This is a genomic window from Paraglaciecola sp., assembly GCF_039964565.1.
GTDB lineage: Bacteria > Pseudomonadota > Gammaproteobacteria > Enterobacterales > Alteromonadaceae > Paraglaciecola.
In genome coordinates this window covers 1-57,671 of sequence record NZ_JBDVXF010000042.1, presented here as the reverse complement: position 1 = coordinate 57,671, position 57,671 = coordinate 1, and the positions used below count along the sequence as shown (strand labels likewise).

42 protein-coding genes and 1 pseudogene (1 of these 43 running past the window's edge) are annotated in these 57,671 nt (G+C 40.8%); 20 read left to right on the top strand and 23 right to left on the bottom strand.

Going from position 1 to position 57,671, the window contains the following annotated elements; all coding sequences use genetic code 11:
* On the bottom strand, nucleotides 1-613 hold the 5' end (the start) of the coding sequence (gene betT / locus ABJK37_RS18240; protein ID WP_348356915.1) for a choline BCCT transporter BetT. Its footprint begins 1,355 nt before the window's first position; only the first 613 of its 1,968 coding nucleotides appear in the window; the start codon lies at nucleotides 611-613; the stop codon falls past the left edge of the window.
* A gap of 271 nt (nucleotides 614-884) precedes the next feature.
* Here betT and ABJK37_RS18235 point away from each other — a divergent pair, with 271 nt between their 5' ends.
* The 4 genes from ABJK37_RS18235 (at nucleotide 885) to ABJK37_RS18220 (ending at nucleotide 10,567) form a co-directional block, all read left to right on the top strand.
* The gene (locus ABJK37_RS18235) at nucleotides 885-3,530 is read left to right on the top strand and encodes a TonB-dependent receptor (protein ID WP_348356913.1); all 2,646 of its coding nucleotides are present in this window, start codon (nucleotides 885-887) and stop codon (nucleotides 3,528-3,530) included.
* A 135-nt stretch (nucleotides 3,531-3,665) separates the two neighbouring features.
* Nucleotides 3,666-5,651 (top strand): sulfotransferase, encoded by a 1,986-nt coding sequence (locus ABJK37_RS18230; RefSeq protein WP_348356911.1) that lies wholly within the window; start codon nucleotides 3,666-3,668, stop codon nucleotides 5,649-5,651.
* 222 nt (nucleotides 5,652-5,873) lie between these two features.
* Complete coding sequence (locus ABJK37_RS18225; RefSeq protein ID WP_348356909.1) at nucleotides 5,874-8,708, top strand: pitrilysin family protein; 2,835 nt, start codon at nucleotides 5,874-5,876, stop codon at nucleotides 8,706-8,708.
* A 224-nt stretch (nucleotides 8,709-8,932) separates the two neighbouring features.
* A complete protein-coding gene (locus ABJK37_RS18220; RefSeq protein ID WP_348356907.1) occupies nucleotides 8,933-10,567 on the top strand; it encodes a serine hydrolase in 1,635 nt (544 codons plus the stop codon).
* A 133-nt stretch (nucleotides 10,568-10,700) separates the two neighbouring features.
* Here the strand turns inward: ABJK37_RS18220 and ABJK37_RS18215 are convergent, their stop codons facing one another.
* Together ABJK37_RS18215 and ABJK37_RS18210 are read right to left on the bottom strand one after the other, a co-directional pair.
* A complete protein-coding gene (locus ABJK37_RS18215) occupies nucleotides 10,701-12,602 on the bottom strand; it encodes a CocE/NonD family hydrolase (RefSeq protein ID WP_348356906.1) in 1,902 nt (633 codons plus the stop codon).
* 345 nt (nucleotides 12,603-12,947) lie between these two features.
* Nucleotides 12,948-13,421 (bottom strand): HAD family hydrolase, encoded by a 474-nt coding sequence (locus ABJK37_RS18210; protein ID WP_348356904.1) that lies wholly within the window; start codon nucleotides 13,419-13,421, stop codon nucleotides 12,948-12,950.
* Nucleotides 13,422-13,605: 184 nt separating this feature from the next.
* On the opposite strand from ABJK37_RS18210, the gene ABJK37_RS18205 reads away from it, so the two are divergent.
* Nucleotides 13,606-13,971: a hypothetical protein gene (locus ABJK37_RS18205; protein ID WP_348356903.1), complete on the top strand. Its 366-nt coding sequence runs from the start codon at nucleotides 13,606-13,608 to the stop codon at nucleotides 13,969-13,971.
* A 238-nt stretch (nucleotides 13,972-14,209) separates the two neighbouring features.
* Here the strand turns inward: ABJK37_RS18205 and lysC are convergent, their stop codons facing one another.
* Nucleotides 14,210-15,571, bottom strand: coding sequence for a lysine-sensitive aspartokinase 3 (gene lysC / locus ABJK37_RS18200; protein WP_348356923.1), 1,362 nt, complete (start codon nucleotides 15,569-15,571; stop codon nucleotides 14,210-14,212).
* 221 nt (nucleotides 15,572-15,792) lie between these two features.
* Here lysC and ABJK37_RS18195 point away from each other — a divergent pair, with 221 nt between their 5' ends.
* Nucleotides 15,793-17,325, top strand: coding sequence for an amidase (locus ABJK37_RS18195; protein WP_348356901.1), 1,533 nt, complete (start codon nucleotides 15,793-15,795; stop codon nucleotides 17,323-17,325).
* A gap of 10 nt (nucleotides 17,326-17,335) precedes the next feature.
* Here ABJK37_RS18195 and ABJK37_RS18190 read toward each other — a convergent pair whose 3' ends face one another.
* The 5 genes from ABJK37_RS18190 to ABJK37_RS18170 all read right to left on the bottom strand — a co-directional run bounded on the left by ABJK37_RS18190 (nucleotide 17,336) and on the right by ABJK37_RS18170 (nucleotide 25,292).
* On the bottom strand, nucleotides 17,336-17,779 hold the full coding sequence (locus ABJK37_RS18190) for a DUF192 domain-containing protein (RefSeq protein ID WP_348356899.1): 444 nt from the start codon (nucleotides 17,777-17,779) through the stop codon (nucleotides 17,336-17,338).
* Nucleotides 17,780-17,814: 35 nt separating this feature from the next.
* The gene (locus ABJK37_RS18185; RefSeq protein ID WP_348356897.1) at nucleotides 17,815-18,048 is read right to left on the bottom strand and encodes a hypothetical protein; all 234 of its coding nucleotides are present in this window, start codon (nucleotides 18,046-18,048) and stop codon (nucleotides 17,815-17,817) included.
* 130 nt (nucleotides 18,049-18,178) lie between these two features.
* A complete protein-coding gene (gene acnB / locus ABJK37_RS18180) occupies nucleotides 18,179-20,791 on the bottom strand; it encodes a bifunctional aconitate hydratase 2/2-methylisocitrate dehydratase (RefSeq protein ID WP_348356895.1) in 2,613 nt (870 codons plus the stop codon).
* Between the two features lie 296 nt (nucleotides 20,792-21,087).
* A complete protein-coding gene (locus tag ABJK37_RS18175; protein WP_348356893.1) occupies nucleotides 21,088-23,895 on the bottom strand; it encodes a bifunctional aconitate hydratase 2/2-methylisocitrate dehydratase in 2,808 nt (935 codons plus the stop codon).
* Between the two features lie 275 nt (nucleotides 23,896-24,170).
* Nucleotides 24,171-25,292: a PQQ-dependent sugar dehydrogenase gene (locus tag ABJK37_RS18170; protein WP_348356891.1), complete on the bottom strand. Its 1,122-nt coding sequence runs from the start codon at nucleotides 25,290-25,292 to the stop codon at nucleotides 24,171-24,173.
* A gap of 130 nt (nucleotides 25,293-25,422) precedes the next feature.
* On the opposite strand from ABJK37_RS18170, the gene ABJK37_RS18165 reads away from it, so the two are divergent.
* Nucleotides 25,423-25,881 carry a hypothetical protein gene (locus tag ABJK37_RS18165; protein WP_348356889.1) on the top strand — a complete coding sequence of 153 codons (459 nt, stop codon included), beginning with the start codon at nucleotides 25,423-25,425 and terminating at the stop codon, nucleotides 25,879-25,881.
* Between the two features lie 340 nt (nucleotides 25,882-26,221).
* Here ABJK37_RS18165 and ABJK37_RS18160 read toward each other — a convergent pair whose 3' ends face one another.
* Nucleotides 26,222-28,090 (bottom strand): winged helix-turn-helix domain-containing protein, encoded by a 1,869-nt coding sequence (locus ABJK37_RS18160; RefSeq protein ID WP_348356887.1) that lies wholly within the window; start codon nucleotides 28,088-28,090, stop codon nucleotides 26,222-26,224.
* Nucleotides 28,091-28,261: 171 nt separating this feature from the next.
* Between ABJK37_RS18160 and ABJK37_RS18155 the strand changes: the two genes are divergently transcribed.
* Nucleotides 28,262-29,026 carry a sterol desaturase family protein gene (locus ABJK37_RS18155; protein WP_348356885.1) on the top strand — a complete coding sequence of 255 codons (765 nt, stop codon included), beginning with the start codon at nucleotides 28,262-28,264 and terminating at the stop codon, nucleotides 29,024-29,026.
* Between the two features lie 303 nt (nucleotides 29,027-29,329).
* Here the strand turns inward: ABJK37_RS18155 and ABJK37_RS18150 are convergent, their stop codons facing one another.
* From ABJK37_RS18150 to ABJK37_RS18140, 3 genes are all read right to left on the bottom strand, one after another.
* On the bottom strand, nucleotides 29,330-31,003 hold the full coding sequence (locus tag ABJK37_RS18150) for a DUF3466 family protein (protein ID WP_348356883.1): 1,674 nt from the start codon (nucleotides 31,001-31,003) through the stop codon (nucleotides 29,330-29,332).
* A gap of 188 nt (nucleotides 31,004-31,191) precedes the next feature.
* Nucleotides 31,192-32,703: a hypothetical protein gene (locus ABJK37_RS18145; protein ID WP_348356881.1), complete on the bottom strand. Its 1,512-nt coding sequence runs from the start codon at nucleotides 32,701-32,703 to the stop codon at nucleotides 31,192-31,194.
* A gap of 406 nt (nucleotides 32,704-33,109) precedes the next feature.
* Nucleotides 33,110-33,589, bottom strand: a complete 480-nt coding sequence (locus ABJK37_RS18140) for a DUF2165 family protein (RefSeq protein ID WP_348356880.1) — start codon at nucleotides 33,587-33,589, stop codon at nucleotides 33,110-33,112.
* A 230-nt stretch (nucleotides 33,590-33,819) separates the two neighbouring features.
* Here ABJK37_RS18140 and ABJK37_RS18135 point away from each other — a divergent pair, with 230 nt between their 5' ends.
* Nucleotides 33,820-34,212, top strand: coding sequence for a phasin family protein (locus ABJK37_RS18135; RefSeq protein ID WP_348356878.1), 393 nt, complete (start codon nucleotides 33,820-33,822; stop codon nucleotides 34,210-34,212).
* Between the two features lie 344 nt (nucleotides 34,213-34,556).
* On the top strand, nucleotides 34,557-36,197 hold the full coding sequence (gene pckA, locus ABJK37_RS18130) for a phosphoenolpyruvate carboxykinase (ATP) (RefSeq protein ID WP_348356876.1): 1,641 nt from the start codon (nucleotides 34,557-34,559) through the stop codon (nucleotides 36,195-36,197).
* Between the two features lie 57 nt (nucleotides 36,198-36,254).
* Here pckA and ABJK37_RS18125 read toward each other — a convergent pair whose 3' ends face one another.
* The 4 genes from ABJK37_RS18125 to ABJK37_RS18110 all read right to left on the bottom strand — a co-directional run bounded on the left by ABJK37_RS18125 (nucleotide 36,255) and on the right by ABJK37_RS18110 (nucleotide 42,959).
* Nucleotides 36,255-37,286: a ChaN family lipoprotein gene (locus tag ABJK37_RS18125; RefSeq protein WP_348356874.1), complete on the bottom strand. Its 1,032-nt coding sequence runs from the start codon at nucleotides 37,284-37,286 to the stop codon at nucleotides 36,255-36,257.
* Between the two features lie 119 nt (nucleotides 37,287-37,405).
* Entirely contained in the window at nucleotides 37,406-39,703 is a 2,298-nt protein-coding gene (locus tag ABJK37_RS18120; protein WP_348356872.1) for a YgiQ family radical SAM protein, read from the bottom strand.
* 519 nt (nucleotides 39,704-40,222) lie between these two features.
* A complete protein-coding gene (locus tag ABJK37_RS18115; protein ID WP_348356870.1) occupies nucleotides 40,223-41,716 on the bottom strand; it encodes a P-loop NTPase fold protein in 1,494 nt (497 codons plus the stop codon).
* Nucleotides 41,717-42,527: 811 nt separating this feature from the next.
* The gene (locus ABJK37_RS18110) at nucleotides 42,528-42,959 is read right to left on the bottom strand and encodes an Rrf2 family transcriptional regulator (RefSeq protein ID WP_348356868.1); all 432 of its coding nucleotides are present in this window, start codon (nucleotides 42,957-42,959) and stop codon (nucleotides 42,528-42,530) included.
* Nucleotides 42,960-43,069: 110 nt separating this feature from the next.
* On the opposite strand from ABJK37_RS18110, the gene ABJK37_RS18105 reads away from it, so the two are divergent.
* Together ABJK37_RS18105 and ABJK37_RS18100 are read left to right on the top strand one after the other, a co-directional pair.
* A complete protein-coding gene (locus ABJK37_RS18105; protein ID WP_348356866.1) occupies nucleotides 43,070-43,291 on the top strand; it encodes a hypothetical protein in 222 nt (73 codons plus the stop codon).
* Nucleotides 43,292-43,307: 16 nt separating this feature from the next.
* On the top strand, nucleotides 43,308-44,513 hold the full coding sequence (locus ABJK37_RS18100; protein ID WP_348356864.1) for an NnrS family protein: 1,206 nt from the start codon (nucleotides 43,308-43,310) through the stop codon (nucleotides 44,511-44,513).
* A 5-nt stretch (nucleotides 44,514-44,518) separates the two neighbouring features.
* On the opposite strand, the gene ABJK37_RS18095 is transcribed toward ABJK37_RS18100, so the two are convergent.
* Nucleotides 44,519-46,198: an amidohydrolase gene (locus ABJK37_RS18095; protein WP_348356862.1), complete on the bottom strand. Its 1,680-nt coding sequence runs from the start codon at nucleotides 46,196-46,198 to the stop codon at nucleotides 44,519-44,521.
* 383 nt (nucleotides 46,199-46,581) lie between these two features.
* Between ABJK37_RS18095 and ABJK37_RS18090 the strand changes: the two genes are divergently transcribed.
* The 7 genes and pseudogenes from ABJK37_RS18090 to ABJK37_RS18060 form a co-directional block, all read left to right on the top strand.
* Nucleotides 46,582-46,971: a BlaI/MecI/CopY family transcriptional regulator gene (locus ABJK37_RS18090; protein WP_348356860.1), complete on the top strand. Its 390-nt coding sequence runs from the start codon at nucleotides 46,582-46,584 to the stop codon at nucleotides 46,969-46,971.
* Between the two features lie 7 nt (nucleotides 46,972-46,978).
* Entirely contained in the window at nucleotides 46,979-48,565 is a 1,587-nt protein-coding gene (locus tag ABJK37_RS18085) for a M56 family metallopeptidase (RefSeq protein ID WP_348356858.1), read from the top strand.
* A gap of 100 nt (nucleotides 48,566-48,665) precedes the next feature.
* Nucleotides 48,666-49,613: a hypothetical protein gene (locus ABJK37_RS18080; protein ID WP_348356856.1), complete on the top strand. Its 948-nt coding sequence runs from the start codon at nucleotides 48,666-48,668 to the stop codon at nucleotides 49,611-49,613.
* A 43-nt stretch (nucleotides 49,614-49,656) separates the two neighbouring features.
* A complete protein-coding gene (locus ABJK37_RS18075) occupies nucleotides 49,657-50,556 on the top strand; it encodes an alpha/beta hydrolase (RefSeq protein ID WP_348356854.1) in 900 nt (299 codons plus the stop codon).
* Nucleotides 50,557-50,645: 89 nt separating this feature from the next.
* Nucleotides 50,646-52,727 carry an ATP-dependent helicase gene (locus ABJK37_RS18070; RefSeq protein WP_348356852.1) on the top strand — a complete coding sequence of 694 codons (2,082 nt, stop codon included), beginning with the start codon at nucleotides 50,646-50,648 and terminating at the stop codon, nucleotides 52,725-52,727.
* 236 nt (nucleotides 52,728-52,963) lie between these two features.
* A complete protein-coding gene (locus tag ABJK37_RS18065; protein WP_348356850.1) occupies nucleotides 52,964-53,839 on the top strand; it encodes a MipA/OmpV family protein in 876 nt (291 codons plus the stop codon).
* 155 nt (nucleotides 53,840-53,994) lie between these two features.
* Nucleotides 53,995-54,216, top strand: a pseudogene (locus ABJK37_RS18060) (IS110 family transposase); the annotation flags it as partial.
* Nucleotides 54,217-54,573: 357 nt separating this feature from the next.
* On the opposite strand, the gene ABJK37_RS18055 reads toward ABJK37_RS18060, so the two are convergent.
* On the bottom strand, nucleotides 54,574-55,008 hold the full coding sequence (locus ABJK37_RS18055) for an SRPBCC domain-containing protein (RefSeq protein WP_348356848.1): 435 nt from the start codon (nucleotides 55,006-55,008) through the stop codon (nucleotides 54,574-54,576).
* A gap of 118 nt (nucleotides 55,009-55,126) precedes the next feature.
* Here ABJK37_RS18055 and ABJK37_RS18050 point away from each other — a divergent pair, with 118 nt between their 5' ends.
* Complete coding sequence (locus ABJK37_RS18050; protein ID WP_348356846.1) at nucleotides 55,127-55,465, top strand: helix-turn-helix domain-containing protein; 339 nt, start codon at nucleotides 55,127-55,129, stop codon at nucleotides 55,463-55,465.
* A 101-nt stretch (nucleotides 55,466-55,566) separates the two neighbouring features.
* Here the strand turns inward: ABJK37_RS18050 and ABJK37_RS18045 are convergent, their stop codons facing one another.
* The 4 genes from ABJK37_RS18045 to ABJK37_RS18030 form a co-directional block, all read right to left on the bottom strand.
* Nucleotides 55,567-55,932 carry a cupin domain-containing protein gene (locus tag ABJK37_RS18045; protein ID WP_348356844.1) on the bottom strand — a complete coding sequence of 122 codons (366 nt, stop codon included), beginning with the start codon at nucleotides 55,930-55,932 and terminating at the stop codon, nucleotides 55,567-55,569.
* Nucleotides 55,933-56,166: 234 nt separating this feature from the next.
* A complete protein-coding gene (locus tag ABJK37_RS18040; protein WP_348356842.1) occupies nucleotides 56,167-56,325 on the bottom strand; it encodes a transposase in 159 nt (52 codons plus the stop codon).
* Between the two features lie 236 nt (nucleotides 56,326-56,561).
* Nucleotides 56,562-57,194 (bottom strand): hypothetical protein, encoded by a 633-nt coding sequence (locus tag ABJK37_RS18035; RefSeq protein WP_348356840.1) that lies wholly within the window; start codon nucleotides 57,192-57,194, stop codon nucleotides 56,562-56,564.
* Nucleotides 57,195-57,418: 224 nt separating this feature from the next.
* The coding region (locus ABJK37_RS18030; protein WP_348356838.1) for a transposase at nucleotides 57,419-57,671 on the bottom strand (253 nt) is incomplete at its 5' end.

Genomic DNA, 57,671 nt, shown 5'->3' with positions numbered 1-57,671 from the left:
TGGCAATACCAAAAACGGTGCTAACCACTGCTAGAATGTCCACAGTATGACCCGCCCAGCCATAAATACGGTCACCAATCATCGGATATAGCGCGGAGCGTAATGTGAGCGGCAAATTTAACCTGAAACTAAAATAAGCCAAGATTAATCCTACAACTGCATAGATTGCCCAAGCATGTAACCCCCAGTGAAAAAAGGTCATTTTCATGGCTTCTCTCACGGCTTCCGTTGTACCTTCGGCGGCTGTTGGGGGTGACAAAAAGTGCATAACGGGCTCGGCTACACCAAAAAACATGAGCCCGATACCCATTCCTGCTGCAAACAACATCGAGAGCCAGGTCGGCAGTGTAAAATCAGGCTTACAATGATCTGGACCTAGACGTATTTCGCCAAAGCTAGAAAAACCAACATACAACACGGTGAGAAGAATGATAGCTACTGACACCACGTAAAACCAACTACCGTTTTCGATAATGGTACTTTGTAAATCAGTAAAAAATACATCCGCCGCTTGTGGCGCAATCAACGCAAATAAAACTAAAACTAGAATTGAAAGTGAAGAAAGATAAAAAACGGGGCGATTGAGGTATTGATCTATTCGAGTTAGGACCACTTAGGACAGCCTGTAAATCTAATTATTAACGGGAAATATACCCCATCTGAAACCTCTTTAAAACTTGAATATATGTAGACTACTAAGTATTGCCCCCCCTTATTCGCGACTAAAGTACTAGGAATCACTTTAGAAATCGCGGCCTGAGTCTGGTACACTAATCAACGAGACACTAATAAAAATTCGTATTGAAATTAAAATTTGCATATATTGCAATGAATAAAAATATTCCCTGAACAATGTATTCATAAGCTAAAAAGGTTCTTATTACATGAACAGAACAAAAATAAGTTGTGCAATAGTCACAGCACTCGCTATCAATCCTGCGATAGCGCAAGAGAAAACGTCAAAAGCACAAATAGAAACCATTCAAGTTACCGCAACCAAAAGAACTGAATCGATACAAGATGTTCCCGTATCGGTTTCTGCTTTGAACGGCGAAGCGTTGGAAAATTTAGGCGTAGAAAGCTTTAACGACTACGTAGAATTTCTTCCAAATGTCGTTTTCCAGGGCACAGGTCCCGGTCAAAATGAAATATATATTCGTGGTGCCGCCACCACACAAACCAACATATCGGTATCTTCAGTACAGGCATTACAGCCCTCTGTTGCATTTTATCTAGATGAACAACCTGTCTCCATGCAAGGCCGAAATCTAGATGTGTATGCAGCTGATGTGGAGCGAATCGAGGTATTGCCAGGTCCACAAGGCACCCTGTTTGGTGCAAGTTCGCAATCAGGTACAGTGCGCATGATCAGCAAAAAACCGGATCACACAGGTTTTGCTGCTGGTATGGATGTAAATATTGGTAGCACTAAAGGCGGCGAAATGAGCAATTCCGTCGAAGCCTTTATGAACTTTACGCCTACTGATGAATTGGCCCTGCGCGTTGTAGCTTACAATGATAAACAAGGCGGATGGATTGATAATATCCTCAATAAGCCTGGTGAAGGTGGTTATATTGGCAGTGCGGTTGTAATTGACAGAATATCAGGTGGCGTGCTTAACGACCCTGAAAACACTCCTATTATTTCACCTGAAAATGGCATCTTGGTAGAAGATGATACTAACGACGCTGTATATGCGGGTGTTCGATTTGGTATGTCTTATTTGATCAATAACGATTGGTCATTGTTGGTGCAGCACACCGCTCAGTCTCTTGAGACCGAAGGTGTGTTTTCTTACGATCCTAACCTTGAAGGTGAAAGTTCGGTCAACCGTTTTACACCTGAAGACAATGATGATGAATTTGGACTCACCACTTGGACTTTGAAAGGTCGTTTAGACAAGCTTGATATAGTTTACACGGGTGGTTATCTAGATCGTGAAATTAGCTCTACTATCGATTACACCGGTTATACCAACGGCGGTTTGTTCTCAGCATATTATGTTTGCCAATACGGTGGTTCGGTTGCAGTAGAAGATGAGCTTTGCTTAGACCCCTCTAAGTACTACAAAGAACAAACAGATACGTCGCGTATCACTCACGAGTTGCGTTTCAATACAGATGTAGACAATGCTTGGCGTGTTACAGCCGGTATTTTCTATGATGATCAAGAAGTTGCAACCGTTGGTCAATTCAAAATTGCCAGTACAGAAAAATTTCCTAATCTGGCTAGAACGCTTCCAGGTAGTGAAGGAATTAATTCTGACGGCGGACCGTTCGAGTCAGGCATTAGTTTTGTTAACGATGTGACCCACACCATTGAACAAGTGGCAGTGTTTGGTCAAATTGAATACGATCTTACCGATAAACTCACTGCTTCTTTCGGCGCTCGTTGGTATCAAATTGATGATATTTTCAAAGGTTCAACAACCAGCACAGATGTGACCCGCAGAATTCGCGCTTTTGGAAGCCAAGATCCTGCTGAGTTAGATTTAGCAACAGGTGGTGATGGCCCAGGAGTGCTCCAAGCGGCCATTGCAAGTGGTCAATTAGATGTCAGTTTATTAGACGATAGCGGCACATTAACTGTTGACGATACTATCTTCAAAGCCTCATTAGATTACAAAGTCAATGACGACGTATTGTTATTTACGACTTATTCAGAAGGATTTAGACCGCCTGTTACCAACCGCCAAGGTGGTGATCTTGCGAGTAATCAAAATGGTGCGTTTGAAGGGTTCAGAATACCGGTTTATTCCACTACCGATAGCCTAGATAACTTCGAAATAGGCATGAAAGGTGACTTTTTAGACGGTATTTTACGAGTCAATGCGACTGCTTTTTATTCTGAAATTACTGACTTACAAACATCACGTTATGACCCTACTAACATCAGTTTTTTAGTATTTACCGATAATGTGGGTGATGCTGAGATAAAGGGCATTGATGCGGATATCACTTGGCTGGCAACAGACAACTTAGTAATCAATGCGGCGTTTAGTGTGCTCGATACAGAATTAACTCGAGTTAACGCTGAGCTAGCAGGCATCGCACCGGGAGTAGGCGCACAACTACCTTATTCAGCTGAATTTTCGGGTAATATACGTGCACGTTATTATTTCGAGCTTGATGATGGTTACAATGGTTATTTGAATGCTTCAGTAAGTTACACAGGTGATCGTTTAGCTGGAATGTCGATGGATGCCTATGTAACTGAAGATGCGACACGATTAATCTACGGAACAGGTTCTGGCTTACCGATTCAAAATGAAGCCGCCACATATGATGGCACCTCATTTACAGACTCGAATGGTGATGTTTTCCAAGGTGGACGTTACATTCAAGAGAGCTATGCCATTGCCAACGTATCTGTTGGAATCACTAAAGACGACTGGAAAGCTGAGTTGTACATCGATAACCTCACTGACGAAAGTGCTGTGCTTTATATAGATACACAGCAGTTTACGCCAAAAGTTGTCACCAACCGCCCTCGTACGTTAGGACTAAGACTATCTTACGATTTCTATTAGGATAGTGTTATAGGGTGTATTTCCCAACTAATAAAGGCAAGCGTTTAGCTTGCCTTTATTTTTTATGTAGTGAAAAATCCCGTAGACAACTCTCGTCTGAGTAGACCAAAAATTTTAATCCTCTGGAGGAAACGCGTGGTAACAAACGTTGGCGAAGACAACAGCAAAAATCACATCAAGATTGACGATATTAAACGAGCGCTACAAGCAGGCGAAAGTGACAACGCCATATCACTTTGCCAGCGAGTACTAGAAAACCCAAAAGATACTCAAGAAAAAATCGAAGCATACTATATGCTGGCCGTTGCCCAGCGTACCAAAGGGCTGATAGACGAAGCAACCGAAACGCTCAAAACACTCATTGCTGCAGATCCTAATCATGCTCGCGCCCACCAAGAAAATGGTTATCTATTTCTAAGTACTGATAATAAGCCCAGCGCAGCTGCAGCCTTTGCCAAAGCCACTAGACTTAATCCAGCATTATTATCCAGCTGGCAGAAGTTAGCCCCTTTATATGCTGAATTGAATCATAGCGCGGGGGAAAGATTTGCTAGTCAGCAAATCGCCTACCTCTTGCAATTACCGGTAGAAATTCGTGGCGCTCGAGACCTTATGTACGAAGGTAAGTTAGGTCTAGCCGATAGCGTATGTCGTCGTTTTTTGCAAAATCACAAACACCATGCTGAAGCCATGCTGCTGCTAGGTGAAATTGGCATCAAGTTAAAACTGTATCATGAAGCCGAGTTTCTACTAGAAAGCTGCGTTGAGATCCACCCAACCCATGAAGCAGCCAGAGCTGAGTACGTACAATTATTATCTAAACTAGGTAAATTTGAGCAGGCCAAACTACAGGCCGAACAGTTACTAAACGAACACCCGAGTAATCACCAATATCTTGCAGCAAAAGCTGGCGCTATGGTGGGAATAGGAGAGGTTGAACCGGCCATCGAGCTTTATCAACAGATTATTGGTGACCGCAACGACCTACCAGGCATACAACTGCTTCTTGGACATGCTTACAAAGCAAACGGCAATATTGAGCAGGCAATAGCAGCTTATCAACAAGCTTACAAAATTCGCCCCGACTACGGTGATGCATTCTGGAGTTTAGCCAATACTAAAACCTATCGATTTACCGACGAAGAATTAACCTTGATGCAGACTCAACTGGATAAAATCGATATTGAACAAGACGACAAGGCTCATCTTGAATTCGCTTTGGCTAAAGCTTATGAAGATCGCAAACGATTCGATACTGCTTTCAGTTATTACCAAAAAGGTAATGCTTCAAAAAATCAGCGCAGTCATTACTCACAAGTCAAAGTAAGTGAACAAGTTGAGGCGCAAAAATCTGTTTTCACGGCTGATTATTTTAAAACTTATCAAGATCTTGGCGATCAAAGCCCGGATCCTATTTTTATAGTGGGCCTGCCCAGAGCCGGTTCCACCTTACTAGAACAAATATTAGCCTCACATTCTCAAGTAGACGGCACTATGGAATTACATAATGTATTAGGACTAGCAGCGAGGTTAAGAAATAGTAAAAGCGGCTATCCCAAAATAGTGGCTGAATTAGACAACGAATATTTCGCCCGCTTCGGTAAACAATTTATCGCTGATACTCGGTGTTATCGTCAAGGAGCAGCATTTTTCATCGATAAAATGCCTAATAACTTTATGCATATTGGTTTGATAAAATCGATTCTTCCCAAAGCCAAGATAATTGATGCTAGACGTGATCCCATAGCCTGTTGCTTTAGTGGATACAAACAGTTGTTTGCTGAAGGACAAGAGTTTTCTTATGACTTAGACAATCTGATCCACTACTATCAATCCTATTTGTCATTAATGGATCATTGGAACAGTGTGTTACCGGGCTACGTATTAAAAGTGCAGCACGAAGACGTAATTGATGATCTAGAAGGCCAAGTGAGACGTTTATTAGACTTTTGCCAGTTGCCCTTTGAAGCATCTTGTTTAGATTTTCACAAAACAAAACGTACCATTAAAACCCCAAGCTCTGAGCAGGTCCGCCAGCCGATAAACTCGAGTGCTAGGGAACAATGGAAACATTTTGAGGCACAGCTTACTCCACTAATTACAGCCTTCGGTGCGAAATAAAATAACGCCATCGACCAACCAGCAATATTAAGAGTCTACACTCGGCTAGTCGCTACTTACATCGATTAGTCGAACTCTCACTTACCACGTAATGAGCATCATATTTGCTGACATTCAATGTAACAATATAATGAAGCCACTGAACAACCCAAAGCTTTCAGTCCTTACCTAAGTATGCAATTATCTGAAGGTTAATTTCCTTCCACTTAATGACGGCTCAAAATGAAAAAAGCACTTTGTTACCTAGTGTTATTGACTAGCACTTTTACTACATTTCACAGCATATCAGCGCAAGAACCCATTAAAAACCCGAAATTTGAGGTCAATTACCAGAAGTTTGTTTTAGACAATGGCCTAGAAGTGGTATTTCACATTGACCGTTCTGATCCGGTTGTAGCAGTAAACTTAACCGCCCACGTAGGATCAGCTCGAGAAATAGCTGGACGCACTGGATTTGCTCACTTATTTGAACACTTGTTGTTTTTAGAATCAGAAAACTTAGGTAAAGGCGGCTTAGATAAACTATCAGCCAAAATTGGTGGCTCTGGGGCCAACGGTTCCACCTCTAGAGACCGAACCAATTATTTACAAACCGTACCAAAAGACGCCCTAGAAAAAATGATTTGGGCAGAAGCCGATAAACTCGGTTGGTTTATTAATACAGTTACAGTGCCCGTTTTAGAAAAAGAGAAACAGGTCGTCAAAAACGAAAAACGCCAAAGCAGTGATAACGCCCCTTATGGCCACAACTGGTATGTCATCGATCAGAATCTTTATCCGCAAGATCACCCATATAATTGGCAAGTAATTGGCTCACTTGCAGATTTACAAGCTGCCACTTTGGATGACGTCAAACAATTCTTTAAACGTTGGTATGTGCCGAATAACGTCACCTTAACGCTGGCTGGTGACTTTGACCCCGTGCAGGCAAAACAGTGGGTAGAAAAATATTTTTCTGAAATCAAAGCTGGCGAAAAAATCACACCTCTTAAAAAACGTGCAGCAAAATTAACGGAAACTAAAAAACGTTACCATGAAGACAACTTTGCCAACCAGCCACAGCTCACACGCACTTATCCCACAGTAGAACAGTACCACCCTGACTCTTATGCTTTAAACGTATTGTTTGAGTACCTAGCCAATGGGAAATCTGCACCGCTTTACAAAGTGCTAGTTGAAGAAAAGCAGCTAGTGCCTGGTGCCACTATTTATCATCAAACCAGTGAACTAGCTGGTCAAGCTTATTTAATTGCCAGAGCTTATGGCGATATAGATTTAGACCAAGTGAACAGTGGTATTGATCAAGCCTTTAAGCAATTCGAGAAAGACGGGATTTCTGAGCAAAATTTGCAACGAATTCTCGCCACCCAAGAAACCAATTTTTATAATCAACTATCGAGTGTACTAGGTAAAGGTGCGCAATTAGCTTACTACAACATTTATACTGGTGATCCTGGCTACGCTGCAACAGAAATCGAAGCCATTCTCAGTGTCACCGCTGAAGATGTAAAACGAGTGTATAACCAATACATTAAAAACAAACACTATGTAGTCACTAGTTTTGTTCCTAAAGGAAAACTCGGACTAGCGGTGCAAGGCTCGACTCAAGCTAAAGTAACCGAAGAACAAGTGGTTCAGGGAGCAGAAAAGCAGGTTAACCCTAATGTGGTAGCGTCTTACACCAAAACACCTTCTACATTTGATCGTTCAATAGAACCCGATTATGGTGAGTCAGCGGATGCAATAGTGCCAGATATATGGCAAGGGCAACTTGACAATATCCAAGTACTTGGCATTGAAGTACACGAAGTACCTCTGGTTGACGTTGAGCTAGTCATAGACGGCGGGCAATTATTAGAGCCCCTAAACAAAGTGGGCATGGCTAATATACTTGCACAAATGCTCACAAGTGGTACCAAAAATAAATCACCAGAAGCCCTAGAAAATGCCATTAAACAACTAGGTGCATCCATTTCTGTATCTGCCAATAAAGAAGACATTCGCATAAAGGTAAATACCCTAGCTAAAAACTATCAACAAACCATGGACTTAGTTACAGAAATCCTATTGGAACCTCGCTGGGACAAAAAAGAATTTGCTTTAATTAAGCAACAAACATTATCGCAAATTCGCCAGCAACAAGCAGATCCGAGAAGCGTAGCAAACAATACGTTTAACGAATTGATCTATGGTGAAAATAACATCCGTTCAAAAAACATATTGGGAAACAAAAGCGCAGTCGAAGCAATTTCTTTAGAGGATATCCAAAGCTTTTACCAAAACAATCTGTCACCTAATTTAACTAGAATTCATGTGGTAGGGGCGATTGCTAAAAAAGCGGTACTAGGATCATTGTCGACATTAAGAGCCAAATGGCCTGCGATTAAAGTCACTCTGCCTAAACTTACCACAGCGAATCGCCCTTCCGAATCTAAAGTGTATTTTTACGATATACCAGGAGCTAAACAAACAGTAGTAAACATTGGCTATCCCGCATTGGCCACAACAGACAAAGACTACTATCCTGCGACTATTATGAATTACATTCTTGGGGGTGGCAGTTTTGCTTCGCAACTCACTCAAGAATTACGTGAAGGAAAAGGTTATACCTATGGGATTTTCTCTGGTTTCTCTGGCACCAAAGATCCAGGCATCTTTAGAATTTTTAGCCAAGTACGTTCAAACGTCACCTTAGAGTCTGCGCAGTTAATCAAAGAAATCCTTGAAAACTACGGAAAAAATTACTCACAGCAAGACCTTGCCACCAGTAAAAGTTTCTTGATCAAAAGTAACGCTCGAGCATTCGAAACAGCCAATGCGAAATTAGGATTATTAAATAACATTAGTAAATACAACTGGCCAAAGAATTACGTTAAACAACGAGAAAAAACAGTCAACAACATCAAGGTAAAAGACGTCAAAGCGCTTGCTGACAAGTATTTGTTAGCCAATCAAATGATCTGGTTGTTTGTAGGTGATGCCAATACACAACTAGCTCGGATGAAAGCGCTAGGGTTTGGTGAGCCAGTATTGTTAAACCCCGCTAAAGATCATTAGGTTTAACTCAGCCTTTTGAATAGTGAAGTGGTGGAGTGATTTCTCCATCACTCTCAATTGAGTGATATGAACTACTCACTAGCGAAAGAGAAAGGGTCATTTATGGTGATAATCAAGTAAACCAAAATATTGAATGTTTCACGCCTATATATGCGATTTTCTATACTATAGTTTTGGCCTACTATTTTTCTAGCTAATTTGATAAATAAAGGATGAAGGGATACATGAAAAAATATTTTTTGACGTTATGTTTGATTACATTTTCACTGACGGGACAAGCGAAAAGTACTACGAGTGAGTTTGATAGGTTACTTAATAATCTATTCACAGCTGATGGTCCTGGAGGTGTGGCTTTAGTCGTCGAAGATGGAAAAACGGTATACCGTAAGGCCTTTGGCATGGCCAATTTAGAATTAGGTGTCAAAATGACGCCAGAAAACATATTTCGCATTGGCTCAATTAGTAAACAATTCACCGCCGTGGCTATCCTAAAGCTTGCCGAAGAAGGCAAGATTGACTTAGATGCTGACATAACGCAGTACATCAAAGATTACCCTACTCACGGTCACACTATTACAATCAAACATCTGTTGAATCACACTTCTGGGATTAAAAGTTATACTAGCCTCGAAAAATGGGATGCACAGGAACGCAAAAGAGATTTCACCCCAACACAACTCATTGATTACTTTAAACATGAACCAATGGATTTTGCTCCCGGTGAGCAATTTAGATATAACAATTCTGGTTATATCTTGTTAGGCCACATTATTGAATTGGTGTCTGGTGAAACCTATGCTGATTACATTCAGAATCACCTGTTCCAACCCTTGAACTTAAGCAACTCATCTTATGGCTCAACTTCAAGGATCATCAAAAATCGTGCTTATGGTTACAGCAAAACAGATGATGCCTATATAAACGCTGACTTTTTAAGCATGACTCAACCTTATGCTGCAGGATCACTGTTATCCACTGTAGATGATGTATACGCTTGGTACACAGCTATTATGAACGATAAAGTGATTAACAAAACAAGCCGAAAAATGGCCCATCAAATGGGCGTTCTAAACAGCGGTGAAAAGATTGATTATGGCTTTGGTTGGTTTATTGGCAACATTCAAGGCTCACCCATGATCGAACACGGTGGTGGCATTAACGGTTATTTAACCGCTTCGATTTGGTTACCTGAAGAAAAGGTATTTGTCGCAGTCTTTTCTAACTGTAACTGCAATGCTCCGGGTGATACTGCAAACAAAATGGCAGCCATTGCCATCGATAACCCCTTCAACTGGAAAAAAGTCAATCTCAATGATGAATTATTAAAATCCTATCAAGGTGTATACGAAAAAGCCCCTGATGATTTGCGAACCTTTACCTTTGAAGATGGCCAACTCTATTCCTTAAGAAGTGGTGGTACCCGGTATAAAATTTTCCCTTTTGCCAAAGACCAGTTTTTCTTTGAAGACAGTATTGTCACACTAACCTTCAATCGCGATAACGCAGCAAAGATTAATTCAGTGACCTTAAACAGTACTGGGCAAGCGAAAGTTTGGCTAAAAACCGATAAACCTATTGCTACGTTTAATGAAATCAAATTGGACCCCAAGGTATTTACGACTTATGTGGGCAAATATCAACTTGCCCCTACTTTTCATATCAATATTTTTAGCGAAGATAACAAAATGTATACCCAGGCCACTGGCCAAGAAAAAGTTGAATTGGTTGCCATCGGTATCAATCAATTAATGCTCAAAAACACTGATATCAAACTCACGTTCAACACGCTCAAAGATGGCACAGTAGAGAGTTTAACCTTACATCAAAATGGCGAGCACTTAGCAAAAAAAATTGAGTGAATATGGTATTGAGAGAGGATGATTTGTCTGTTTCTAAGTATCACCTAGATTAAATTTGACACTGATCTAGCCCTTAAAAAAAACGCCTATTCAGGCGTTTTTTGTTTTTATGTTATTGCGATAGTGACTATGCCTATTGGTCTATTACTTTAAACGATATCGAACTTGGATATTGTTCGCTGTGGTACAACTTATGTTGCGCCTTAACATAATCTTCTTCTGTCGCATTAAAGATATTATCGACATATTTCTGCGGGTTCATGTCCATAAATGGAAACATACTACTTTGAACCTGAATTTGTAACTTATGGCCACGTTTGATGGTATGTAAAACATCGTACAATTCAAACTTAACCAAGGTTGGTTTATTAGGTTCAAAGGGCTCAGGCGTGCTCATGCTGTTTCTAAAGCGCCCACGAATGATACCCCAACGCACTAGTTCATGACGATTGCCCGTTTTCTTGTCAACTTTATTGCTGGTTTCATCCATGCCAGGAAATACATCTACCAATTTCACTACAAAATCAGCGGCACTTTGGTCAGTAGAAACCCATAAATTAATATCAATGGCACCTGCTATAGTTTGATCTTCTGTAGCCACCTCAGAGTTAAACACCAAGACATCAGTACGACGCGCGGTAAAACGTTGATCTTCGGCCATATACGGACGATCCCAACCACGACTCACTTTATCTGAGTGGGGAACGGGTTTTTTCGGATCGCTTATGTAATCGCTTGAACCACCTTTAGCTTCTTTTTTCTCAAGTAATTTTTCATTGGCCCCCATATACAGCACCACATCATTACCTTGTTTAGGAGGCCAAGTATCGAACTCTCTCCAACGATTCGCGCCCGTCTCGAACATTGTGGCTTGAGCCAAAGATCCAACTTTGGTTTTTTTACCTTTCTTTGAGTCTTTTAAGTTGTCTTTAAAAAAGGGTAAAAGAATGCGTTCTTGGAACCATTCGCTAGTGTTAAATCCAAATTCCGCTTCACCCATTTTACTGCCATCTTTGGCATTCCATTGGCCGTGATACCAAGGACCCATAATGAGATGGACGTTGTCCTTTTTATTCGCTTTCGACATGCTTTGATAGGTGGCCAAAGGGCCATAAAGATCTTCGGTGTCATACCAACCACCGACGACTAACGTAGCTGGTTTTACATTATTAAGATGAGGTAATACATTACGCGCTTGCCAATATTCATCATAATTTGGATGTTCTGTTAATTCGTTCCAAAAAGGTCGTTCACCTTTAAAATAGTTTTTATTAACGTTACTTAATGGACCTAGATTTCGGAAAAATTCATAACCATCAGGGGTAACCGAATCCATTCCTTTTGGCCAATAGGCAAACTGTCCTTCGCGTTGTTTATCGAAAGTATCGAAGAAAATAAATGCCATTGGAGTAGAAAACGCACCATTTCGATGAAAATCATCATAAAACCAGTTGGCAATAGGTGCTTGAGGTGAAATAGCTTTAAGCGCTTTATGACTGTTAATAGCCGCAACAGAAGTGTAATACCCTGGATATGAGGTACCCCACATGCCTACTTTGCCGTTGTTATTAGGCACATTTTTTACTAACCAGTCGATAGTGTCGTAAGTGTCTGTGGCATCATCGGTGGCTTTGCCACCTCTTTCACCTGCGTCTTGTGGACGCATATTGACGTACTCACCTTCAGACATAAATTTGCCGCGCACATCTTGAAAAACAAAGATAAAGCCCTCTTTTTCAAAAATCTCACTTGGCCCTAATTTGGTTTTATATTTATCGACACCATAAGGGGCAACACGGTAAGGCGTGCGTTGCATCATCATAGGATATTGAGTTGCTTTGTCGTAGGGGATATAAACCGAAGTGAACAATTTCACTCCATCACGCATAGGGATCTGATATTCATATTTTGCGTAATGTGAACGAATATATTCGGCTCTTTTATCTGCTTCTTTAGTATCTGCAGCATGCGCAAATGTCGTTAACATAAGGCTACAACAGATTACAATGAACCCTGTTAAGGTTTTCTTATTCATTAAATCATCCTTTTATGATTATTCTAGTAGCGAGACGTTTCGCTATGGACACAATACTACTATGGCTTGGGATGGTAATCTAAGGGAAAAGTTGTAGGGAGCTTCTCAACATCGACTTAACTACGTCAAGCTAATGACTAGAAAATACTATCTAAAGCACAACCATATTTAGCCTGCATCACCCATAGCACATGCCATATAGGTTTTAGACGTGAATTTAACTTGATGTCTTTTTTTGTAGATAATTGCTAATACTTGAAATTTAAATATCGAGTGTACTAGACATTATTTTTCAATAATCTCCGTAACCACCATGTTAATAGGGCCCTTGCTGAAAACCTTGTTTTATCTACAAAGCTCGGACAAATGGTGAATTTGTTTTATACCCTTTGTTGCATCGGTACTGGTTATCGAAGGGTTAAACCAAATGGCTTGGATGCCTGCAGAGATTGCTGGTTTTATATCTTTATCGTAACTATCACCCACCATAATAATTGATTGGGGTTTGACGCGCAGTCGTTCAGTTATTTTATGAAAAAACTCTGGCGTTCCCTTACCTATACCTAGATTAGCTTTACAGAAATAACCATTGATAAAGTAAGACAATCCTACTCGTTTAAGCGCGAATTGAATATCTTGTTCACTAGAGTCCGCTGCATTGGTAGCGACGTAAATTAGATGTTGTTTCGATAGTGCTTTGAGTGTCGCCAAGGCCCCATCCACAGCTTGAACATTAGGCCAATTGCACATTTTCCCGTGTTGCTCGGGGAAATCAACCATTAGTGTGTCGCCCCAATCAAATAAGTAAGTTTTGGTCATATTGCCTCATTAAACATTTAGACTCATTCAAACAACGCTGCGACAATCAACATTAGTTTGCTTGGCCTTGTTCACTACGATTCGACTAAATTACCACCTGAAACGAAACTAAGATACACTCACTTTTTACATGATGATTAACGTTCTAAACTCCGGATTCACTCAACTCAAATTGGATGTAAATATGTCAGACCCAATCTCTATATTTTTTGAAGCATGGCAAATTGAAGATGCAAAAAAGCGCCTTGAAAAAATAACCCAATCTTCAGTGAAAGATATACAGTACAACGATCCTCGCACGCCAAATACACTAGTGGGTATAGACGCGTTAAGCGAATATGTAGGCATGTTTAGTGCAAATGCTCCGGGTTGGTCAGCAAATGTAGTCAAGAGCGATACCATAGGTGAAATGACACGCGCCACCGTTGCCTTTAGCGGCTTAGGACCAGATGGCTCGAAAACAGTCCAACACGGTCAATATTTCGTTGAAAAACACAACCACTTAATTTCTCGCATGTACGGTTTTGTCGGCACCGGAGAACCCGAATAAAACGACAAAACTAATCACCATCCCCTTTTTATCAAGACATATATTATAAAAATGGAAATATAACTCTTGTAAATTCTAAGAATATACAATGGAGAGCTTGGTAAATCCTACTGCACTATTGGATGTGTAAGTATTAAGAATAGCGCTTTTGAGAGGGGAAAGTTGCGTACTAAAAGCATCTGTGATGTTTTTAGTACGGCAAAAATCAATAGGCAGCCTTCGAAGCCTGATGTTTCACTTATTCAAACAAAGACTTATGCAGCGCACACACAACATCTTTGCTGTCACTGTCACTGACCAATAAAGACAAGTTATGAGGGTTGGCTCCATAACAAATCATGCGTAAGTTGTAGTCGGCAACGGCAGCAAAAATTTTGCTAGAAACCCCTGCTCCACTGTGCATATTATTGCCCACTACCGTAACTAAATCGTAGTTTTCTTCTACCAGCACGTCACAAAATTGCGCGAGTTCTTCTATGGTTTCTTGGTTTAGTCGTTCCAGTACAGAATTGGCGGGGTTGTCTAGAGTAAAAGAGACAGAAATTTCTGATGTGGTAATTAAGTCAACACTGAGTTTATGCTCAGCAATGATAGTAAATACTTTTTGCAAGAACCCCTGAGCATACATCATTTTTGGGGTTTTAACGGTTACCATAACTTGTTCTTTGCGGCGCGTAATCGCGCGGTAAGAAGGTTCTACTTTGCAATCTCGTACAATCCAAGTGCCCCCTTTTTCTGGCTCACGACTTGAGCCAACAAACACTTTGATGTCTTGTCTTAGCGCCGGTTCCATTGTGGCTGGATGTAATACCTTGGCACCAAAGGTGGCCATTTCGGCGGCTTCTTCAAAACTGAGTTCAGGAAGCGGACGTGCTGCTGCGGTGATCCTAGGATCAGTGGTATACACCCCAATGACATCTGTCCATATTTCACAAGTTTGCGCGCCTAAGCCTTCAGCTAAAAGTGCCGCTGTGAAATCCGAACCACCACGCCCAAGGGTAGTAGTATTGCCTTGCTGATCACAACCCACAAACCCTTGGGTTACTAAAACAGTATCCACCAAAGTAGGCAACATCAATTGTTTGGATGCCGTGGCAATTTGTTGTAGATCAGGTACCGCTTGCCCAAATTCACTGTCGGTTTTGAGAACGTTACGTACATCAAAGTTTTCAGCCTTTAGCTGTGTTTGGTTCAAAACCGCAGTAAACAACAGTGACGACATTCTTTCGCCATGGGATAACAATGCATCTTTTAAATCAGCGCGATGGATTATTTCTTCGTGTAAGGCTAAATCAGATAATGAGTCTAACAACTGCTGTAATTTTGGTGCGACTTCGTCGATATTTTCAAGGGCATGTAAAATAGCGTGTTGAATACTTTCGATTTCGATGAGCTTTTGTTTTATTTGTTCCTTAGACATAGCCGTATGGGCTATATCTACCAACAAATTAGTGACACCGGCCGAGGCACTGACCACTACTACTTTTGTGTTCGGGTTGTTTTGAATGATTCTGGCGCAGTTTTCCATTGCAGCAAAATTTGCCACACTAGTACCACCAAATTTAGCTACATTCAGGTTATGGATCGCGCTATTACTCACTGTTTTTTCACTCGTTAAACTCAAACTTATTGCTCACAAAATAACAGTTTTCACTTATAATTAAAAAACAAAAATTAGAGTATTAATCAGCTTTTTTGGAATAGTATATTCGAGTTAATCACCTATTTTGATGATGCTATTGAAAACAGCGCTATCAAGGCTACCTATTTGAGAAGACTTTCGGCAATATAACCCTTTCGTTAATTTACTGAGTAGCTGCAATGCGTTGTTTTTTGTCTTTATTACTCGCGCTATCCCTTTGGTGTGTCGCGCCTTTTATTAATTCTGCCGATAAGGCCGATTTTTCTAATTTAACTCTGGCCAAAACCCAAATGCTGTTGCGCAATGGCGACGCCACTTTGGCCGAGTTAGTTGACTACTATCTGGATCGCATTGATAAATACGACGCCAAGGGTATCAAAATAAACTCTGTTGCTGAGATTAACCCCGCCTTAAAGCAACAAATCGCCGTAATACAAAACAAACTAGATGACAAAAAACCTTTGGGCACTTTGTTTGGGGCGATTGTATTACTGAAAGACAATATTGATGCTAAAGGTATGGTGAATAGTGCTGGCTCTTGGCTCATGCGTGAACATAAACCTACGCACAATGCTTTTGTAGTAGCGCGTTTAATTGCAGAAGATGCATTGATTTTAGGTAAAGCAAACTTGTCTGAATGGGCCAACTTTCGGTCCTCAAAATCCTCAAGCGGCTGGAGCAGTTTATATGGGCAAACCCTGAATCCACACGATCCTACTCGTTCTCCTTGTGGTTCTAGTGCGGGTTCTGGCGCTGCTATTGCGGCCGATTTTGCGTTATTGGCAGTAGGGACCGAAACCGACGGTTCAGTCACCTGCCCTGCTGCGGTAAACGGCATAGTGGGTATTAAACCTACTTTAGGTTTATTAAGCCGAAGCGGTATTATTCCTATTGCCCATTCTCAAGATACTGCGGGTCCCATGACCCGTACGGTAACCGATTCAGTCATTATGTTAGAAGCCATGATGGGCCAAGATCCTACCGACAAAGCCGCTTTGCCGCCAATGAGTCTAAGACAGCACCTAAAATTAGGTGAGCTCAAAGGTAAACGAATAGGCGTGATGCGCAATATGATGGGTTATCACCCTGAGCTAGATCAAGTATTTAACCAGCAACTAGCTATATTTGAAAAAGCCGGAGCCATCATAGTGGACAACGCAAATATCGAAACTAAAGGGGAATGGGGCGACGCCGAATACACAGTTTTGTTGGCAGAGTTTAAAGCAGATCTTAATCAGTATTTGGTACAATCTAAAGCACCATTGAAGAGCCTTGAAGACGCCATTGCCAAAAACATCGAGTTTGCGCCCCGCACTATGCCAGAATTTGCGCAAGAAATATTCATCGCGGCACAAGCCGCACCTAATCTAAACGAAAAGGCCTATTTAGACGCACTTACCAATAGCAAACTAATCACAGGTGCCCAGGGCATTGATGCCACTTTAGCCAAACATAAAGTGGATTTTTTAATTGCTCCAACTACGGCACCAGGCTGGAAAATAGACCACATTAATGGTGACAACTATATGGGGTCAGCAGGCTCGGCGTCTGCAGTGAGCGGCTATCCCCACATCACTGTACCTATGGGGAAAGTAAAACATATGCCTGTCAACATTAGCTTTGTGGGCGCCAAATTATCAGAAGCGGTGCTGGTGCAAGCGGCTTTTGAATTTGAGCAACTCACTCACGCTAGATTAACGCCAAAACTGTAAGTTTTGGCCTTTAGTTAGCAGGGATCATAACGGTATCCCCCACCTGGATACCGTTTTTTGCAAACCATCCTTGATTCATTTCCCACGCATATAGCACCCGCTGTGAAGAACTTGTGGTCGATAAGTCATGGGGCTGCATAGCCTTAATATCAGTGACTTTTCCGTCAGCTCGAATAAATGCCACATCTAATGGAATAAGAGTGTTTTTCATCCACATGCCAGCATATTTGGGTTGTTCAAAGTTAAACAACATGCCGCAGTTTTTGCACATAGACTCTCTGTGCATTAAACCTTGTGCCCGCAACTCAAACGTATTGGCATACTCCAGTGGATACATTTTCTGCTGCACCTTAACCTGAATCTGCTTGAAAACCATATCATCAGCGTTTGCAAAACGTGGGCACGCAATAAGGGTTAAAAATATAAATACCAGCGGAAAACGAAAAATAGTCATGATGAAGATTACTTAATAAAAATTAGGTGAATAGATTACAATCTTTTACAGGAACAACCTATCTCTTTGTTGCTGGTTTCCCATTCTTGGAAATCACCTTGCACGCATCGCTGCTGCAATGTTTTGCATTCAAGTGCATTATATTTCACTTCGGTGTCAGCACCATCGGCCACTGCGCTGCCAACAAATTGTCTAACGTGACTTTTAGTGCAACCAATAAATGAAATGGTTACGGCTACTAGTAATCCAATTTTGATAAAACGTCGCATTATTATTCCCAATCAAAAATAGTTAATCATCTGAATGAAAAAATAATGAAAAGTTCAGATAAGTAACAGTAAACATAAAAAAACCGGTATTCCCAAGAGGCAATACCGGTTTTTGCTGCCAGGTTAGATACTACGCGATACTCAGGGTAGGAATAATGTTGGCTTTGGCAGCTTCTGACGCTTTTTGGAAGGCGTCCATACGATCGAAGTTTAGGTACCTAAATACCTCAGCAGACATAGACTCAATCTTACTAGCATAAGACATGTACTCGTCAGTTGAAGGAATTTTCCCCATAATTGCTCCTACCGCAGCCAGCTCCGCTGAACACAAATATACATTTGCGCCGTCTCCTAAACGATTCGGGAAATTACGTGTAGATGTAGATAAAACCGTGGAATTAGGCTCTACCCTTGCCTGATTTCCCATACAGAGTGAACACCCAGACATTTCAAGACGCACCCCAGATTTGGCATAAATATCATAGTAGCCTTCTTCGGTTAACTGCGCCTGATCCATTTTAGTGGGGGGTGACATCCATAAACGTGTGGGTAAGGTACCATCAAACTGTTGTAACAGTTTACCCGCCGCACGGAAATGACCGATATTAGTCATACATGAACCAATAAAGACTTCGTCAATATTGTTTCCTGCAACATCAGACAAGGTTTTGGCGTCATCGGGGTCGTTAGGACAACATAAAATCGGCTCTTTAATCTCCGCTAAATCAATTTCGATTGTTTCAACATATTCGGCATCCGCATCAGCTTGCATCAATTCAGGTTTCGCCAACCACTCTTCCATCTTACGAGCACGGCGCTCTAATGTGCGGGCATCACCGTAACCTTCGTTGATCATCCAACGTAACATAGTAATGTTAGAATTGAGGTACTCGGCGATAGACTCTTGTGAAAGTTTAATTGTACAACCAGCTGCCGAACGTTCGGCTGATGCATCAGATAACTCAAAGGCTTGTTCTACCGTTAGGTTACTTAATCCTTCGATTTCCAAAATTCGCCCTGAAAAGGCGTTCACTTTACCCTTTTTAGCAACGGTCAATAATCCTTGTTTAATTCCGTATAAAGGAATGGCATGAACTAAATCACGTAAAGTGATGCCAGGTTGCATTTCGCCTTTAAAACGCACCAATATTGATTCAGGCATATCCAACGGCATCACACCTGTTGCAGCGGCAAAAGCCACTAATCCCGACCCAGCAGGAAAAGAAATACCTAACGGAAAACGAGTATGAGAATCACCACCGGTTCCCACTGTATCGGGTAATAACATTCGGTTTAACCATGAATGAATAATACCGTCACCAGCACGCAATGAAACACCGCCACGGTTCATAATAAAATCTGGCAAGGTATGCTGAGTTTCGATATCTATCGGCTTAGGATAGGCTGCAGTATGACAAAAAGACTGCATAGTTAAGTCTGCAGTAAAACCTAAACAGGCTAAGTCTTTAAGCTCGTCTCGAGTCATAGGACCTGTGGTGTCTTGTGATCCAACAGTGGTCATTTTGGGTTCGCAATAGGTGCCTGGGCGAATACCGTCTACACCACATGCTCGGCCAACCATTTTTTGCGCTAAGGTATAACCTTTGCCTGTATCCGCTGGTTGCTCGGGTTTGCGGAATAAATCTGTGGGGCCAAGTCCTAAAGATTCACGGGCTTTTTCTGTCAGGCCGCGACCAATAATAAGGTTGATACGTCCACCAGCGCGCACTTCATCAAGTAAAACTTCAGACTTGTATTGATACTCAGCCAATACTTCGCCTGTTGTTGCGTCTGTAATTTTGCCTTCAAGCGGCAAGATATCAATCACATCACCGATGTTCATTTTTTCAACATCGGCTTCAAATACTAAAGCTCCGGCATCTTCCATTGTGTTGTAAAAAATGGGCGCAACTTTACTGCCAATACATATCCCCCCGCCGCGTTTGTTAGGCACGCCCGGTAAATCTTCACCAAAAAACCACAACACTGAGTTGGTGGCTGACTTACGAGATGAGCCCGTACCCACTACGTCACCTACAAAAGCAACAGGATAACCTTTGGCTTTCATATCTTCGATTTGTTTTAGTGGTCCTACTTCGCCATGTTTTTCGGGCTCCAGACCGTCGCGGGTCATTTTAAATGCGGCACGGGCGTGTAAAGGAATATCTGGGCGAGACCACGCATCAGGCGCCGGAGACAAGTCGTCGGTATTGGTTTCACCCGTTACTTTAAACACAGTCGCTGTGATTTTTTCTGGCATTTCAGGGCGCGACGTAAACCACTCTGCGTCAGCCCATGATTCAATGATGTCTTTTGCGTAAGCATTACCAGCTTTGGATTTTTCTTCAACATCATGAAACGCATCAAACATTAACAAGGTATGTTTCAATTCTTCAGCGGCTAATTCTGCTAAGTCTGGATTATCAAGGGCGGCAACTAAAGTGACAATGTTATAACCGCCATGCATATTGCCTAACAGTTGAATTGCGGCATCTTTTGAAATCAGAGGAGAAGAGGTTTCGTCATCAATAATTGCGGTTAGAAACCCAGCCTTAACATAAGCGGCTTCATCCACACCCGGCGGTACCCGTTCAGACAACAGCTCTAATAAAGTTGCCTCTTCACCTGTAGGTGGCGCTTTTAACAATTCGACTAAGCCGGCGACTTGTTCTGCATTAAGTGGTTTAGGTGGAATATTTTCTGCGGCACGTTCTGCAACGTGTTTACGATAGGCTTCTAGCACAATTTTATCCTCTAAGTTGACCCATTAACGTTACGATATCTTGGGTATAGGAATCTAACCTCACAAGTATAAGGGGTATTATTACAAAGTGTACATTAGACAAAGCTTAAGATTGCGTTCTATCAATATTTGCTTATTTGATGATATTTTTGGTGTAAAAATAAGAGGGGAAATTTGAGCTGCAAATTAGTTTCTGGATAACAAAGGGCTACCTAAACGTTTTAGTTAATTGAGAGTGGCCTCTCAATTAACTAAAACAGTAACCCTGAATATTTTTAGTTTACGAAATGTATTTCCTAAACAGGATCAGCAATTTTAACTGCAACCGCTGGTGCTGACGTTAATGCATGTGTAGGTGGAGCAAAATCAGTCAGGTTAATACCTTCAACCGCTGCAGTATATTCGTCCATAGTAGGGAAACGACCCAGCATAGTAGAAAGCACAACCAACGGAGTAGAGCCTAGTAATGACTCACCTTTTTTGTCCGCAGAGTCCGCAACAACACGTCCTTGGAACAAACGAGTTGAGGTAGCAATAACCGTATCGCCTGGTTCGGCTTTTTCTTGGTTACCCATACACAAATTACAACCTGGGCGTTCTAAATACATGATGTTTTCATACTTAGTCCGTGCCGCACCTTTAGGGTTAGCATCATCAAATTCAAAACCAGAATACTTTTTCAAGATGTCCCAGTCACCTTCAGCTTTAAGCTCATCAACAATGTTGTAAGTTGGCGGAGCAACAACCAATGGGGCCTTAAATTCAATATTGCCGTTTTGTTTTTCAATGTTACGGAACATTTGCGCAATGATTTGCATATCACCTTTATGCACCATACAAGAACCAACAAAACCTAAATCAACAGGCTTACCTTTATAGTACGAAACAGGGCGAATAACGTCATGGGTATAACGTTTTGATACGTCGTCGTTATTGACATCTGGATCGGCGATCATTGGCTCGTCAATTTGGTCTAAATCAACGACTACTTCAGCGTAATATTTAGCATTATCATCTGGAGTAAGCGCTGGAGCTGAACCTGACTTAATTTCTTCAATACGCTTATTAGCAATATCGATAAGACCTTGTAGCGTTTTAGCTGGATTTTCCATACCTTTATCGATCATGATTTGGATACGGCTTTTAGCAATTTCTAACGAGCCAATTAAGGTTTCATCTTCAGAGATACAGATAGACGCTTTGGCTTTCATCTCTGCTGACCAGTCAGTAAAGGTGAATGCTTGGTCGGCTAATAAAGTACCAATATGTACTTCGATAACACGGCCTTGGAACACATTCTCGCCACCAAACTGCTTAAGCATTTGCGCTTGTGTGGAATGCACCACGTCACGGAAATCCATATAACCTTTCATTTCACCTTTAAAGGTTACTTTTACAGACTCAGGGATAGGCATGGCCGCTTCACCTGTTGCTAGTGCTAAGGCTACTGTGCCTGAGTCAGCACCAAATGCGACACCTTTAGACATACGAGTATGAGAGTCACCACCTATGATAATTGCGCGATCATCCACAGTAATATCATTCAATACTTTATGAATAACATCAGTCATTGCAGGATAAACACCTTTAGGATCACGTGCTGTGATAAGGCCAAATGCGTTCATAAAACTCATTAGTTTAGGAATGTTCGCTTTTGCTTTTGAATCCCAAACAGACGCGGTGTGGCAACCTGATTGGTACGCACCATCAACGATTGGAGAGATAGTTGACGCAGCCATTGCTTCAAGTTCTTGGCAAGTCATAGGGCCAGTGGTGTCTTGTGAACCCACAATATTCACTTTGACCCGCACGTCAGAACCAGCATGTAAGGCATTTTTAGAAGTCACGCCTACCGCATTTCTATTAAATATTTTTTCAACTGCGGTTAAACCTTGACCTTCGATTGAAGTTTCTTTTGAAAGTGCAAAGACAGCTGGCGCTTCGATACCTAAAGTTTCAGCAGCAAAGGTTTGTAATTTTTTACCAAAGACCACGGCGTAAGAACCACCGGCTTTCATAAATTCTACTTTTTGCGGAGTAAAGGCAGATGAAATATCAACCAACTCTTTGTCGCCGTTGTATAATTTCTTGGCCTTTGTATCAATGGTTAAAATGGTTCCAGTCGCCACTGAATAGGCTTCTTCCAACACTGCATCGCCGTTATCATCAACCACTGTGTTGCCGTTAGCATCAACTTTCTTAACCCAGTTTTTAAGGTCAAGACCAATTCCGCCAGTAACGTCAACGGTAGTCAGGAAGATAGGAGAAATACCATTGGTACCAGCAACTACTGGCGCAATGTTAATAAAGGGTACATAAGGACTCGCTTGTTTACCGGCCCAAAGTGCAACGTTGTTGACACCTGACATACGTGATGAACCTACACCCATAGTGCCTTTTTCAGCGATTAACATCACTTTTGCGTTTGGATGTTTAGCTTGTAATGCTTGTATTTCTTGCTGCGCTTCAGGAGTGATCATACATTGGCCGTGTAATTCACGGTCTGCTCGAGAGTGAGCTTGATGACCTGGTGATAATAAATCAGTAGAAATATCACCTTCACCCGCTATATAAGTGACCACTTCAATTTTTTCAGCTACATCTGGTAACTTAGTAAAAAATTCAGCTTGAGCGTAACTTTCTAACAACTCTTTAGCTACCTCATTGCCTGCTTTAAAAGCCGCTTCAAGGCGAGCTGTATCTGCGTCGTATAAAAATACCTGCGTTTTTAATACTTCAGATGCTTTAGTCGCTAATGCTGCGTCATCACCTAATGCAAGATCAAGTAACACTTCGATTGAAGGGCCGCCTTTCATGTGCGATAACAATTCAAAGGCAAATTCAACTGAAATTTCGGCGATAACGGCTTCGCCAAGGATAATTTCTTTTAAGAATTTTGCTTTTTCACTCGCCGCACTAGTGGTTCCTGGCAAGGTGTTATAGATGAAGAAATTCAGCGATACATCTCTGTGCTCATGGCCCGAGTCTTTAATTTGCTCGATAATCTCAGCTAATAATTCAGCACTATCAATTGGCTTGGGAGCCAATCCTAGATCTTTTTTACGATTTTCGATTTCTTCAAGGTATTCTAAAAACAAACTCATATACAACTCCCAAGGGTTATAACGTGCTAATAGTAGGGTAATTAGCAGGGTGAAATTTTGCGACTGTCTACTTAATTTTTAGCAACTAAGCATCATTTGTAAAAACAAACATTAATTACATAAGCAGGAATAAAACCTGACTATTATAAGGGTTATTATTAAAAAGTGGAATTGTGAACTCGCTTTGTTTATCTATAATCAGTATTCATTTAAGTTATAAGTTACTGAAATTTACAGTTTTTTAACAAAAATACATATTTTGAGCAAATCTCGCGCTATTTAGGCACAACTCTTAGTACCTTGCCTTGCACGCTATCGGTTAAAATATAGATAGAACCATCAGGATGAACGCGCACATCTCGAATTCTTTGATCAAGTTCTTTGAATAACGATACTTGCCCAGTTACTTTCAAACCATCCATTTGCACCCAGCGTACCTCTTTGAATTTGAGCACACTCACTAATAAGTCGCCATTCAATGACTTGAATTGTTCGCCACCGTGAACCGCCATACCTGAGGGCGCAATTGAAGGAGTCCAATCGATAAAAGGTTGCTGCATATTCGGGTATTCTGTAAACGGACTAATGCGGCCACCTATATAATCTTTACCATAGGTAATCACCGGCCAACCGTAATTTACCCCCGCTTGAATAATATTGAGTTCATCGCCTCCGTCTGGCCCATGCTCATTGGAAAAAATCACTTGGCGCACAGGATCAAACACAATCGCTTGAGCATTTCTATGTCCATAACTAAAAATATAATTCGTTAACGAATCGGTATTTTTACTAAAATAAGGATTGTTTGCGGGAGCGCTGCCATCGTGGTTTATGCGGATGACCTTGCCCAATAAACTATCAAGTTTCTGCGCATGTTCTCGATAATCAAATCCATCACCACTTGTTATTAATAAGGTATGGTCGGGCAAAAAGGTCATACGACCAGCAAAATGCACTGGTGTAGATTTATAAGGTGAAACCGTAAACACAACTTGTTGTTCAGTTAGTTGATCGCCCACGAGTGTTGCGCGCATGACTTGCAAAGCGTTTTTGTCATGCTCCCCCATAGAATAGGAAAGATACAGCCAACCATTGGATGCAAAATTGGGATGCAAAACCACATCTAATAATCCCCCCTGCCCTTGTACATAAATGTCAGTTGGTAAGCCAGCAATTAGCTCTGGGGATTGCCCTTCGCGGATCCGTAATAATTGACCACTACGCGCAGTTACCAATACACTTTGATCTGGCAGAAATGCAATGGACCAAGGATAATTTATGCCTTTAGCTATCTCGTGGATTTGATGACGAGGGAACTGTGGTTGCGATGCTGCCACAACATTCAAACTTACTATCAAAAGTAAAATCAACGCAAAAATGAAACCTCGATATTGCATAATATGTGTCATCTCTAGTTTAGAATTAGGTTCGGTAACTGAACCATAGTTTTATTGATATTAACATCCAGTTCCCTCATTATCCCCTCAATTCCTAATTCTGCGTTAACAATAAAATAAGTAGTATCTTATGAAACTAAATTTTTACCTTAGGCTTTGTACTCATTTTCTTGTGGCTGTGATTTTTGCATTTATTTTGGCAAGCCTACTTCATAGCCAGTTTGTGATGGCTGAGTTGAGCAAGTTAGGTGTTGTTATATCATTTAACGATCGACTTAGTATGAGTTTGGATGATTTGTTAGGCTTGTACCCTACCTATGGAGTAGTCATAGCGTCTAGTTTTCTCATCGCGTTTGTAGTCGCAAAACCAATAATTAACCGCTTTAAATTGTCGCCTTACCTTATGTATTTTTTGGCGGGAGGGGTCGGTGTATCTGTGGCGCTTTTTGCGATGCACCCTATTTTAGATATTAGTCTTTTAGCCAGCACCAGAAGTACCTTTGGTTTTGTCTGTCAATGTTTGGCAGGAGCGATGGGGGGAGGTGTATTTGCTCACCAGAGGGCGCAAATACACAATATGAGTCAATAATAACTTTCCAGAAAACTGCTTCTAATACCAATTCATCTTATCAATTAGTCACTCAGAGAACACCAGCGACTTTCAATCGAGGCGTAGTCCTGCAGGAATGGCTACCCCATTTCAAAGGACTAGAACGAAGAGTGAAAGTCGCTGGTGTTCTCCCTTTGGGCGAGGTTTAAAAGCACCTACTCTGCGTTGCTCGAACTTACAATGGAATAACTATTGCTTCATTCGAGCGCCTTGATTAGGTGATTTTAAATCTCGCTGAGCGATCAATTGTTAGGATGGATTGGTATAATATACTGACACTAATTAAAGAGATCGAACGTTGAATTTCGGTTTGAGGTAACTAACGCGAGTATTGTCTAACTGCGCCATCATCTAAACCCACTCGTGTTAACAAGGCTAAATAACGAGGGTCACTTTTTATGTGATTTAATCGTGGATCAAAACGCGTAAAAACCAAACAATTAGAACGGTAAGCAATGGCTTCATTGAACAACTCAAATGCCTTGTCAGTCTGATTGAGCAATAAATAAGTGATAGCTGTTTCGTAAGGGCATAAGTAACTCCCCGCGCTTTGGGCTTGCATTAACAATGGGGGAATTTTATCCAACTCACCAGCATGACCATAAGTTTGTGCCAATGCGAGCAAAGAATACGCAGAGCCTGAGTCGAGCAACACCCCTTTTTGAGCCAGTGAAATTGCACGTTTATGATCACCAGCAATTGAAGCAGAAACACTGGCGCCACTGTATATCAACCCCACCTCTGGGTGTAGTTGAATTTGATTTTTGGCCCATTGTATTGCGGCTGAGTTTTCTCCTATCATTGCTAACGCCCAGTGTCCCCAATCGGCAAGCTCGATGTTTAATGGGTCAAGTTGGTTGGCTTTTTCCAGAGACCGATACACCCCTTCTACATCACCAATTCCGGAATAATAAAGTGCAAAACCTACTTCAGTTAGCGCAAGATTTGGATCTTCTTTGCGAGCAGCATTGAGCACTTTCCACGCATCTTCCCAGCGCCATGCAAATACATAAGCCAAACCCAAAGACGATAACGCTTCAGCTGAATCCGGTCTAATTTCAAGTGCCGCTAGAACAGAATCAACAACATCGGGTAAAACCTCCACAGGTTTCTCAAAATAGGACATGATTATACGAAACGCGTCTGCCTTAGCGACATATGCCGCCTCGAAATGAGGATCTAATTTTATAGCCTGAGAAAACAATTCAATCGAGCGTTTTAAGGAGTCATAAGTCAACAAATTTAACTGCTTTTGGCCCGCTACATAGAGCTCGTAAGCCTTTAAATTAGTGGTGGGTAATTCTGACAAGGCACTTTGTTCTTTTGCTAATATGACAACTTTTAGAGTGTCTGAGACAGAAGCAGCAATATCAGTTTGAACCGAAAAAAAGTTAGTGTTATCAATGCGGCTTCGATAGTGATCGTTCCATATTAAATCGTCTTTAATTAAGCTCTCTAGTTCAGTAGTAATTTGAATACTTTGGCTAACATCAACGCTCACCCTTGCATCCAACAAATAGTCAACTTCGGGAAGTCTTTTGCGAATATATTCAGGTGATTTATTGTGTTTAAACGTAAAAGCTGAAGAAGCGGGTATTACCCGTAAACCAGAAATTTGTCGGAGCTTTAAGATGACTTCGCGGGTGATTTGATCAGCAAAGGGTTGCCACTTTTCTCTGTCACCTCCAGAAACACTAAAGGGTACGACCAGGATATAAGGTCGCGTGTCTGATTCAACGTCTAGCTGAGTCGTTCCAGTTGGCCACCAAAAAGCGATGACTAGCAGCATCAAAGCAATAAAAACAAATGCAAGCTTTGGTAACCTCCCCAGTTTGTTTAATGCAACGGAAGGTTGATTTTGAGCGTGATTAGCTGAAGGTAACTCCAACACCTCAGCAATAAACTGGTAGCCTCGTCCTCGCACAGTCTTTATAACTTGCTGCAAATCACCATTATCACCCAGCGCCTTTCTGGCACTTTTAACATGGTTGCTTAAAGTGGTGTCAGAAACCTCACGGCCAGCCCAAATTTTGTCAAATAGCTCATCTCTGGTTACCAAGCGCCCGCGATTTTCGATCAAATAAACCAGTAAGTCGAACACTTTTGGCTCAACAGAAATCGCAGTTGTGCCAAAAGTAATTTGGAACTGTGTGGTGTCAATTTCGAAGTCTGCTACTAGATATTTCATACATGTCTCTCAAGACTTTACATTTGCACAAACAACACTGCATGGCAATCAATTGGCCCATAAGGTTACCCAATAATTAGCTAATTGTTACATAAAATTCAGGTAAATAAACGGCCACAATCGATACTCACACTGACAACAACCACTATTTATTTTAAGGATAATTTAACCATGCCAACACCACTTGAAATCTTACTCGACCCAATATCTCTGGGTGTTATTGCACTTTTCTTTGCGCTAATGTTACTCGAAGTCATAGCACCTGGCCGTAAGCAAACAACGGTAAAAGGATGGGTCCCCCGAGCGTTAATCTTCTTTGTAGGTTACTTCTACCTTTCCACTTATTTACCGCTTTTTTGGGACAAATATCTGATCGAATATCAACTTTTCGACCTTACGGCAATGAACGTTTACGTGAGTACACTTGTCGCGGTACTGGTTTTCGAGCTACTTATTTATGTTTGGCACCGCAGTTTACATAAAACGAATTGGTTATGGCGTTCCTTCCATCAAATGCATCATAGCGCTGAAAGAGTTGATACTCTTGGTGCGTTTTACTTTAGTCCGCTAGATATGATTGGTTTTACAATGATGGGCAGTTTAAGCTTAGCGTTGATTGTTGGCGTTAGCCCAGAAACGACCACATACTTTTTATTCATCACAATGTTTTTGGTAATATTTCAACATACCAATATAAAAACTCCGCAATGGTTAGGCTACTTTATACAACGCCCAGAAAGTCACTCAGTGCACCATGCTAAAGGTGTTCACGCATACAATTATTCAGATTTACCAATCTTCGACATCTTGTTTGGTACCTTTAAAAACCCAGCGGAGTTTGAGAAAGAAATAGGCTTTTACAACGGCGCTTCAGCGAAAATCCCTGACATGTTACTTTGCAAAGATATAGCGTCACAACAAAATAATGCACTGTGAACTTTCACTAAATTACGGATGACTTGGCTGATTGCACTGCTGACAAATAGTACTTTTAGCTAATACCAATTCATCTTATCAATTAGTCGCTGGTGTTCTCCCTTTGGGCGAGGTTTAAAAGCACCTACTCTGCGTTGCTCGAACTTACAATAGAATAACTACTGCTTCATTCGAGCGCCTTGATTAGGTGATTTTAAATCTCGCTGAGCGATCAATTGCTAGGATCGATTGGTATAAGCATCCGTTTGAAGTTCTGATTTGCTAACTAGGCTGGGCATCGATATTGAAACCCAATCAAGAAGACTACTCCCCTTGTTTGGCCCTTAATCTAAAAAGGCACAACAGAAATAACCCTAAGTTTAGGAATAAAGGCATGCTTGCACCTTGGCGTACTTGTTCTACCTCATAAACATCACAGTTATCAATAGAGCCACCTGCGATAGGAATAAGTTTTACCGCAACTACGCTATCAACCAGAGTTTGCCCACCTAATTCATCCAAAATGATTTCCCCGCGAATATTTCTTTGTGGTTTAGATATCAGTGCGGTTGCGACAATTTCATTATTATCATTGATAGCATTTGCCTGCACGATATCGTAATCAGAATTACATTCAGTTAATGAATTAAGCCCTTGAAATATATCGTTTTTGTAATCGTATAAGAACCCTTCTGTTCTGCGTTCTGTTAGCGTAGCTTCAGACTCACCATAACCTACCACAAAGTTTTCGTTATTAATCGAGTTGGCCACACTAGAAGAACCTGCAAAAAAATCATCTGGGTAGAGCGTTAAATCAGCTTCGATGTCATGTATAAAAAACTTAGAACGAGTGGTGCCATTGACACTTTTGGTCACATGCCCGACTACAATATTATCGTTATTGATATCGTACGCCGTACTCGTAAACACTTCATCATCTTGATTAATGGTCGACACCTGATCGCCAATATAAATTGCAGCTGCGGTAGTCAAAGAGTCTGTATCAAGATAATAATTAGGGGATTCTCCCACAGCAATCCCGTAATCATTTATTGCCACTGCCGTGCTTTTGTATGCAGTGTTGTTAGAATCGTCAAGCTCAATTAACATGCCTAATGTGTAGGTATCGATTAAATCTCCGTCTTCGTCGAGTTGCCAAATCAAACCTCTTTGCTGCGCTACCGAAGTTGAATTGTTAAACAAACTAATACTCAGAGTTCGTAAACAAGACTCCTGTGGCACATCGCCCCTTTCTGTTGGGTCAGCGCAGTCTTCTTCTTCTGTCGCATAGGTGTCAGAGACAAACTCGGTTGTACCATATCCCACTACTTGGTTGCTAGAATTGATATCGTAAGCATCACTTAAACCACCAGCAGTGATGTCGGGTGGCGGTAGTTCTGTTACCTCACCATCAACTTGGGCAAAGGCTCGTGAGTAGAAATCATTGAGTACATAGGTTACATCATAAAAGTATTCATTAAGATAGGTTAGGATGTAAAAACCGTCCTGACTATTACCCACCGCATACCCAAAATTATTGATAGATCTAACTTGTGTGGTGGCGCTGTTTCTGTAGTCACCGGTGTTAGGGTCGATAGTATCGAACCCACGCAGTAGGTCGCTGTATGTTTCAGTTGCGATATAACTGTTTAAACTGGCGATTTGTTGAAACTGTTGATCTTGTGAATAGGACGATACGTAGCTATACAGCCAGTTATAATCAATATCACTTAAATCCCCACCTCGAACACCGTCTAAATTATCTAATCCAGCGATCACCTCTGCCGAGTCAAAGTCGATTAAACTTGTATCTATGGGGGGATTATATTGCAACTCCATATTCACAACCGTTTCACCTACGTTATTGATTGCGACTGGGAAGGTGCTATTGCCCAATTCAGCAACTGGCAATTCAACAATTGTGTATTGCGCAGCCTGAACCATTGAGACAGCGAAAATTGAAAGGGTGAAACTAGTAGTAATGATTGGTTTTTTCATTGGAAATCCTGCTGATTTCTATTTTTACTGGAGCTCACTACAAGCGAGTGGCGTTATAACGAGCGCATTTGTTCATGACGCAAATACGCGTTCGCCGCTAAAAGTTGCATACGTAATAAATAGAAAAATAGAATGGCCGAAGCGAAGGACAAGGCACGCATCATCGCTTCGGCAATAATTAGAAAGGTTTAATCGACACGTTTCTGGTCAACCAATAACATTTTGTATCCTGATGAAGCGTTCTCATCTTGTTCAAATATTAGGTATTGCTCTTGGCTAGTTTCGTTCAATACCATTTGCATACTGTCCAAGACAATATCAGTACCGTCTATGGTCGCAATTGCATAGATATCGTAGGTATTATTTAACAAGGTCAAAGAGCCTGAGTTTTCTTGTAATACAGATAACAAATTATCTGCGGTAGATATAATTTCATCATTTAAAACAAAGTAAAAAGTCACGCGGCTAAAGTCTTCGGAATTTGCCAAATTCACTACCTTTACACCATGACTGTATATGCTCGAGCTACTACTTTTAGTAAGAGTCAAAGACTTAACCACAATTTCGTAGTCATCAACGATACCATCGCCATTTTCGTCAATATCACCATCTTCATCTTCGTCAATCGCATCTTTTCGACCATATAAGAAAATAGTGTTATCAGCGTTTTCTTGAAGGCTTAGTAGGGCATCTTTGATGTATAACTCAGAGGTTTCAGAATTAAGTACATCGAAGGCATAATCACCATTAGACGTGATAGTCGACTCGCTAAACTCTCCTTTAGCCAAGTCGTCTATTTTGACTTTAGTGGTATCAGCAATTCTAACGTCTATATCAATCTTACCTTGGTAATCAGGCAAATAATCGTTGCTAGATATCGCATTATAAAAACCAAATTCAGCTTCAGAATCAACATCTTGCAACTCTGTTATGCCGTTAATTCCGATACTGTCGATAGTGAAATCGGAAGACCCAACACCGGTATTATCTCGTAACACAATGATATATTGGCTGACTACCGAATAAGACTGGTCGACCGAGGTAAAAATCACATCGCTGCTACCGGGCAGAGTGATGTAAAAAATATATTGATCTTGTTCAAGTTTCATATTGTCTGACAAGTCTTGATAACTTGCCGTAGCTAAAAATTCAGCTTCATTGAAGGTTTCGTTGTCTTTAGAAACATAAACATCAACGTCTTGAATATCGGCATGAATATTTAATAGACGAACATTAAACAGGTCATCGTCGTCATCATCATCATCATCGACAACATCAATATCAAAACGAAGTACTTCTGGCTCACGAACATCACCTGTTAGCGCAATAAAACTGATAGTATCAGATTGGATTTTTGCACTGTCTTCGTAAATTATTTCTAGATCACTTCTGTCACTGCTCTCTTCGTCCTGCCAAGCTAACTCAATAAAATAAGTATCAGTATCAAGCGCGTTATTGCCACTGACTTCAGTAAAATCGACCGCGCTATAGGTGACTTCAATTTCGTCGTCGTCATCATCATCAAGATTTTCATCTACCGTTAGAAAAATTCCTGGAGCATTAGGTGATGCGTTATAAAACTTCACATAACCCGTGCCGTTATCGTCACTACTTGAACATCCCGACAACACAAACATTGAAAGGCTAATGCATAACATTAATGATTGATAAAAAGGATGGCCCACTTTACTAAACTTCATTGTCTCTCCAGTTACTATTATTTTCTTATCGCGTTCGATAAATAAATCGTCTATTGAATAATTACTGGTGGGACACAAGGGTAAAATTTTAGTTCTTGGCTTATCGCAGCTTGCACATTGTTTGCACATTTGCGGTTAGACAATTACCAAACGGTTAATGAACGATAGTCATTGATGAATTTCGATGATGTCAAACAAAGGATTGCTGGCTACAACTTAGAGAACTTCAAAATTAAGGCCAGCAAAGCTAAGTTCAATATCTCTCGAAGTGCTGATTTAACATAGCGCTTTAACGTGTAACAAATTGGATGGGCTCTACTTCCCCCTTGGATACTGACTGTTAGCCACCCAAATAGAGAAAAACCAAGTAACATATCGAACTCAAACCCTAACCGAAAGGAAACTTTTATTCCTTGGTTGCAACAAACAACGCAATGACACCAATCATGCCGCCATATCTAAAAGCAGACTGCAGCACTGGGCCAAGCATTGTTTCGGAGCGCCATAGTTCAAACCAACTTTCGGCTATTACTATAAAACCAGCAAACAACATGATTAGCGCCACCCCGCATCCTGCTAAGGCGAGATTTTTAGCCTTAAGGTATGCATTATCAGAGACATGTGCGTGCCACATCTTAATGCCACCTATACTGCACAACACACCCGCTAAAATTTTAGACAACAATATAAATAGCGCACCAACCCAAATGACAAACAGGTTTGACGTAGCTTGCCAACCATCGGCCCCACCATCAATAGTGATCATAGAGGTCACCGCAGATACCGCGGCTATGGTGCCACTCCAGTCAACTAGATTGTGAATAGCGCCAACAAAGCCCCATAAAGCAACGGTTAACACCATTATTGATTTGACTCGTTTAAGCATTGAAATGTCCTTTAGAGTTAAATAGAGAATTAATATTAGTGCCACAATTTAAATTTTGCTGCGTTCCTCTTCCGCTTTTGAACAACTTAGACTCAAAGCTTACTTAGAAGAGGTTTTATAATTAATTTTAGAGAAATTGTCTAATTAGTATGCGATTTCTAATTTTAATCCGTAATATCCATTCCATCGAAGCAGTACGTTTAATTTTAAATAGCTACGGAGTAAAAATTATGAACAACATCGACATGATTAAAGAGAAAGCCGCCTCTGCAGAAGATATGGCTCGTAAAGTTTGGTTAGCAGGTCTTGGTGCTTACGGTAAAGGTTATGAGGAAGTGAAAGGTCGTTTTGAAGCCCTTTCAACTGATTCAAATAAATTGTTTACCGAACTGGTTGCTAAAGGCGAAAAGCTTGAAACTGAAGGCAAAGGTAAAGTGGAAGAAGTGAAAACTAAAGTAGCTGAAAAAACTGAAATCGATTCACGTATCGAAACAGTTCGTTCAAAACTTGGTTTTAACAACACCGATACCGATCAAAAAATCGAAGAGTTAAGTGCAAAAATTGACGCATTAACCGACGCGGTTGCTAAATTAGCAGCTAAACCGGCGGCTAAAAAAGCGTAAGTTTTGTCAAGCCTCATACAATGAACACAAGAGAGCTTTCGGGCTCTCTTTTTTTGTGGATGTTTTAAGCAACATACCAACAAATCTGGCAACGTTAACTCTCGCCATTTCCATTCTCAATAAACACTTTAAGCCATTTCCTCAATTACCCTTATCTATTGTTCAATACAGCTACATTCACAACATGAATGACAAAGATAATTTTATTTTTAAGATCTGAGTTTTTTTTAGGTGTATAAAAATAGTGCCAATTACACCTTATGTTCATAGACCACTGGACCTAGTACTGATGTTTTTTTATCACTACTATGGCTAAAAAATTCACAAAGAATAATGGATTGAGTATGACCTTAACTACTTCGCAAAAAACCGCCACAAGACTCAAAAAAGTGCGTACCCATTTAGAAGCAATCGGGTTGGAAAATATTACAAACATCATCCATAACCCCAGTTATGAAACATTATTCGACGCTGAAACAGATGCTGCCCTTACGGGTTACGAAAAAGGCACAGTAACAGAATCTGGAGCCGTAAATGTGGATACTGGGATATACACTGGCCGCTCTCCTAAAGATAAATTTATTGTCAAAGACGCTACCACCCAAGATACAGTATGGTGGCGAACCCCAGAAAATGGCAACGACAATAAACCCATTTCAACAGACACATGGCAAGCTCTCAAACAAATCAGTCAAAAACAATTATCGAGTAGCGATTTATATGTGGTGGATGCCATATGTGGCGCTAATCCAAATACCGCCCTAAAAGTACGTTTTGTCATGCAAGTGGCGTGGCAAGCTCACTTTGTGAAAAACATGTTTATTCGCCCGAGTGAAGAACAGTTAGATAACTTCGAGCCAGACTTTGTCGTCATGAACGCGTCGAAAACATCAGACAAAAACTTCAAACAACACCAAATTAACTCAGAGACATTTGTAGCCTTTAATTTGACTGAAAAAATCCAGCTAATAGGTGGCACTTGGTATGGTGGCGAAATGAAAAAAGGCATGTTCTCTATGATGAACTACTTTTTGCCACTTCAAGGCATTGCCTCGATGCACTGTTCAGCCAATGTCTGTAAAAATGATGAAACCGCGATATTTTTTGGTTTATCTGGTACGGGTAAAACCACCTTATCCGCCGATCCCAATCGCGCGTTAATAGGTGATGACGAACATGGGTGGGATGACGACGGAGTGTTTAATTTTGAAGGCGGTTGTTATGCAAAAACCATTGATTTAGATCCCCAAAAAGAACCCGAAATTTATCACGCCATTAAACGTAACGCTTTATTAGAAAATGTTGTGATAAATGGCAACACCCCTGACTATTGTGATAGCAGCAAAACCGAAAATACTCGTGTGTCTTATCCCATCGAACATATCGAAAACCGCGTGTTAGGTGTCAGTAAAGCTGGGCATGCTAAAAAAGTGATATTTTTGACTGCCGATGCCTTTGGGGTGTTTCCCCCAGTATCACGTTTAACTAGTGAGCAAGCCAAATACCATTATCTGTCGGGTTTCACAGCTAAATTAGCAGGTACAGAACGTGGCGTTACCGAACCAACCCCCACTTTTTCGTCTTGTTTTGGGCAGGCTTTTTTAAGCTTGCACCCAACTCAATATGCTCATGTACTCGAACAACGTATGGCCGATGCAGGTGCCAGTGCTTATTTGGTCAATACCGGTTGGAACGGTACTGGCAAACGTATAAGTTTAGCCGACACCCGAGCCATCATAGATGCCATCTTAAGCGGCGAAGTAGAAGATGCACAATGTGCCACCCTGCCTTACTTTAATTTGGCTTTCCCCACCAGCATTACCGGGGTTGATAGTCAATTGTTAGATCCGCGGAGCACTTACTCCAATAACAACGATTGGGATAAAAAAGCCCGAGACTTAGCCACTCGTTTTATCGATAACTTTGCTAAGTTCACCGACAATGAAGAAGGTAAAGCCTTAACTAAAGCTGGTCCGCATTTATAAAATCAATTGGTTCAGGCACGTGGCAGAATGTGCCTGAACCTCTGCGAGCCACAAAAACTAAGGAATATCGCAGGTTTCTGTCATGCGTTGTTTAATTAATTTACGAATGGAAGCATTACGTTTATCGTCATTATGAAAACGCTCAGGCATAGGCCGCAATAAGTAAATATAGTCACCTTGTTCATATTGCGCGGCGCTCGCCATAGGATGCATATTATCCTCGACCATCACTGGACTTAGCACCTTAACTTTTAGATTGGGGCGCATATCTTCTAATACGGCAACCGTGCCTAAACGATTATCACTATGAAATGCGCCATTTAGGTGGATAACTTTTACATCGGGATGTGTTTCTAAGGCATGAATGATCGACTGCGCCATAGTGGTGTCCCGTAATAATTGCGCAGCATAAGTTTTCATTTGGCTTTTTTGCTGTTGCTCTGGGGTTTGCCCATGACTACGTCCTGAGGACTGAATAAAAGACATAAATTTATCTTTATAGTTTTCATTCTCTAAGTCCAATTCTTTAGCAGACCAATCGGCTTGCTCAGTGGGAAAACGCGCAATCACTTCAGGTCCTTTTTTGCCTACACATCTAACATGCATGGCCGGTGAATTGGCTGCTACAACAGGAATGTGATGCTCTTTTGCAAACTCAACAATCGCCCGATATGACCCCTTGTAATCTGGCCAAGCATTACCATCCTCTATTAAGGTTGATTCTCCATACTCTCCTGCTAGGTATTTATCTAACACTGCTTGACTGTCACGAGTAAATTGCTCCATCGACAAAATCAAATTAGGGTTGTGTTTAAATAGGGCCTCCAATAATTGTAATTGCAATAAGTGGGAGCCTTGATGAGAATGAAACTCACCGATGAATACCACGTCAGTGTCTTTTAGGTTCTCAGCCAATTGCGTCACAGATTCAGGATTTTTATTGAGCGTATTAATCACTTGAAAACTATACATGGATGTTAACGGCGCGATATCGCCAGCAGAAATTGCTGATGCTCTTTTCGGCATTGTATTAGTGCAAGAGGCTAAGCTGGCCATCAAAACTGCCGTGGTTATAATTTTAACAAACATATACTTTCCAAAAATGTTATATCTAGCATTACGGTAAATACTTAAAGCAGGATTACCTAATCAATCCGATAACTAGAACGATGAAGTTGACCAACGCAATTAACTACTAAATCAAAGGATTAGCGAGACTGGCGCTTTTTACCTTTTGGCTTTCCGCCTCTACCTTGTTCAGTTTTTGCCGCTTGATTATGGGGCTGATTGTCGCTGAAGCGAGTCAGGCCTTTTTGCGCTCTGGAAGCGTTGCCAGACTTTCCTTTAGCAAACGCTTTGTTGCCTGAACGTTTAGCAAATTCTTTTTGATCTCGACCTTTTAGCTCATTACGACTTTCAGCTGGCACTAAACAATTTGGGCTATTACCTATCAGATGTGCCTTACCCATTTCTTTAAGGGTTTTACGTAATATTGGCCAGTTGGCTGGATCGTGATAGCGCAAAAACGCGCGGTGCAAACGTCTATGAATTTCACCTTTTGGCACTTCAACCATTTCACTTTTGTGATTCACTTTATGTATCGGGTTTTTGTTGGTGTGATACATAGTAGTGGCGTTGGCCATAGGCGATGGATAAAAGTTTTGTACTTGATCTAACTTAAAGTTGCGTTCTTTAAGCCATAACGCCAAATTCAACATATCTTCGTCTTCAGTACCTGGATGCGCCGAAATAAAATACGGGATGAGGTATTGGTCTTTGCCCGCTTCTTTGGTGTATTTGTCGAACAATTCTTTGAACTTATCATAGGTGCCCATGCCAGGCTTCATCATTTTATCTAGCGGTGCTTTTTCGGTATGTTCAGGGGCAATTTTTAAATAACCACCTACATGATGTGTCACTAACTCGCGTACATAATTCGGGTCTTCAATGGCTAAGTCGTAACGCACGCCTGAGGCGATCAAGACTTTTTTCACCCCTTCGACATCACGGGCTTTGCGATACAACTCAACCGTAGGCGTTTGGTCGGTATCTAAATGTCCGCAAATTTCTGGCCATACACAAGATAAACGGCGACAAGCTTGTTCCGCTTTAGGGCTTTTACAGCGCAACTTATACATATTCGCAGTAGGGCCACCAAGATCGGAGATAACGCCGGTAAAGCCAGGGACTTTGTCGCGAATTTCTTCAATCTCGCGAATAATGGATTCTTCCGAGCGGCTTTGGATCACCCTGCCCTCATGCTCGGTAATCGAACAAAAAGTACAACCGCCGAAACAGCCACGCATAATGTTCACCGAGGTTTTGATCATGTCGTAGGCGGGTATCTTGGCTTTGCCGTAACTAGGATGGGGTACACGTGCATAAGGTAAGTCAAACACCGCGTCCATTTCTTCGGTTTCTAATGGGTAAGCAGGTGGGTTGATCCAAATAATGCGATCGCCATGGCGCTGCACTAGGGCACGGGCACATCCGGGATTGGTTTCTTTATGTAGGATCCGCGAAGTGTGGGCGTAGTGCGTTTTTTCAGCACGCACCACATCATATGCAGGCAACATCACATAGGTTTTATCCCATGGTTTGACTCTTTTGGTTTTCGAGGTAAACGGCTGCACGACTATAGGTTGCGCTTTTTGCTCTTCGATAGCCGCTTTTTTTTCAGCGTCAGATGAAACCGCACATTTATCTTCGATGATTTCATAGGGGCTAACAATAGGATCGATTTTACCAATGCTATCGAGGTGAGTTGAATCCACCCCCTGCCAACCAGGAAGCGGCTCTTTACGAATAACCGCAGTACCACGAATATCTTGCATTTGCTCAATGGTTTCGCCAGCGGCAAAGCGGTGCGCCATTTCTAACAATGGACGTTCTGCGTTACCAAACATCAACATGTCGGCTTTGGAATCAAACAATACGCTACGGCGTACTTTGTCCGACCAATAATCATAGTGGGCAATTCGCCTTAAACTGGCTTCAATACCACCAATAACTACAGGTTTTTTGTAGGCTTCTTTACAGCGCTGGGTATAAACCGTAACGGCACGGTCGGGACGTTTACCACCTTCGTTGTTAGGTGTGTAGGCATCATCATGGCGTAATTTACGCTCGGCGGTATAACGATTAATCATCGAGTCCATGTTGCCTGCGGTCACACCAAAAAATAAATTAGGTTCACCGAGCTGCATAAAGGCATCTTTGCTGTGCCAATCAGGTTGCGAAATTATCCCTACTCTAAAGCCTTGGGCTTCTAAAGTACGACCAATCACCGCCATACCAAAACTAGGATGATCCACATAAGCATCACCCGTCACCAAAATAATATCGCAACTATCCCAGCCTAATTTATCCATCTCTTTGCGCGACATAGGCAAAAACGGCGCAGGCCCAAAACATTCCGCCCAGTATTTAGGGAAGGAAAACAAACCACGCTCCGCTTTCATTCGGGCTACTGGTTTGGATCGAGAGGCAGGTTGAATAGTTGGCATTAATGGTCTCAAAAAATATCTAAAAAGCTGTTCAAAAAATCGGCGGGATTATAACAGAATAGTTTAGCGGCTGTTGAGTTAAAACTATTGTAATAAGAACAAGTTGCCGCAATGGCGAAGTACTTTTAAAGAATTGCACTCATCTTAATTAAATCAGTTGTTGTGTAGATTAGTATGTGGCCAAGTCTAACTGTTGTGTCTGGGGCGAAAACTGTAAATTGTAAATAGCAAAAGACAAAAGCTTCTCACCACAGAGATTTAGTATCTAAAGGCTATTAATTGATGGCAGACGAAGAGATAAAAGCCGCGTAATAGCCATTAAGCTCAAGGGGATAGAATCGGAAATTTAGTAATGTTGATTAATATAGTAATGATCGCAGGATTATTAGCCCCACTATTACTTGTACGAAACGCCCCCTATAAACCATATAACGGCTTACAGTGTTTTTTATGTCTTTATTTCGTGGTTTAAAAAGCTAAATGTCTAAGTAGGAATATGGCAATTTGGTGGTCGCGTTTTCACTCAATATGACCCGATAATTCTATTATCTTTTTATGGTCATCCCAGAGTAAATACATACAATCTGGTTGCTCTCTATAGCTTAATAGCTTTGGGAAAAAGACATTTGGGTCTTGGATTACGGATTGGAATCTAATTTCTGCAAAATCGAAAGTCTGAATACCTAATAACTTTTTTTGATGATTGAAATGTGTTAAAGCTCCGCCGCCCGTATGTTGCGTTTTAGTCTTTTTTAAAGTTACGCAATTGAACATGTGAGTAATCATATCTTTCATAGGATACTCTTGAGTGCTGTCATTATTGATTCTTAATGAATGTGCTGTATTAGCCAAATTAATGTTAGTCCGGCTACTTACCTCAGGTTTCTCTAGATGTTGTTCAAGCAATCCAACTATCAAAACGACTGTATTTAACACTACATCTGATTCTAAAGATCGGGTCACAAAGTAATCTAGTCCAGCGAAAAATCGGTTGATTATCTGATCAACATCTCGTAGTTCAAGATTATTGCTTTCAAACAGAGCCGAAAATAAAGCTATGTTAGCTTTTTGATCCTCAATAAATGGGTAAAGTATGAGCTTTTTATCATTGTATTTTTGGAAATTAAGTTCTTTTGCTGTCAAATAATCCAGTATAGATACTTGAGGCAGCGTTATCTTGCTATCGAAAAATCTACGCAAATAAAGTTTTGCATCAAAATTCTGTCCGTAAACAGACATTACAGAATGCTCCAATACTTCAGTGTTCGTAGCCACTAAAAAAGTACATCCTTTTGTATCAAAAAAGTGTTTAATACTTTCCAAAATCTCTATTGCATAGGTAGGTCTGCACCTATCTAACTCATCAATTAAAATAACTATGGGGACATTTAACTCATAGATGATTTCAATCAATTCAGACAGAAAAGTTATGTTCTTTTTAATATCTTTAATTGCTTGAACGGCATCTACATGATTTTTTTGAACAGCTTCAACAAATTTTTGAGAGCTGGTTTTAGTATTTAAGTCAGGAGTTGCATTTACAACCGAAGATAAGCCTTTTGTGATGCCTATGGTCACTGGTTCAGTTGTCAAAGCCACTCCAGCTTCGATGTACTTTAAACAGAGGCCAAATCGCTGTTTTAAAGTATTAATTTTTTCCGTTGCTTTATCCTTATCTTTCCTCTTGCCGTTAGGTGCCTTTGTATCAAATATAAATTCTATTTGCTGGAGAAGCTCACTACAGATGACAGCTAATGGACTGTTTGAAAAATCACTTTCCCAAACATCGATATAGACAACTGGATACTTTTGTTTTGCCAGTTCAACATATATACGTCGTATGAATTCAGTTTTGCCAGATCCATATACGCCATTTAGATTAATCACTCTGCTGTCGGAAGTAAGGAAATGAGTTATAAAACGTCCAAAACCTTCCCTGTTAGTCTTACATGTTTCCCAATTATATAGTTTTTCCCAATTGGCATATTTACTGGCGTGATTTTTAGTGTCCATTTTTTCCAGTTTCCTTATTCACTATAATTATCTCGACATATATGGAAGATCCACTATCGTCACGGCAATAGTTGACTTCACCTTCAATTAGAAGATGTTAACTTCTTTGTTTTTATTAGCACATCAACTCTGACGATAAACAATTAAGGGTCGTACTGATATATATTCGCCAACCGCGTTGCGGCCTATTATGAGAGTGAGATTATTGGTGTACTCTCTGGCCCTAATTAGATCCTCTCTTAACTGTCTCAAACACCTACTCGGTTTTAAAAACCTTGTCTCGTACAGAAGTAACCTAGACACCCAAAACATTAAAGTACCCAATTGTTTCAAAATCAACAAGCATCAAGTGGTTTAAATAGGAGTTCTTTTAGGGGTATGTATTAAAAGTTTTGCGGCAACTGCGAGTTAATGGGTTTTATGCGCTTAAACGTGTGATTTAATTCAAATTTCATGCAGCAGAATAACACCTCCATCATCTGGGAGTGGGTGAAGTGAATTCAAAATCGTTGGGGTCAAATCGATAGGGGTCAGTGACGTTGATTTACAAAAAGTTTGAATGTATGCATTTGGCACATTAGAGCCAATCAGTTCTAGTATATTACCCCCATAACAATTGGTTTTTTCCTGCTTTTCTTCATTGACCTCTGTGCCCGCTGCGGTAAAAATTCTTTTGCTTTTAAGGTGCGGATAAAAATAAACCGATTCCGGCTTTGAAGGCTGCCGGAATGACTCGAATTGGCGAACGCCAAAACGCCTGAATTGGTCTAAATCTAACTTTTAATTACGCCAAACTAAGGCGGGTTAAGCCTTATTGAAGATTCAAAATTTGGATTAAATTATTAGCCTCATCTTCTAATAAATCAGCCAAAGTATAAGCTTTTAAACTATCCAAAAATGCTTGGGTCGCTTGGCCCAATATGCCTCTCAGTTTGCAGGCAGGTAATATTCGGCATTGAGGGGTTTTACATTCAACCACTTGTAATGTGTTTTCAAGTAACACCACTAAATCTGCAATATTTAACTCATGTGGCGCACGTTTCAAAAAGAAACCACCGCCCTTGCCTCTTTTGGTTTCGATGATCCCTGCCTTGCCTAATTGATGCACAATTTTATTCACATTATTTCTAGATATGTCGTAGGTGCTGCTTATTTCATCTATACTGGCGCGTTTGCCCTGTGGCAATAAAGCAAGATAAATAAGAGTGCGTAAACCATAGTCAGTGTAGCGAGTTAGTTGCATAAATACTCTTCGGTTACCCAGTGATTAGTTTAAATTAAAAGCCTGTTTGACAGTTTTATATAATACATCTAATATGCACCTTATTAAAAGATACTTATTACAGGTATGTTATGAATCACGCTTTATTACTAAAATTTGCCAATGCTTCAATGCTTACAACGCTAGTGGTGTTTGTGTTCTGTGCAGTTCTGGCTTATGGGTTTGATAACCACCTTCCGCTATTAGGGCTTACACTGCTGCATGTAGCACAAATTATTCTGGCTGGATTTTTTAAATTATCTTATGTGATTCGTTTAGTCGCCCAACAACAACTCGGCCTAACCATTCGCTAAATATTGAGTAGCAACGATGATGCATATTTCAGAGCCAAATCAAGAACAACAAGTCACACCTATCTGGCGACAGGCCTTTCGGCCCTTTTTTCTATTTGCTTGTATATTCTCAATACTGTCTATCAGTGCCTGGGCCCTAGTACAGGCTGGAGAACTTTACTTTATGCCATACGGTGGAGTGACGTTTTGGCATGCCCATGAAATGTTATTTGGATTTGTTGCAGCTATTATTGTCGGCTTTTTACTTACCGCAGTACAAAACTGGACAGGGCTTCGAGCCACCCATGGCAAACCGTTGATGGTGCTTGTTACCCTGTGGTTAGTCGCTCGTGTATTGATGTTTTTAGATATCTTTACACTGCAATGGATCACCGCTGCTTTTGACATGAGTTTTTTACTGCTAGCGGCATATTTTATGGCAAAACTCGTGTTAAAAGTTAAACAGTACCGTAACCTCATTTTTGTGCCAATACTGCTTTTATTGGCAACCGCCAACTTGTTCACCCATTTATTTGTGATAACAGGTGAGATGCACTTTTATACGCAAGGTATGTACAGCACTGTGATGATTATCACTTTGATCATGACGGTTATCGCAGGTCGGGTGTTTCCTATGTTCACAGCCAATGGCACCCAAACTAAAAAAGTCGATAATCTAGCCTGGTTGGAAAAATCCGTTATTGGCTTAACGGCCTTAATAATGCTGATACATTTTTTCGGTTTACAACAGCGTCTATCCAGCAACCTCATGGTTTTACTATTTGCACTTTGTGGGCTAACCCATTTCATACGAACAACACGCTGGCGACCTCAAGTAACCTTTAAAACACCTTTAGTGTGGTCATTACATCTGGCCTATTGGTTTATCCCAATCAGCTTTTTGTTGTTTGCTTTACACTATGCAGGCGTCAACCTATCTACATCCAATGCGTTACACGGTTTAACCGCGGGGGCAATGAGCTCGTTGATATTGGCCATGGTCGCGCGTATCTCATTGGGCCATTCTGGAAGGCCATTAACTCCTCATTGGATAATGAAGTATGCCTTTAGCCTGATAGTAATAGCCGGTATTGTTAGGCTTATTTCCCCTATTATACCGACTTACTTGGGTTTCAACTTAAACGTATTGTCTGCTGTGATATGGGCAATAGCTTTTAGCATATATGTTGTAATTTATGCACCAATACTCACCAGCCCCAGACCAGACGGAAAATCTGGTTAGTATCTTCATTTAATAAACTTTGGCTCTCCCTCAACCCATGTTTCAAGTACTTGTATCTCTATTAACTGCTCCAAAGGATAAGACAGGGGGTTATCAGAAAGTCGCACAAAATCCGCGTATTTTCCAACTTCAATGCTGCCGAGTTTAGTATCCAGTCCAAGTTGCCAGGCGCCATTATAGGTTAAGGCTTTAAGCGCTTGTTTGGAGGAAATGCCTTGGGATTGTCCTAAAGCTAAGCCCGTTCTACTTTTCCGGGTCATAGAGGTTTGCATTAAGTGAAACGGCGCCGCTGGAAACATCGGACCATCTGCATGCAATGTGGGGTGCATATTTAGGTCAAACGCATCTTTAACTAGCAGCACATTTTTTGCTCTTTGGGGCCCAATAATGCCTTCTGACAAGGCATCACCGTAGTAGTAAATATGGTTAATATGAAAACTTGGTGTCAGCCCAATGGCTGCCATTTGTTCCAAAGAATCTTTGGATATTAATAGTCCATGTTCAATTCTATGCCTTTGTTCTTTAAATTCAGGCTTTGCAACACTCGACATCACTTCAGTGACCAATCGGCTAGAAAGGTCTCCTTGAGAATGCACTGCTAACTGCCATCCTTGCTGTGAATACTTTTCTACCTGAGACGTGAACTTTTCATCAGATAACCTAGGCTCACCAGAATGGCCTGGTTCAATCCCTATTGACTCAGTTAGCTGACTAGTTGTGTATGGTTGCTCTAGTTGCATTGAGCCCGTATATGGAGAACCGTCATGCCAAATTTTTACGCCTAAAATACTAAAATAATCATCACCATTTTCTCGCTCTTCGGGCAGCATGTCTAATTCACTAGCAGTCAGATAATAAAATTGCCTAATCTTGTATTGAAACCAATCAAACGCAGCATATTTAGCAATCCAAGTGGGTACGTTGTAACCAAGGGAAGCGACTGTGGTATAACCAGCAGCGAGGTATTCATCTAGGACTTTTTCGTAATTGCTAATTGTTGCTAACGGCGACTTTAACTCTTCTAAAAACGGTGCAGATGCTTCCGACTCTGCAATAAATCCTGTGAGTTGCCCATTTTCATCTTTACCGTAGTAACTTCCATACCCCGGGTCAGGGGTCGATGCAGTTATTCCAACCTCTGCAAAGGCTTGGGAATTAGCCCAATATGAATGCATGGTTTGCGAAATAAGCACCAAGGGATTTTGAGGAGCAATACGATCTAAGTCTGCCATAGTGGGTAACTGCATATCAGGAAACAATATAGAGTCAATCCCCATAGCGAACACCCATTCACCTTGTTGACTATGACTCACTTGTGTTTCAAGGTGCTGCCACATTTGTTCTGCGGTTTGATGAGTGAATCCACTGATATCAATAGTATTAGCAAATAACGCTTCTAATGTTGGGTGCTCATGAACACCAATAAAACCGGGAATTAAGGTATCTCCCTTAAGATCAATCTTTTTAGTTCCCTTTCCAACCAAGGTCAGTACCTCAGCAGAGTCTCCTACAAAACTAATCTTACCGTCTTTAACGGCGACGGCTTGGTGAGTTGCATCACCCGCATCAACAGTGACTATTGTGCCATTGTAAAAAACCACATCGGGTGTAGTGGATTTTGAGCACCCTACTAAGATCATACTCAGAATCAAACAAAACACCGATTTAATGGAGACTAACCTCATTACTTTACCTCTAATATTGTTATTGCTTTTTATGGTTTGTATGATTTATCAAGCCACCCATGATAAATATTTAGTTAAACTGAAATCTTATATTTTCACGTTTATTATAAATGTCTGCATAAAGAAAGTACTAACTTTGCGTTTTTTGGAACTAAGGACAGAGTATTTCAAACTTACCGAGTACAAGGCGCAATTGTGGGTGAAGGGGAATTTGACCTAAATGGCATTGATATGTACCAAATCAAAGATGGAAAAATTGCCTCTAAAGACAGCTATTGGAAGCGTTAGATTTTGAGTTAGTTAAATTAATTCGATGATTTATTGACAAGCAAATCATTCTTCTCTACATTTGTAGATAACAGCTCGACAAATGTAGAGAAGAAATGACAACCGACATAAAACTCAGTGAATTCGAATTAGATGTAATGAATATCCTTTGGCAACTCGGTAAGGCGTCTGCCCCTGAAGTGCACGAAAAAATTAAGTTAGACAAGGATGTCAGCTACTCCACTGTTAAAACCATTATCGACCGACTCGAACAAAAAGAAGCGGTAATGCGAGCCGAACAACAAGGTCGCACTATTTTCTATGCGCCAGCAATCGAACGTGAAACCCTTTCACCGCCTTTACTCAAAGGCTTTCTAAAACGTATCTTTGCAGGTGATCCCCACAAGATGGTGGCGCAATTGTTGGACAATGAACAACTTAATAACAACGAAATAGAGCAGCTTGAAAACATGTTAGCCGCGCACAAAGCTAAAAATAACAAGTGAGGCGATAATGACGACTTATCTAACTATTACTCTATTAATTAGCAGTATTTGTGGCTTAACCATCCTTTTATTAGGTGGCGCGCCCGCTCGATTGCGTTTTTACATTTGCCTATTACTAATGGTTTCTTGGCTCACTCCTTGGCAGTTATTGCAATTTCAGGCCGAATCAAACGCCTTGACTTTACCCTTGAATATTTTAACTGAATTAACATGGGATACTCCTACAGTTGCCACTCAAAATGTTCTAACAGCGGCTCCAATAAAGGAACAACCATCCGCTACTTGGCTAACTTTTGATTGGTTATGGCAAGCAGCGTTTGTCATAGGTTTACTATTGTTTTCCAAAGATTTGCTGAGTTTTGTAAAGTTGCATAGACGCTGGATTCAACATTCAACACTCGACAATCAAACATGGAAAACAGCACAAATAACCCAGCCTAATTGTGATATTCGCCGCATCGATTCACAATCACCTGGCATGGCGACGGGTCTCATTAACCCTATTATTTGGCTAGACAGCAAACAACATGATGCTGAAAAAATTCGCACTATTGTGTTACACGAACTCACCCATATTCGCCAGCATGATCCCTATTGGTTATGGGCGATTAACCTATTACAACGCTTGTTTTGGTGGAATCCACTGGTTTGGTTTACCGCACACTACGCAAGACAACAAATAGAATTAAGCTGTGATGAGCAGTGTAAAAAGCATTTGCCCGAAGGCAGATATCAATTGCAATTGATTAAACTGACTTTACAGGCGAATAAACCGCAACACCCGCTACAGATGCCAGCTGTTTTACAAATGAGCGGCACACCGGCATTTAATCTACAGCGGATCAATAAACTTAATAAGGAACATAACATGAAGAAACGACATGCAATTGTGATGGCATCATTGTTATCACTAACAGGCTGGATTGGGTTTTCTAATGCAACGGTTAATTCACAACAGGTTGTATTTCAAGAAGATAAGGCACAGAGTATCGTTAATGTATTACATACTATTAACGACAAAAACTTTACTGAGGCGCAATCACAACTAGCAAAATTAACAACCCAAATTGACAACTTTGAAACACCACAGCAAGCTAAAATTCTTAAACTTCAGGCACATGTTTTGTACGAATTAGAGCCCGAAAACCCGCAAATATTAGCTTTTATGGATAGTGCCATCGCGTTAGAAGATGAGATACCAAGCGATGAGCTTTTAGACCTTATCAACATGGCGCAGGCTTTAGCGGCAAGTCAGCAGAGGTGGGACAAACAGCTTAGCTATGCTGATCATTGGTTTAACGTTGCCGCTGAAGCTGGTGACAACAGTAACCAAAAAAACCTGTTGTACATGACCGCAGTGTCCCACTACTCACTAGCACAATACAACCAAGCTATCTCTAGGTTGAATGATTTAATGTCTCTTAGTGAAACACAAGGAGAGCAACCTCAAGAAAGCTGGCTAAAATTACTAATGGCCAACCATGTCGAGAAAGACGATCTGGCGAAAGCGACTAAGGTGCAAGCAAAAATCACCATGTTATATCCAACACAAAACAACCAAAGACTGTTGAATGAGTTATCGTACAACCTATAAATTGCACTTAAATACAAAACACATAACGAGTTTCCAACTCCTTATGTGTTTTGGCATTTGAGTTCTACTAGTAGACCCAAAGTAACGTTAAGGAAGACATATGCAACAAACTAAAAAAAGTTTTTTAAGTGCTAATAATAAAAGTATCGCTAAGCATAACCGCTGGATAAATGATAACCAAAATTCGAAAACGGTTAAGCTGTCGAAAAAAGCCTTGATAAAATTTGCGACTGCGGCTTTCATTTACACCACAGGCACGATTTCGGGCTCTTCTTTAGCGAGTACAAGCCCTAATTCCCAGCTTTGGTTATCAAGCTCATTGGGGTATGAATACGCTGAAAATAGTGATGCCTCACTATTCCCTTCCAATAACACATTCCCTATTTTTAACTATGTCAGTAGTAGGCAGATAGCCGATGACGAACAACCCAATTATACAAAAGCAGTTGTTATGGCGCTGATACGATGGATGTTTGCCCAGCGAAATGAAAAGGATGGTAACAGTTCACAGATTAACCTCCAAAAGTGGCTGTCAATTCTCATAGCCATGCACAAGAGTGGCACACCAAACAAGATGGCTATATTTTTGGCCTATGTTCAGAATGATATTTTACAGGAAGTAGATAAGTCTAATAACAAAGCGTTGGAGATGTTGGAAAAGGCAGCTTTGGCAAAACAAAGAAAACACGATAAAGAATTTAAAGATCGAATGGAATTGATGCAATTGGCCAGACTTAGGCAAGTAGAAACGTCTATGCAACATTACGCCGCTTTAAACGACCAAGCATATCAACTCGGGTTTGAAACCTTTAAACGGCTTAAAGAGATTGATGCGAATTTAAATACTCCCATTCATCAAAGAGAAGCCTTCAAGGAAGGGCTTGAGAAAGGTAAGCACAATTACGATTTATCTGCCGCTGAAAGAGGCGTAGAAAATTCATCTAAAGCGAATGAATCACCTATCAACTCCGACAAAGACTTAATTGAAGCAGACAAAAGCGCAAACAACGACGAGATAAAACTCGATTTAAGTACTGTTGAAAATTAAAGTGTATTTATCAATAGAAACAGTCTTGACCAAGAAAATGACCATGGCAAATTTTGCAATATGCTTTGGTCTGTGTTTACTGCTTTTCGTCAGCTTCTTGAGTCACAGTTCACAGGATTTAAAAGGCCTTCACGAAAACATTCCGATAGGTGAATTAGATGGCGTGAAATTATCAATCAACATTGCTTTTCCAGCAACACTCAGCAAACAAGCGCGCCCCGTACTGATGATGATTCATGGGGGTGGTTTCTTAAAAGGCAATAAAAATAACAACAACGCCCGCATTCAGAAACTGAGCAAACGTGGTTTTGTAGCGGCAAGTGTGATGTATCGATTCGCTCCACAACACAAGTTTCCTGCAGCGCTAGATGACGTTAAATTAGCGATTCGTTTTTTAAAAGCTCATGCCAAAAAATACCATATCAACCCAGAACGGATAATTATTAGCGGGTCGTCGAGTGGTGGATTTTTAGCTGTAATGGCAGGAGTAACAGGTAATTCCGATGCATTTTCTAAGCACGGTTTATACACTGAGTTTAATTCGTCTGTGCACGCCATCGCAGCCCAGTCAGCTCCCATCGCAGATTATAGACAAGCAAAATATTCAGATTATTTATTGGTAGACCGATTGCTTGCAAAAAACGCCGACAATCAACAACAACGCCTAGCGGCTATGTCAGCCGTGACCTATTTAGACACAAATGACCCACCAATGTTTCTAACTCACGGTGATATCGACCCTATTGTACCTGTACATATGACGCGAGAATTTGTAAGTGAACTTCAAAAAGCCAATCACATTCATCAGTACATCGAAATAAAAGGCGCTACACATAGCTTTAATCAATCCACCCCCGAAAAAGCCAGAACGGTCTTTACTTCTTACGTAAACTTTATAGAAAAATGGGCCAAAACAGACCGGCATAAAAGTCAACGCTTTTGAAATTCTCCGCCAACAAAACTGTATATATATACAGCCATAATGTAATCCATTATATTAAGCATTGAAGTTCATCGGATTTGATAGAAATAATGCTTGATACAATGCTGCTAAATAAAGAACAACAAGAAGCTGTTGAATGTACTGACTCTGAAGGCAACAACAATAAAGCACCTCTGCTCATCATTGCCGGAGCAGGTACGGGCAAAACCAACACTCTTGCACATAAAACCGCACAATTAATTTTAAGAGGCGAATCCCCGGAGCGTATTCTTTTAATGACTTTTGCCCGTCGTGCGGCAGGTGAATTATCAATGCGGGCCAACCGTATTGTCGAACAGCAACTAATGAAAAAAACGGGTAAGGGTAAAACCGCAACCTATCAACCAATCAAAATTTCTTGGATGGGCACTTTTCATTCTATCGCGGCTCGTTTACTCACAGAGCACGCCAACGCCATTGGTCTCGAAAGTGATTTTACTATCATGGATCGCAATGACAGCGCAGATATGATTGATGTTATACGCCATGAATTGGGTCTTACATCCACCGTAAAGCGCTTCCCTAAAAAGAAAACCTGCTTGGATATTTACTCTCGCTGCGTGAATAGTAAACAACCCATTGAAGAGATTTTGGATGCCCACTTTCCCTACTGCCGCCAATGGGACAAAGAGTTAACCCGCTTATTTGCTGCGTACGCTAAGGCAAAAATGGAACAAGTCTGCTTAGACTATGACGACCTGCTTTTGTACTGCTACCACATGGCCCAAGTGCCAGAAATAGCCCAACAGGTGCGCGAACAATTTGACTATATATTGGTAGACGAATACCAAGATACCAACGTATTACAAGCCGGTATTCTTATGGGTTTCTTCCCAACTGGTGAAGGGTTAACGGTTGTAGGAGACGATGCGCAATCTATTTATTCTTTCAGGGCTGCCGATGTGGATAATATATTAAACTTTCCGCAGCAATTTAACCCACCCGCCAGAGTCATTTCGCTCAAACAAAATTATCGCTCTCACCAAGCTATTTTAGACTTATCTAATGTTTTGCTCAGTGAAGGAACCGAAGGTTACAAAGTCGAATTATTCAGTGACAGAAAATCAGGAATTAGACCTAAATTAGTGTCGGTAGAAGATGATACTAAACAAGCCGAGTATATTGTCGAGACGGTATTAGCGGCGCGTGAGCAAGGTATCGAATTAAAAAAACAAGCGGTTTTGTTTAGGTCGAGTTATCACAGTGACCGCCTCGAACTAGAGTTGACTAGGCGAAATATTCCCTTTGTAAAACATGGAGGGCTTAAATTTTTGGAAGCGGCACATGTTAAAGACTTACTATCGATATTGCGCTGGGCCAATAATCCCAAACATAAAATTTCAGCCTTTAGGGTGTTGAAGTTATTACCAAGTGTTGGGCCTAAAATAGCTGAAAAAGTCATTAATTCTCTTACCGCAAAACACTACACATTTAACGAACTACTTGATTACCCTATGCCACAAGTAGCCAACGCGTTGTTTCAGTCATTAATAAAAGTGCTTAGTGCCATCCATGCAAATACCATTGTTTGGACAGAACAAGTCAATGCTGTGGTTAACATCTACAAAGAATTGCTGGAGATTAACTACGATGACCACTTTGTGCGTTTTGGTGACATTGAGCAACTGGCGCAAATATCTCAGCAGTTTCCATCACGAGAACGCTTTTTAACAGAACTGACGTTAGACCCGCCACAGTCCACAGGAGATCTTGCAGGGCCACCTTTAGTCGATGATGACTTTCTCATTTTATCAACTGTGCACAGTGCCAAAGGCCAAGAATGGCATAATGTTTTTGTGCTGAATGTGGCTGATGGTAATTTCCCTAATGAATACGCCGCAGGCAACAAACGCAGCTTAGAGGAAGAAAGGCGGTTGCTTAATGTTGCTATTACTCGCGCTAAAGATGAACTGCATTTAATGCAACCACTGAAATATTGGGTGCCAGAACAACAACGCCACGGAGACCGACATGTTTACGGAGCTAAAAGTCGATTTTTAACAGAACCCGTGCTGAAATTATTAGAAACCACCCATTTTCCTAGAGTACAGCTTAACCAAAAAGAAAAGGAATCCGCCAAGCTCGCCATCACCGATATTAAAAAAACTGTGTTGGGTATTTGGGATGCTTGAATTTTGGGTTTTCCCTTCACTAACATGACGAGGACTCCAATAATTCCTAACTGCTAGGTGCTAGGTGCCACCTTTTCTGATTTAGACGACTTATTTTTTCAAAGGCATTTAACTTTTCATTTTTTTACAAGTTTTTCAACTTTGTTGTCACTTTCCTCCCCTTTTGGGCACTTGTATGGATAAAAACGCCATTTAAATCATTAACTCTTATTTGAACAACTTTACGGATTCTAAAAATGAATAACAGTACAACTAGCTTTAACTATTGCAACAACAGTAGTTATAAAAACACTTTGGGGAAAATCGCACTTGTTTCGATTTTTATGACTTTGCCTTTGTTTACATTTGCCAAAGATTTCCCTTTGGCCAGTGTTACTGATCACACCAAAGGAGATGGTTTTGCTCAGTCAATTGGCATAAACCTTGAGTATTCCCCAGTATTTGATGGCTCTGATGAGTATGGTATCGAGTTTCAAGTTGCAGGAGCTATTCAATTCAGAAAGGGCAATCATTTGTTTTTCCTCGAAGGGTTCAATATTGATGGTCTCGAGTTGGGTTGGCGTAGCATGGTAACAAACAACTACTTTTTGCAACTAGGAATAAGGCACGAAACGGTATTGCCTAAGATGGATCTTACAGATGGTAAAATTGTTGGTATCCCTCATCGTGGTTCAACAGTGTTTGGCTTTGCTGAAGGAACCTACTTTTTTGACAAAAATGAGCTGTTTTGGATGACAGGTCGCTTTTCAGCTGGACCTAGTGACTTTGGTTATCGAGCAAAAGTATCGGTGGGACACAGCTTTATTCGTTCATATAATGGCTTGGGATTGGATTTGGTGGCCTATTCAACCTTTGGTGATAAAGAGCAATTTGATCGTTATTTTGGTATTTCCGCTGACGAATCCCTTTCCTCCGGTCTAGCTCAGTCCGATTTGGATGGAGGATACCGCTCATCAGGATTAGAAGTGTTTTATCGTCAGAATATCTTTACCAGCATTCAAATTTTAGCCAGGGTTGGGGTTGAATTGTATAGCGACGAGATTGAAGAAAGCGCGCTTGTGAGTGACAATTCTGAACTCACTTCTGGATTTGCTGTGATGTGGCGTTTTTAGAGACCAATTCTCCAGCCTTCCGCCGTTAGATGGAGAACCTAAGATCAAAAACAGCTTTATGAAGGCAGCGATAATTAAAATGGAAATCTAAGCTACCCCAGATTCTAAACCTTCTAATGGGTGGCTTGGTAAATCCTTGGTAAATCCGTACACAAGGCAATAAAATAGGTAACGCGCACTTAAAATGGGCATTCTCTGAAATGGCCGTGCTCTATCTTAGAGGTAACGATAAGGCCAGAGCTTATCTTAACAAACTACAAAAACGCATGAGCAAAGCAAAAGCGCTTTCAGTGCTCGCCCATAAACTCGGGCGCTGCGTCTACTTCATGTTAAAACGACAAAGGGCATTTGATGAAAATCGATTTTTAGCAGGTTAGTAACGACATTCGGTGAGCTGAACGTCTAACTAAGGCCTTAAGCTGAGCATCTTAAAACGGTAGTGAAACTATCACTGGCTACTTCACGCCTTTATATCGTTTATATGCCATCGCTAGGCAACGACACCGCTTGATTAGACACCGAATGGACGTGCATCAATACTCTGAGCTAAATCGTTTACACCTGGCCTGAGCCTGAAACTAACTGGTGGATTTATCCAACCTTATTCTTGAATAGTGCAAGTGCTGGGTTAACCGATGAATGTCTAGTGCCCCTGTTATCATCACGGATGATGAAACGACAGGCTGTGATGAGACCACGTAAGAGAGCCTCTATATGTGTTAGCTTTTGTTTGCTCAAGCAATCTGCTTTTCCAAATAAGCCTTAAATGCTGATCCAAAAAAGTGATTCCAGCCAGAATTACAAATATTATAGCAATTTACTTCTGGAGTTAACCCAATATGAGTGAAATGAACATCCGTATTTTCACCTTTACCAATAATGTTGAACCGTAATGTCGTGTTTTCCCACTCCGTTCTCATTTCCGGCGTTGTAACTGGGTGAATATGGTCTGCTTGATAGCAGAACAGCTCTACGAGTCTGTTTGCTTCTAGCTTAACAACTTCAAAAGACCATGTAGTACCATCTTCAAATTTTGCTGTTGTTTTATCCCCAATTTTATCTACTGTAGATGTCATATCAGTCCACCAATTCGACATCTCTTTTGTTAGCGCATCAAAAACACGCTTCGGGGTGACTTTGACTGTTATTGTATGTTCGTAATTCTTCACTATTGATTCCTCTTTTGTACTGGAGAGAAGAATATACTTTATAAAGTATTAAAATATAAGTAGGCAATTATTTAGTATATAGTATTGTTTTTAATACTGTTGGGATAAAGGTCGAGCTATGACATCAAAAAAAGAAGCAACTCAATCCGCCGAAGGGACGCTATGCCCAATGCCTCAGATAGCAAAACTCATTGGAGGAAAATGGAAACTAATAGTACTGCAAATTTTGATTTTTCATGGAACTCACAGATTCAATGAGTTACGCCGGAAGATCGAAGGCATCACTCAGGCTATGCTTACAAACCAACTAAGGGCACTGGAAGAGGATGGATTAATATCGAGAAAAGTATACGCGGAAGTTCCTCCACGCGTTGAGTACTCTGCTACGCAAAAAGCAATGGATCTAAACGAAATGTTTGAAGCAATGCATCGTTGGTGGGTTACGTATGAAGGCTAACGCCCACTTCGGCGGACAAAAATGGTGGGCTAAAATTTTGTTGAGGAACGAAACATAACCCGCTGTTTTTGTTCCGATTTGAAGTTCTTGTTAGCTGTGCATTACACCCAAACATCATCTTCTGCTGTAAGTTCGCTATCTGAATCACCAGTATTAACAACACCTTTAGGTTCAACTATCATAATTTTACATTCAGAAGTTGCTATAGGTTTATGTTCAGTACCTTTGGGGATTACAAACATTTCACCTGATTCTAATGTAACTAGCCCGTCACGAAATTCAATATTCAGGCAACCTTCAATCACAATAAAGACTTCATCAGTATCTGGGTGATCGTGCCATACAAATTCACCTTCTACTTTAACCAATTTAAACTGGTAATCATTCATTTCTGCAATTACACGAGGAGACCAATGCTCTGTAAATTTATTAAACTTATCTTTGAAATTGATGGCAGTATGTTTCATGGAAACTCCTATCTAGGAAATACAGCTAACGAGGCTGAAGAAAAAGTCGGTTTTGACTATTCACAGCATCGCCTTTCTTTAAATTCTAATTGTCCACAACTTTGCCTTGAGACAAGATTTTTTGCAAAGTTTTTTACTCCTAGTTTTGATTTTCCAGTTTTTGGCTTTTATCTGGCCGGAGGTGTCTGTTCTTATGAGCTTGTAGGGGATGATTTTGAGGTGTGGTTAAGCGAACTACGCCGCTAATTGTCCGTAATTATTGAGTTTCTCAAGATTGTGTATCAAGCAGAATAGATGCCACTGGCTTTGCATCTTATCTTTACCTCGCAGACTGAAACGTTTGAGATTTTTGTTGGTACCGATATTACCGAATACTGGTTCAACCACAGACATTCGGTGACCCCAGATTCTAAACCTTCTAATGGGTGGCTTGGTATATCTGCTTGGTAAATCTCCCCTGTTATCATCACGGATGATGAAACGACAGGCTGTGATGAGATCACTTAAGAGAGCCTCTATATGTGTTTGCTATAAGCGATGACTTAACAGCCACTATGACAGATGAAGTATGCGGCTTAGCTCAGAAACTTGGATTGATCTTGAAAAAGTGGTCAAAAGATGACTAGTACCTATTGACCGACTGGAGGCTCATATGTGTTAGCTTTACTTTGCTCCGAACGAAACGTGTAGAAAAATATAATCAAAAAGCAGCCACATGCCCAACCAAATAAATACATAATTTCATTTATTTGACTTGAAGTGTTTTTAATTATGTCTTTCGCTTGGGCTCCTCCAATAAATTTTTCTTTATAACTTTTCTGATCATCTTCTGTAGGACTGTAAACAATAAGCTCGTCAGATTTACTTTTATACATTATTGGTTGCCCAAACTCTTTGTATATAACCTGTGCTATTACTTTTCTTACTTCTGGATTCTCATTATTAATAGCTTCTAAAGAAGTATTCTCTGATATCAACTCAGTTTGTTCGCTTACAGCTAAGAAGGTGTTTGTTGTTTTTAATAAGTTCATTCCGACGCTATTAAGAAATACATTTAGTAAAAATATAAATAAGAAACCTGAAGCAAATTTATCATCGTTTTTACTCAAAATGCTCTTAGCAAACCCATATGGTAATAAAATACTCAAAAGACCAAATGAAGTCCATTGTATATACCAAACAGAAAAAACATCAGGTAGATATTGTTTACCAAAAAAGGGGACGAGCCATAATAGAAGACATACATTAGATAAAAACTTCATACTTTCCTTGTAAAGCTAACGAGGCTGTAGAAAAAGTCGTTTTTGACTGTTCAACGCTTCGGTTTTCTTAAAATTTATAATGTTCACAACTCTGCCTTGAGCCAAGATGTTTTGCAAAGTTTTTTACTCCTAGTTTTGATTTTCCAGTTTTTGGCTTTTTTCTGGCTAGAGACGGTTGTGCTGAAGGACTTTAAGGAGAGGATTTTGAAGTGCAGTTAGACTAACTACGCCACTAACTGCCCGTAATTTTTGAGTTTCTCAAGATTGTGTATCAAGCAGAATAGATGCCACTGGCTTTGCACCTTATCTTTACCTCGCAGACTGAAACGTTTGAGATTTTTGTTGGTACCGATATTACCAAATACTGGCTCAACCACAGACATTCGGTGACTATAAACCTGTTTACCTAATGGACTATCCACGCGATGCTTCATCCAGTCGGTGTAATTCGGTGGTCGCGGCTTATCATCAATTAGA

Bases quoted from the DNA above. Each gene is read 5' to 3' on its own strand.
- ABJK37_RS18235 (WP_348356913.1), top strand. From the start codon at position 885: ATGAACAGAACAAAAATAAGTTGTGCAATAGTCACAGCACTCGCTATC.
- ABJK37_RS18225 (WP_348356909.1), top strand. From the start codon at position 5,874: ATGAAAAAAGCACTTTGTTACCTAGTGTTATTGACTAGCACTTTTACT.
- ABJK37_RS18220 (WP_348356907.1), top strand. From the start codon at position 8,933: ATGAAAAAATATTTTTTGACGTTATGTTTGATTACATTTTCACTGACG.
- ABJK37_RS18215 (WP_348356906.1), bottom strand. From the start codon at position 12,602: ATGAATAAGAAAACCTTAACAGGGTTCATTGTAATCTGTTGTAGCCTT.
- ABJK37_RS18210 (WP_348356904.1), bottom strand. From the start codon at position 13,421: ATGACCAAAACTTACTTATTTGATTGGGGCGACACACTAATGGTTGAT.
- ABJK37_RS18205 (WP_348356903.1), top strand. From the start codon at position 13,606: ATGTCAGACCCAATCTCTATATTTTTTGAAGCATGGCAAATTGAAGAT.
- ABJK37_RS18195 (WP_348356901.1), top strand. From the start codon at position 15,793: ATGCGTTGTTTTTTGTCTTTATTACTCGCGCTATCCCTTTGGTGTGTC.
- ABJK37_RS18190 (WP_348356899.1), bottom strand. From the start codon at position 17,779: ATGACTATTTTTCGTTTTCCGCTGGTATTTATATTTTTAACCCTTATT.
- ABJK37_RS18185 (WP_348356897.1), bottom strand. From the start codon at position 18,048: ATGCGACGTTTTATCAAAATTGGATTACTAGTAGCCGTAACCATTTCA.
- ABJK37_RS18175 (WP_348356893.1), bottom strand. From the start codon at position 23,895: ATGAGTTTGTTTTTAGAATACCTTGAAGAAATCGAAAATCGTAAAAAA.
- ABJK37_RS18170 (WP_348356891.1), bottom strand. From the start codon at position 25,292: ATGCAATATCGAGGTTTCATTTTTGCGTTGATTTTACTTTTGATAGTA.
- ABJK37_RS18165 (WP_348356889.1), top strand. From the start codon at position 25,423: ATGAAACTAAATTTTTACCTTAGGCTTTGTACTCATTTTCTTGTGGCT.
- ABJK37_RS18160 (WP_348356887.1), bottom strand. From the start codon at position 28,090: ATGAAATATCTAGTAGCAGACTTCGAAATTGACACCACACAGTTCCAA.
- ABJK37_RS18155 (WP_348356885.1), top strand. From the start codon at position 28,262: ATGCCAACACCACTTGAAATCTTACTCGACCCAATATCTCTGGGTGTT.
- ABJK37_RS18150 (WP_348356883.1), bottom strand. From the start codon at position 31,003: ATGAAAAAACCAATCATTACTACTAGTTTCACCCTTTCAATTTTCGCT.
- ABJK37_RS18145 (WP_348356881.1), bottom strand. From the start codon at position 32,703: ATGAAGTTTAGTAAAGTGGGCCATCCTTTTTATCAATCATTAATGTTA.
- ABJK37_RS18140 (WP_348356880.1), bottom strand. From the start codon at position 33,589: ATGCTTAAACGAGTCAAATCAATAATGGTGTTAACCGTTGCTTTATGG.
- ABJK37_RS18135 (WP_348356878.1), top strand. From the start codon at position 33,820: ATGAACAACATCGACATGATTAAAGAGAAAGCCGCCTCTGCAGAAGAT.
- pckA (WP_348356876.1), top strand. From the start codon at position 34,557: ATGACCTTAACTACTTCGCAAAAAACCGCCACAAGACTCAAAAAAGTG.
- ABJK37_RS18125 (WP_348356874.1), bottom strand. From the start codon at position 37,286: ATGTTTGTTAAAATTATAACCACGGCAGTTTTGATGGCCAGCTTAGCC.
- ABJK37_RS18120 (WP_348356872.1), bottom strand. From the start codon at position 39,703: ATGCCAACTATTCAACCTGCCTCTCGATCCAAACCAGTAGCCCGAATG.
- ABJK37_RS18115 (WP_348356870.1), bottom strand. From the start codon at position 41,716: ATGGACACTAAAAATCACGCCAGTAAATATGCCAATTGGGAAAAACTA.
- ABJK37_RS18110 (WP_348356868.1), bottom strand. From the start codon at position 42,959: ATGCAACTAACTCGCTACACTGACTATGGTTTACGCACTCTTATTTAT.
- ABJK37_RS18105 (WP_348356866.1), top strand. From the start codon at position 43,070: ATGAATCACGCTTTATTACTAAAATTTGCCAATGCTTCAATGCTTACA.
- ABJK37_RS18100 (WP_348356864.1), top strand. From the start codon at position 43,308: ATGATGCATATTTCAGAGCCAAATCAAGAACAACAAGTCACACCTATC.
- ABJK37_RS18095 (WP_348356862.1), bottom strand. From the start codon at position 46,198: ATGAGGTTAGTCTCCATTAAATCGGTGTTTTGTTTGATTCTGAGTATG.
- ABJK37_RS18090 (WP_348356860.1), top strand. From the start codon at position 46,582: ATGACAACCGACATAAAACTCAGTGAATTCGAATTAGATGTAATGAAT.
- ABJK37_RS18085 (WP_348356858.1), top strand. From the start codon at position 46,979: ATGACGACTTATCTAACTATTACTCTATTAATTAGCAGTATTTGTGGC.
- ABJK37_RS18080 (WP_348356856.1), top strand. From the start codon at position 48,666: ATGCAACAAACTAAAAAAAGTTTTTTAAGTGCTAATAATAAAAGTATC.
- ABJK37_RS18075 (WP_348356854.1), top strand. From the start codon at position 49,657: ATGGCAAATTTTGCAATATGCTTTGGTCTGTGTTTACTGCTTTTCGTC.
- ABJK37_RS18070 (WP_348356852.1), top strand. From the start codon at position 50,646: ATGCTTGATACAATGCTGCTAAATAAAGAACAACAAGAAGCTGTTGAA.
- ABJK37_RS18065 (WP_348356850.1), top strand. From the start codon at position 52,964: ATGAATAACAGTACAACTAGCTTTAACTATTGCAACAACAGTAGTTAT.
- ABJK37_RS18050 (WP_348356846.1), top strand. From the start codon at position 55,127: ATGACATCAAAAAAAGAAGCAACTCAATCCGCCGAAGGGACGCTATGC.
- ABJK37_RS18045 (WP_348356844.1), bottom strand. From the start codon at position 55,932: ATGAAACATACTGCCATCAATTTCAAAGATAAGTTTAATAAATTTACA.
- ABJK37_RS18040 (WP_348356842.1), bottom strand. From the start codon at position 56,325: ATGTCTGTGGTTGAACCAGTATTCGGTAATATCGGTACCAACAAAAAT.
- ABJK37_RS18035 (WP_348356840.1), bottom strand. From the start codon at position 57,194: ATGAAGTTTTTATCTAATGTATGTCTTCTATTATGGCTCGTCCCCTTT.